At 72.3% G+C, this 54,762-nt stretch carries 60 protein-coding genes, 1 tRNA gene and 1 pseudogene (1 of these 62 only partly in view); 38 read left to right on the plus strand and 24 right to left on the minus strand.

Annotated features, from left to right (window positions below):
• Positions 1 to 94 (plus strand): annotated as a pseudogene (locus ACU436_RS31655) (IS982 family transposase); the annotation flags it as partial.
• 339 nt (positions 95 to 433) lie between these two features.
• On the opposite strand, the gene ACU436_RS31660 reads toward ACU436_RS31655, so the two are convergent.
• On the minus strand, positions 434 to 1,294 hold the full coding sequence (locus ACU436_RS31660) for an HhH-GPD family protein (RefSeq protein ID WP_459030896.1): 861 nt from the start codon (positions 1,292 to 1,294) through the stop codon (positions 434 to 436).
• 151 nt (positions 1,295 to 1,445) lie between these two features.
• Between ACU436_RS31660 and ACU436_RS31665 the strand changes: the two genes are divergently transcribed.
• Positions 1,446 to 2,264: a hypothetical protein gene (locus tag ACU436_RS31665; RefSeq protein ID WP_459030691.1), complete on the plus strand. Its 819-nt coding sequence runs from the start codon at positions 1,446 to 1,448 to the stop codon at positions 2,262 to 2,264.
• Between the two features lie 10 nt (positions 2,265 to 2,274).
• Here ACU436_RS31665 and radA read toward each other — a convergent pair whose 3' ends face one another.
• Complete coding sequence (gene radA, locus ACU436_RS31670) at positions 2,275 to 3,639, minus strand: DNA repair protein RadA (protein WP_459030692.1); 1,365 nt, start codon at positions 3,637 to 3,639, stop codon at positions 2,275 to 2,277.
• 1 nt (position 3,640) lies between these two features.
• Positions 3,641 to 4,294 (minus strand): copper chaperone PCu(A)C, encoded by a 654-nt coding sequence (locus ACU436_RS31675; RefSeq protein WP_459030693.1) that lies wholly within the window; start codon positions 4,292 to 4,294, stop codon positions 3,641 to 3,643.
• A 297-nt stretch (positions 4,295 to 4,591) separates the two neighbouring features.
• On the opposite strand from ACU436_RS31675, the gene ACU436_RS31680 reads away from it, so the two are divergent.
• Genes ACU436_RS31680 through ispF form a run of 3 tightly spaced genes read left to right on the plus strand, consistent with a single transcriptional unit; the run spans position 4,592 to position 6,272 of the window.
• Positions 4,592 to 5,083 carry a CarD family transcriptional regulator gene (locus ACU436_RS31680; protein ID WP_094921897.1) on the plus strand — a complete coding sequence of 164 codons (492 nt, stop codon included), beginning with the start codon at positions 4,592 to 4,594 and terminating at the stop codon, positions 5,081 to 5,083.
• 35 nt (positions 5,084 to 5,118) lie between these two features.
• Complete coding sequence (locus ACU436_RS31685; RefSeq protein ID WP_459030694.1) at positions 5,119 to 5,784, plus strand: IspD/TarI family cytidylyltransferase; 666 nt, start codon at positions 5,119 to 5,121, stop codon at positions 5,782 to 5,784.
• The gene (gene ispF, locus ACU436_RS31690; protein ID WP_459030695.1) at positions 5,781 to 6,272 is read left to right on the plus strand and encodes a 2-C-methyl-D-erythritol 2,4-cyclodiphosphate synthase; all 492 of its coding nucleotides are present in this window, start codon (positions 5,781 to 5,783) and stop codon (positions 6,270 to 6,272) included. Before ACU436_RS31685 ends, ispF begins: the two co-directional genes overlap by 4 nt.
• Before the next feature lie 47 nt (positions 6,273 to 6,319).
• Here ispF and ACU436_RS31695 read toward each other — a convergent pair whose 3' ends face one another.
• A complete protein-coding gene (locus tag ACU436_RS31695) occupies positions 6,320 to 6,739 on the minus strand; it encodes a VOC family protein (RefSeq protein ID WP_459030696.1) in 420 nt (139 codons plus the stop codon).
• A gap of 93 nt (positions 6,740 to 6,832) precedes the next feature.
• On the opposite strand from ACU436_RS31695, the gene cysS reads away from it, so the two are divergent.
• Together cysS and rlmB are read left to right on the plus strand one after the other, a co-directional pair.
• Complete coding sequence (gene cysS, locus ACU436_RS31700) at positions 6,833 to 8,224, plus strand: cysteine--tRNA ligase (protein ID WP_459030697.1); 1,392 nt, start codon at positions 6,833 to 6,835, stop codon at positions 8,222 to 8,224.
• Positions 8,225 to 8,227: 3 nt separating this feature from the next.
• Positions 8,228 to 9,208, plus strand: a complete 981-nt coding sequence (gene rlmB, locus ACU436_RS31705) for a 23S rRNA (guanosine(2251)-2'-O)-methyltransferase RlmB (protein ID WP_459030698.1) — start codon at positions 8,228 to 8,230, stop codon at positions 9,206 to 9,208.
• Position 9,209: 1 nt separating this feature from the next.
• Here rlmB and ACU436_RS31710 read toward each other — a convergent pair whose 3' ends face one another.
• The 3 genes from ACU436_RS31710 to ACU436_RS31720 are packed head-to-tail and all read right to left on the minus strand — an operon-like array spanning position 9,210 to position 11,868.
• A complete protein-coding gene (locus ACU436_RS31710) occupies positions 9,210 to 10,052 on the minus strand; it encodes a metal ABC transporter permease (protein WP_459030897.1) in 843 nt (280 codons plus the stop codon).
• Positions 10,053 to 10,060: 8 nt separating this feature from the next.
• Positions 10,061 to 10,909 carry a metal ABC transporter ATP-binding protein gene (locus ACU436_RS31715; protein ID WP_459030699.1) on the minus strand — a complete coding sequence of 283 codons (849 nt, stop codon included), beginning with the start codon at positions 10,907 to 10,909 and terminating at the stop codon, positions 10,061 to 10,063.
• Between the two features lie 2 nt (positions 10,910 to 10,911).
• A complete protein-coding gene (locus ACU436_RS31720; RefSeq protein ID WP_459030700.1) occupies positions 10,912 to 11,868 on the minus strand; it encodes a metal ABC transporter solute-binding protein, Zn/Mn family in 957 nt (318 codons plus the stop codon).
• Between the two features lie 134 nt (positions 11,869 to 12,002).
• Between ACU436_RS31720 and ACU436_RS31725 the strand changes: the two genes are divergently transcribed.
• Positions 12,003 to 13,106 carry a LacI family DNA-binding transcriptional regulator gene (locus tag ACU436_RS31725; RefSeq protein ID WP_459030701.1) on the plus strand — a complete coding sequence of 368 codons (1,104 nt, stop codon included), beginning with the start codon at positions 12,003 to 12,005 and terminating at the stop codon, positions 13,104 to 13,106.
• A gap of 5 nt (positions 13,107 to 13,111) precedes the next feature.
• Here the strand turns inward: ACU436_RS31725 and ACU436_RS31730 are convergent, their stop codons facing one another.
• The 4 genes from ACU436_RS31730 to ACU436_RS31745 form a co-directional block, all read right to left on the minus strand.
• Positions 13,112 to 13,672 carry a TetR/AcrR family transcriptional regulator gene (locus ACU436_RS31730; protein WP_459030702.1) on the minus strand — a complete coding sequence of 187 codons (561 nt, stop codon included), beginning with the start codon at positions 13,670 to 13,672 and terminating at the stop codon, positions 13,112 to 13,114.
• 196 nt (positions 13,673 to 13,868) lie between these two features.
• Positions 13,869 to 14,627, minus strand: coding sequence for a trehalose-phosphatase (gene otsB / locus ACU436_RS31735; RefSeq protein ID WP_459030898.1), 759 nt, complete (start codon positions 14,625 to 14,627; stop codon positions 13,869 to 13,871).
• A 2-nt stretch (positions 14,628 to 14,629) separates the two neighbouring features.
• Positions 14,630 to 16,051, minus strand: coding sequence for an alpha,alpha-trehalose-phosphate synthase (UDP-forming) (locus ACU436_RS31740; protein WP_459030703.1), 1,422 nt, complete (start codon positions 16,049 to 16,051; stop codon positions 14,630 to 14,632).
• 29 nt (positions 16,052 to 16,080) lie between these two features.
• Positions 16,081 to 17,397, minus strand: coding sequence for a threonine/serine exporter family protein (locus tag ACU436_RS31745; protein ID WP_459030705.1), 1,317 nt, complete (start codon positions 17,395 to 17,397; stop codon positions 16,081 to 16,083).
• Positions 17,398 to 17,602: 205 nt separating this feature from the next.
• On the opposite strand from ACU436_RS31745, the gene ACU436_RS31750 reads away from it, so the two are divergent.
• Both ACU436_RS31750 and ACU436_RS31755 read left to right on the plus strand, forming a co-directional pair.
• Positions 17,603 to 17,674: transfer RNA gene (locus ACU436_RS31750), tRNA-Thr, on the plus strand.
• A gap of 57 nt (positions 17,675 to 17,731) precedes the next feature.
• Positions 17,732 to 17,962 (plus strand): DUF433 domain-containing protein, encoded by a 231-nt coding sequence (locus tag ACU436_RS31755; RefSeq protein WP_459030899.1) that lies wholly within the window; start codon positions 17,732 to 17,734, stop codon positions 17,960 to 17,962.
• Positions 17,963 to 18,322: 360 nt separating this feature from the next.
• On the opposite strand, the gene ACU436_RS31760 is transcribed toward ACU436_RS31755, so the two are convergent.
• On the minus strand, positions 18,323 to 18,958 hold the full coding sequence (locus tag ACU436_RS31760; RefSeq protein ID WP_459030706.1) for a dihydrofolate reductase family protein: 636 nt from the start codon (positions 18,956 to 18,958) through the stop codon (positions 18,323 to 18,325).
• A gap of 102 nt (positions 18,959 to 19,060) precedes the next feature.
• Between ACU436_RS31760 and ACU436_RS31765 the strand changes: the two genes are divergently transcribed.
• The 5 genes from ACU436_RS31765 to ACU436_RS31785 all read left to right on the plus strand — a co-directional run bounded on the left by ACU436_RS31765 (position 19,061) and on the right by ACU436_RS31785 (position 22,623).
• On the plus strand, positions 19,061 to 20,308 hold the full coding sequence (locus ACU436_RS31765; RefSeq protein ID WP_459030707.1) for an alpha/beta hydrolase fold domain-containing protein: 1,248 nt from the start codon (positions 19,061 to 19,063) through the stop codon (positions 20,306 to 20,308).
• Positions 20,309 to 20,323: 15 nt separating this feature from the next.
• A complete protein-coding gene (locus ACU436_RS31770) occupies positions 20,324 to 20,473 on the plus strand; it encodes a hypothetical protein (protein WP_459030708.1) in 150 nt (49 codons plus the stop codon).
• An 812-nt stretch (positions 20,474 to 21,285) separates the two neighbouring features.
• Positions 21,286 to 21,744, plus strand: coding sequence for a hypothetical protein (locus ACU436_RS31775; protein WP_459030709.1), 459 nt, complete (start codon positions 21,286 to 21,288; stop codon positions 21,742 to 21,744).
• A gap of 206 nt (positions 21,745 to 21,950) precedes the next feature.
• On the plus strand, positions 21,951 to 22,202 hold the full coding sequence (locus ACU436_RS31780) for a hypothetical protein (protein ID WP_459030710.1): 252 nt from the start codon (positions 21,951 to 21,953) through the stop codon (positions 22,200 to 22,202).
• A 7-nt stretch (positions 22,203 to 22,209) separates the two neighbouring features.
• Positions 22,210 to 22,623 carry a type II toxin-antitoxin system VapC family toxin gene (locus tag ACU436_RS31785; protein WP_459030711.1) on the plus strand — a complete coding sequence of 138 codons (414 nt, stop codon included), beginning with the start codon at positions 22,210 to 22,212 and terminating at the stop codon, positions 22,621 to 22,623.
• Between the two features lie 281 nt (positions 22,624 to 22,904).
• On the opposite strand, the gene ACU436_RS31790 is transcribed toward ACU436_RS31785, so the two are convergent.
• Positions 22,905 to 23,624: a VC0807 family protein gene (locus tag ACU436_RS31790; protein WP_459030712.1), complete on the minus strand. Its 720-nt coding sequence runs from the start codon at positions 23,622 to 23,624 to the stop codon at positions 22,905 to 22,907.
• A 52-nt stretch (positions 23,625 to 23,676) separates the two neighbouring features.
• Between ACU436_RS31790 and ACU436_RS31795 the strand changes: the two genes are divergently transcribed.
• A complete protein-coding gene (locus ACU436_RS31795) occupies positions 23,677 to 24,489 on the plus strand; it encodes a PaaX family transcriptional regulator C-terminal domain-containing protein (protein WP_459030713.1) in 813 nt (270 codons plus the stop codon).
• Between the two features lie 269 nt (positions 24,490 to 24,758).
• Here the strand turns inward: ACU436_RS31795 and ACU436_RS31800 are convergent, their stop codons facing one another.
• Complete coding sequence (locus tag ACU436_RS31800; RefSeq protein WP_459030714.1) at positions 24,759 to 25,343, minus strand: TauD/TfdA family dioxygenase; 585 nt, start codon at positions 25,341 to 25,343, stop codon at positions 24,759 to 24,761.
• Between the two features lie 4 nt (positions 25,344 to 25,347).
• Between ACU436_RS31800 and ACU436_RS31805 the strand changes: the two genes are divergently transcribed.
• Positions 25,348 to 27,102: a serine hydrolase domain-containing protein gene (locus ACU436_RS31805; RefSeq protein WP_459030715.1), complete on the plus strand. Its 1,755-nt coding sequence runs from the start codon at positions 25,348 to 25,350 to the stop codon at positions 27,100 to 27,102.
• Positions 27,103 to 27,129: 27 nt separating this feature from the next.
• On the opposite strand, the gene ACU436_RS31810 is transcribed toward ACU436_RS31805, so the two are convergent.
• The gene (locus tag ACU436_RS31810; RefSeq protein ID WP_459030716.1) at positions 27,130 to 28,185 is read right to left on the minus strand and encodes a class I SAM-dependent methyltransferase; all 1,056 of its coding nucleotides are present in this window, start codon (positions 28,183 to 28,185) and stop codon (positions 27,130 to 27,132) included.
• An 898-nt stretch (positions 28,186 to 29,083) separates the two neighbouring features.
• Here ACU436_RS31810 and ACU436_RS31815 point away from each other — a divergent pair.
• On the plus strand, positions 29,084 to 29,488 hold the full coding sequence (locus tag ACU436_RS31815) for a VOC family protein (RefSeq protein WP_459030717.1): 405 nt from the start codon (positions 29,084 to 29,086) through the stop codon (positions 29,486 to 29,488).
• A 75-nt stretch (positions 29,489 to 29,563) separates the two neighbouring features.
• On the opposite strand, the gene ACU436_RS31820 is transcribed toward ACU436_RS31815, so the two are convergent.
• A complete protein-coding gene (locus ACU436_RS31820) occupies positions 29,564 to 29,758 on the minus strand; it encodes a helix-turn-helix domain-containing protein (protein ID WP_459030718.1) in 195 nt (64 codons plus the stop codon).
• Between the two features lie 111 nt (positions 29,759 to 29,869).
• On the opposite strand from ACU436_RS31820, the gene ACU436_RS31825 reads away from it, so the two are divergent.
• From ACU436_RS31825 to ACU436_RS31835, 3 genes are all read left to right on the plus strand, one after another.
• Entirely contained in the window at positions 29,870 to 30,169 is a 300-nt protein-coding gene (locus ACU436_RS31825) for a hypothetical protein (protein ID WP_459030719.1), read from the plus strand.
• Positions 30,170 to 30,488: 319 nt separating this feature from the next.
• Positions 30,489 to 31,385, plus strand: coding sequence for an alpha/beta fold hydrolase (locus ACU436_RS31830; RefSeq protein WP_459030720.1), 897 nt, complete (start codon positions 30,489 to 30,491; stop codon positions 31,383 to 31,385).
• 160 nt (positions 31,386 to 31,545) lie between these two features.
• Positions 31,546 to 32,139 carry a DUF6886 family protein gene (locus tag ACU436_RS31835; protein WP_459030721.1) on the plus strand — a complete coding sequence of 198 codons (594 nt, stop codon included), beginning with the start codon at positions 31,546 to 31,548 and terminating at the stop codon, positions 32,137 to 32,139.
• Here the strand turns inward: ACU436_RS31835 and ACU436_RS31840 are convergent.
• On the minus strand, positions 32,103 to 32,384 hold the full coding sequence (locus tag ACU436_RS31840; protein ID WP_459030722.1) for a mycothiol transferase: 282 nt from the start codon (positions 32,382 to 32,384) through the stop codon (positions 32,103 to 32,105). The genes ACU436_RS31835 and ACU436_RS31840 overlap by 37 nt on opposite strands.
• A complete protein-coding gene (locus ACU436_RS31845) occupies positions 32,374 to 33,555 on the minus strand; it encodes an acyl-CoA dehydrogenase family protein (protein WP_459030723.1) in 1,182 nt (393 codons plus the stop codon). The genes ACU436_RS31840 and ACU436_RS31845 overlap by 11 nt, the downstream gene beginning before the upstream one ends.
• Positions 33,556 to 33,783: 228 nt before the next feature.
• Here ACU436_RS31845 and ACU436_RS31850 point away from each other — a divergent pair, with 228 nt between their 5' ends.
• Entirely contained in the window at positions 33,784 to 34,770 is a 987-nt protein-coding gene (locus ACU436_RS31850) for a hypothetical protein (RefSeq protein WP_459030724.1), read from the plus strand.
• Here ACU436_RS31850 and ACU436_RS31855 read toward each other — a convergent pair.
• Complete coding sequence (locus ACU436_RS31855; RefSeq protein WP_459030725.1) at positions 34,697 to 35,482, minus strand: SDR family NAD(P)-dependent oxidoreductase; 786 nt, start codon at positions 35,480 to 35,482, stop codon at positions 34,697 to 34,699. The genes ACU436_RS31850 and ACU436_RS31855 overlap by 74 nt on opposite strands.
• A 250-nt stretch (positions 35,483 to 35,732) precedes the next feature.
• On the opposite strand from ACU436_RS31855, the gene ectA reads away from it, so the two are divergent.
• From ectA to ACU436_RS31895, 8 genes are all read left to right on the plus strand, one after another.
• On the plus strand, positions 35,733 to 36,257 hold the full coding sequence (gene ectA / locus ACU436_RS31860) for a diaminobutyrate acetyltransferase (RefSeq protein WP_459030726.1): 525 nt from the start codon (positions 35,733 to 35,735) through the stop codon (positions 36,255 to 36,257).
• Between the two features lie 37 nt (positions 36,258 to 36,294).
• Positions 36,295 to 37,563 carry a diaminobutyrate--2-oxoglutarate transaminase gene (gene ectB / locus ACU436_RS31865; RefSeq protein WP_459030727.1) on the plus strand — a complete coding sequence of 423 codons (1,269 nt, stop codon included), beginning with the start codon at positions 36,295 to 36,297 and terminating at the stop codon, positions 37,561 to 37,563.
• The gene (locus tag ACU436_RS31870) at positions 37,560 to 37,970 is read left to right on the plus strand and encodes an ectoine synthase (RefSeq protein ID WP_459030728.1); all 411 of its coding nucleotides are present in this window, start codon (positions 37,560 to 37,562) and stop codon (positions 37,968 to 37,970) included. Before ectB ends, ACU436_RS31870 begins: the two co-directional genes overlap by 4 nt.
• A gap of 80 nt (positions 37,971 to 38,050) precedes the next feature.
• On the plus strand, positions 38,051 to 39,691 hold the full coding sequence (locus ACU436_RS31875) for an AMP-binding protein (protein WP_459030729.1): 1,641 nt from the start codon (positions 38,051 to 38,053) through the stop codon (positions 39,689 to 39,691).
• A complete protein-coding gene (locus ACU436_RS31880) occupies positions 39,688 to 40,914 on the plus strand; it encodes an acyl-CoA dehydrogenase family protein (RefSeq protein WP_459030730.1) in 1,227 nt (408 codons plus the stop codon). The genes ACU436_RS31875 and ACU436_RS31880 overlap by 4 nt, the downstream gene beginning before the upstream one ends.
• A 9-nt stretch (positions 40,915 to 40,923) precedes the next feature.
• A complete protein-coding gene (locus ACU436_RS31885; RefSeq protein WP_459030731.1) occupies positions 40,924 to 41,670 on the plus strand; it encodes an enoyl-CoA hydratase/isomerase family protein in 747 nt (248 codons plus the stop codon).
• Between the two features lie 208 nt (positions 41,671 to 41,878).
• Positions 41,879 to 42,817, plus strand: coding sequence for a VOC family protein (locus ACU436_RS31890; protein WP_459030732.1), 939 nt, complete (start codon positions 41,879 to 41,881; stop codon positions 42,815 to 42,817).
• A 13-nt stretch (positions 42,818 to 42,830) separates the two neighbouring features.
• Positions 42,831 to 43,919: an acyl-CoA dehydrogenase family protein gene (locus ACU436_RS31895; protein WP_459030733.1), complete on the plus strand. Its 1,089-nt coding sequence runs from the start codon at positions 42,831 to 42,833 to the stop codon at positions 43,917 to 43,919.
• 401 nt (positions 43,920 to 44,320) lie between these two features.
• On the opposite strand, the gene ACU436_RS31900 is transcribed toward ACU436_RS31895, so the two are convergent.
• Entirely contained in the window at positions 44,321 to 45,100 is a 780-nt protein-coding gene (locus ACU436_RS31900) for an SGNH/GDSL hydrolase family protein (RefSeq protein ID WP_459030734.1), read from the minus strand.
• Positions 45,101 to 45,232: 132 nt separating this feature from the next.
• On the opposite strand from ACU436_RS31900, the gene ACU436_RS31905 reads away from it, so the two are divergent.
• Genes ACU436_RS31905 through ACU436_RS31925 form a run of 5 tightly spaced genes read left to right on the plus strand, consistent with a single transcriptional unit; the run spans position 45,233 to position 49,047 of the window.
• Positions 45,233 to 45,943: a DUF3159 domain-containing protein gene (locus ACU436_RS31905; RefSeq protein WP_459030735.1), complete on the plus strand. Its 711-nt coding sequence runs from the start codon at positions 45,233 to 45,235 to the stop codon at positions 45,941 to 45,943.
• A gap of 28 nt (positions 45,944 to 45,971) precedes the next feature.
• Entirely contained in the window at positions 45,972 to 47,024 is a 1,053-nt protein-coding gene (locus ACU436_RS31910) for an NAD-dependent epimerase/dehydratase family protein (RefSeq protein WP_459030736.1), read from the plus strand.
• A gap of 48 nt (positions 47,025 to 47,072) precedes the next feature.
• Complete coding sequence (locus tag ACU436_RS31915; protein ID WP_459030737.1) at positions 47,073 to 47,726, plus strand: glycosyltransferase family 2 protein; 654 nt, start codon at positions 47,073 to 47,075, stop codon at positions 47,724 to 47,726.
• On the plus strand, positions 47,723 to 48,409 hold the full coding sequence (locus tag ACU436_RS31920; protein ID WP_459030738.1) for a TIGR04282 family arsenosugar biosynthesis glycosyltransferase: 687 nt from the start codon (positions 47,723 to 47,725) through the stop codon (positions 48,407 to 48,409). The genes ACU436_RS31915 and ACU436_RS31920 overlap by 4 nt, the downstream gene beginning before the upstream one ends.
• Positions 48,406 to 49,047 carry a methyltransferase domain-containing protein gene (locus tag ACU436_RS31925; protein WP_459030739.1) on the plus strand — a complete coding sequence of 214 codons (642 nt, stop codon included), beginning with the start codon at positions 48,406 to 48,408 and terminating at the stop codon, positions 49,045 to 49,047. The genes ACU436_RS31920 and ACU436_RS31925 overlap by 4 nt, the downstream gene beginning before the upstream one ends.
• Here the strand turns inward: ACU436_RS31925 and ACU436_RS31930 are convergent.
• Both ACU436_RS31930 and ACU436_RS31935 read right to left on the minus strand, forming a co-directional pair.
• Entirely contained in the window at positions 49,022 to 50,074 is a 1,053-nt protein-coding gene (locus ACU436_RS31930) for a sensor histidine kinase (RefSeq protein ID WP_459030740.1), read from the minus strand. The genes ACU436_RS31925 and ACU436_RS31930 overlap by 26 nt on opposite strands.
• Positions 50,071 to 50,763, minus strand: coding sequence for a response regulator transcription factor (locus ACU436_RS31935; RefSeq protein WP_459030741.1), 693 nt, complete (start codon positions 50,761 to 50,763; stop codon positions 50,071 to 50,073). The genes ACU436_RS31930 and ACU436_RS31935 overlap by 4 nt, the downstream gene beginning before the upstream one ends.
• A 102-nt stretch (positions 50,764 to 50,865) precedes the next feature.
• On the opposite strand from ACU436_RS31935, the gene ACU436_RS31940 reads away from it, so the two are divergent.
• Together ACU436_RS31940 and ACU436_RS31945 are read left to right on the plus strand one after the other, a co-directional pair.
• Entirely contained in the window at positions 50,866 to 52,089 is a 1,224-nt protein-coding gene (locus ACU436_RS31940; RefSeq protein ID WP_459030742.1) for a molybdopterin-dependent oxidoreductase, read from the plus strand.
• On the plus strand, positions 52,089 to 52,562 hold the full coding sequence (locus tag ACU436_RS31945) for a hypothetical protein (protein WP_459030743.1): 474 nt from the start codon (positions 52,089 to 52,091) through the stop codon (positions 52,560 to 52,562). Before ACU436_RS31940 ends, ACU436_RS31945 begins: the two co-directional genes overlap by 1 nt.
• A gap of 34 nt (positions 52,563 to 52,596) precedes the next feature.
• Here ACU436_RS31945 and ACU436_RS31950 read toward each other — a convergent pair whose 3' ends face one another.
• Positions 52,597 to 53,913 (minus strand): hypothetical protein, encoded by a 1,317-nt coding sequence (locus ACU436_RS31950; RefSeq protein WP_459030744.1) that lies wholly within the window; start codon positions 53,911 to 53,913, stop codon positions 52,597 to 52,599.
• 156 nt (positions 53,914 to 54,069) lie between these two features.
• Here ACU436_RS31950 and ACU436_RS31955 point away from each other — a divergent pair, with 156 nt between their 5' ends.
• Positions 54,070 to 54,357, plus strand: a complete 288-nt coding sequence (locus tag ACU436_RS31955; RefSeq protein WP_459030746.1) for a hypothetical protein — start codon at positions 54,070 to 54,072, stop codon at positions 54,355 to 54,357.
• A gap of 54 nt (positions 54,358 to 54,411) precedes the next feature.
• Here ACU436_RS31955 and thiE read toward each other — a convergent pair whose 3' ends face one another.
• Positions 54,412 to 54,762: the end of a thiamine phosphate synthase gene (gene thiE / locus ACU436_RS31960; protein ID WP_459030747.1), read on the minus strand. Its footprint extends 351 nt past the window's final position; only the last 351 of its 702 coding nucleotides appear in the window; its start codon lies beyond the right edge, outside the window; its stop codon occupies positions 54,412 to 54,414.

The raw sequence follows: 54,762 nt of genomic DNA on the forward strand, positions 1-54,762 counted from the left end.
CGCTCAACGGCTGCTCGCCCTGGCCGCAGCGGTCTGGCACAACTGGAACACCCACGCGCCCAGCAAGCGCAGCCTCATCGCCTACGACCACTGAACACCAACTTCACGGAATCGATCATCTAGGCCGTGTCCCGCGAATCTTGACCGCGGTATTCACGCCCAGATCGTCCCTGGCTGCGTTGTCGACGCCCATGCAACGGCTCGGGCCTCCGCCTTGCCAGGAACGATCTGGGCGCGAATCCCATCGCCCAAGATCCACTGGACACGGCCCAGCGCCCCCCGCCGGAGGTCCCGCACACATCTCGACGGCCCAGCTTCCCGCTGGCCGCACCGGCGAACCGGCCGAGTATGTCCAGTACGAGGCCGGCCCGCCGGTACACCCAGCGGAAAGCTGGATCCGTCGATATACGCACTGGACCTCCGGTGGGGGGCACTAGACCGGCAAGGCGAAGCGGCCGTCGTCGTGCTGTTCGGCGAGCCCGTCGACGAGCAGCGAGTCGAGGCAGCGGTCGCGTTGGGCCGCATCGCCCCAGGCCGCGTCGAGCGCGGCCCGTTCCACGGGTCCGTCCGCGCCGCGCAGTACGTCGAGGAGTCGGCCGCGGACCTGGCGGTCGGTTCCGGCGAAGCCCTGCACCGGCCGGCGCGGCCCGGTGTACTCCGGACGGCCCGCCGCCCGCCATGCGCACTCGTCCCGAACCGGGCAGATGCCGCAGCGCGGTGCGCGTGCCGTGCACACCACGGCACCCAGCTCCATCAGGCCGGCCGAGATCACCGCCGCGGAGCGGTCGTCGGGCGGCAGCAGCGCGTCGACGTCGGCCAGATCGGCCGTGGTGCGGGCCGGGCCGGCGTCGCCGCGACCGTGCACCGCCCGGGCGACGACCCGGCGGACGTTGGTGTCGACCACCGGGCAGCGCCGGCCGTAGCCGAACGCCGCTACCGCCCGCGCCGTGTACGAGCCGACCCCCGGCAGCGCTTCGAGGGCCTCGACGTCGGACGGGACGGTGTCGCCGTGCTGGTTCGCGATGACGCCGGCGGCCTCGTGCAGCCGCAGCGCGCGGCGGGGATAGCCGAGCTTGCCCCAAGCCCGCAGCACGTCGGCGCGCGACGCCACGGCCATCGCCGACGGGGCCGGCCAGCGCGCCATCCATTCCGCCCAGATCGGCTCGACCCGCGCGACCGGCGTCTGCTGCAGCATGAACTCGCTCACGAGCACCCCCCACGGGGTGGTGTCCGGGCGGCGCCACGGCAGGTCGCGTGCAGCGGCGGGGTACCAATCGAGCACGAGCGCGGCCATCGACACGGCTGACGATGGTGCCACCGCCCCGCGAACCGGCTGCATCAGCCCGAATGATCGACCGCCGCTCGGGTGCTTCCGGCGCGTCGCGACGCGCCGTGACACCCCCAGGTTCGCGACTCGTGGTAGTTGGCGCTATACCCTGCGTGATGTGTGGGAGCCGATGGGTCCGCTGCCCGCGACCGTCTACTGGAGACGGCGTTGGGTCGCCATCGCCTCCGCAACCGCGGTGATCGTGCTGATCGCCTGGGGGGTCGCCGCCATCGCCGCACCCGACGAGCCCGAGACCGCCCGCCCCGCCAGTCGTGCCGCCGTGTCCGCTCCCCAGGAGGCCTCCCCGCCCCCGGCCGCGCCGCCCTTCGCTGCGCTGCCTCTCGCAACTCCACCCGCCGCAGCGCAGCCCCCCTCCACCGGGCCGCGGCCGGGGGCGGCGGGGTCCACGCCTCCGGCACCTCCCACGCCCTCCACGACCGAGGCCGCGCCGGCCACGGCCGCCAGCGAGGCGCTCACGTCCGAACAGGCACGGACACCGGCGCCGACGACGGCGCCGACGTCGGCCCCACCGGCAGAGCCGGCGCAGTGCACGAACGAGATGCTCGACGTCAAGGCGGAGGTGGACGGCACCGAGCACCGGGTCGGCGAGCGCACGGTGCTCCGGCTCGTGGTCACCAACAACTCGGAACAGCCGTGCGTGCGCGACCTCGACCCGGTCCGCCAGGAGATCGTCGTCTGGAGCGGCGACGGCAGCACGCGGCTGTGGTCGAGCAACGACTGCTCCTCGGCGAAGGGAGCGGACCCGCGCACGCTCACGCCGGGCGAGCCCGTGGCGTCCGCCGTCCGCTGGGCCGGACGGACGTCGGAGCCGGGGTGCCCGGCGAAGCGCGAGACCGTGCCGGCGGGCGAGTACCGCCTGCTGACGCGGGTGGACGACGTGATCAGCCCCCCGACGCAGTTCGTGCGGGTCCCCTGACCCGGGGTCCTCAGCGGATCGCGTCCAGCACCACGCCCACGTCGCGGACCTCCGTCAGGCGCATGCCCGCGGGGGCGCTGCCGCTGTCGGGCGGTACCAGTGCGTGGGTGAAGCCCAACCGGGCGGCCTCGGCGAGCCTGCGCTCGACGCCGGTCACGCGGCGCACCTCGCCGGCGAGGCCGAGCTCGCCGAGCACCACGACGTCCGTCGGGAGCGCCACGTCACGGCGGGCCGAGGTGATGGCCAGCGCGAGCGCGAGGTCGGCGGCCGGCTCGACCACGCGCATGCCGCCGACCGTCGCCGCGTAGACCTCGGCGTCGTGCAGCCGCACGCCCGCCCGCTTCTCGAGCACGGCGAGCAGCATCGCGACGCGGGCGTTGTCGAGGCCGCTGACGGCGCGGCGCGGGCTGGGGATGTCCTTGCCCGTCACGAGGGCCTGGAGCTCGGCGGGCAGCGGCCGGCGGCCGTCCATGACCACCGTCACGGCGGTGCCCGGTACCGGGGGGCCACCGAACCGGGCCAGGAAGAGCCCCGACGGGTCGGGCATCCCGACGATGCCGGCGTCGCGCATCTCGAAGCAGCCCACCTCGTCGGCGGGACCGAACCGGTTCTTGACGCCGCGCACCATGCGCAGGGTGGAGTGCTTGTCGCCCTCGAACGAGAGCACGACGTCGACGACGTGCTCCAGCACGCGCGGGCCCGCGATGCCGCCGTCCTTCGTGACGTGCCCCACGAGCAGCACGGGCAGCCCGCGCTCCTTGGCCAGCGCGGTGAGGGCCACCGTGACCGCGCGGGTCTGGGTGACCCCGCCCGGGGTGCCGTCCACCTCGCCGGTCGACATCGTCTGGACGGAGTCGACGATCAGCAGGTCGGGGCGCAGCTCGTCGATGTGGGCGACGATCGCGCCGAGATCGGACTCGGCGGCGAGGTACAGCTCGTCGTGCACACCGCCGGTGCGTTCGGCTCGCAGGCGCACCTGGCCCGCCGACTCCTCGCCGGTGACGTACAGCACGCGCCCGCTCCGTGCGGCCTGCGCCGCGACCTCGAGCAACAGCGTCGACTTGCCGACGCCCGGCTCGCCCGCCAGCAGGACGACGGCGCCGGGCACGAGGCCGCCACCCAGCACCCGGTCCAGCTCGGGGACACCCGTGGCCCGGGCGCGCGCGGAGTCGAGCGCGACGTCGGCGATCGGGCGGGCGGGTGCGCTCGGCGCCCCCGCGGCGACGCGCTGCCGTGAGCGGGGAGCCGCGGCGGCCGGAGCGGTCTCCTCGAGCGTGCCCCACGCCTGGCAGGTGGGGCAGCGCCCGATCCACTGGGCGGCCTGGTGCCCGCACTCCGCGCAGCGGTAACCGCTGCGGGCCGCTCGGGCGGCCAAGCTAGTGTCCCGTCTCCTGACGCAGCGTGTCCGGGTTGGCGACCGGCACGTCGAAGCGCACTTCGCCGGCGCGCTCGAAGGTGAGGATGAGCGGGTAGGTGAGGCCGGCCTGGACGTCCTCGCGGAGCCCGGTGAGCACGATGTTGCCCACGTCGCCCTCCGCCGCGGGCTGCGCGGCGACGGCGGGGGAGGCCTCCGGAGCGGCGGCCGGTGCTTCGGCGGCCGGTGCTTCGGCGGTGGGGGCCGCGCCGGGCGCCTCCGCGGGCACCGGCGCCACCACGGGCGCCGCCGGGGCGCCCTCGATGCTGAGCTCCTGCCCACCCGGGATCCGCAGGACGCCGCTGATCTCGACCGACGCGGCGGCCGGGCTGCTGGCGGCCACCAGGCGGTCCACCTCGGCGCCGGTGTTGACGATGGACATCTGCAGCGGTGCGTTGCCGCCGGCGGGGTAGACCGCCGCGCCCTCGGCGGGCCCGTCGAACTCGACGGTCGCGTTCCGGACGGAGATCTGGCCCGCGGTGGCGCTCGCGCCCTCCACGGCGGAGACCTGGCGGCTCGTCTGCGTGATCTGTCCGGCGCCGCAGCCCGCGACCGCGACGGCCGCGATCAGGGCGCCGACGACGAGTTGTGCTCGGTTCCGGCGGGGGTCGCTCACCAGTGTGACGTCCTTCCTCAAAGCCGGGCACCGCGCCGAGCGGGGGGCCGGTGCCGCGACCGGTGCGGGCGTGGTGTGCCCGCGGTGATCGCTCGGGTGGTCGCGGGTGCGACCGGTGGAAGCCTAACGCCACCGGTAGCACCGCTGGTCGCGGTCCCCTCGCTCGGTCCGCTGCACGCGCACCTGCACGTTTCGTCGCCGTTGTCAATCCCCTGACCTGCGACGACAGTGCACACCGGGGAGCGAAGCCGGGTTCGGGCGTGTTAACCTGGAGGCAGCGAAAGGGGCAGAGGACACATGGTTTTCAAGGTCGGAGAGACCGTCGTCTACCCGCACCACGGTGCCGCTCTCATCGAGGCCATCGAGACTCGGACGATCAAGGGCGAGGAGCGCAAGTATCTCGTCCTGAAGGTCGCGCAGGGTGATCTCACGGTGCGTGTTCCCGCGGAGAACGCCGAGGTTGTCGGCGTCCGCGATGTGGTGGGGCAAGAAGGTCTGGATCGGGTGTTCGAGGTGCTCCGCGCCCCGCACACCGAGGAGCCCACCAACTGGTCGCGCCGGTACAAGGCCAACCTCGAGAAGCTGGCGTCGGGTGATGTGAACAAGGTCGCCGAGGTCGTCCGTGACCTATGGCGTCGCGAGAAGGACCGCGGGCTGTCCGCGGGTGAGAAGCGCATGCTGGCGAAGGCCCGGCAGATCCTCGTGAGCGAGCTGGCGCTCGCCGAGGGCACCGACGAGGAGCGGGCCGAGGTCCTGCTCGATGAGGTGCTGGCCACCGCCAACGCCTGAGCGCGGTAGCTCTGCCTCTCCCCGACGGTCGCCCGGTGCACGTGGTTGCGGTGGTCGTGGCCGGGTCCGTGCACGCGCTCACGCCCGTCGGGGACGTCCCGATGGTCGTGCGCGCGGTGCGCACCCTGCTGACGAGCGCGCTCGTCGAGCGCGTCACGGTCGTTGCCGCCGACGTGCTGCGTCCCGAGATCGATCGTGTTTGTGCGGGCGCGCCCGTCGACGTGCGGTCGCCTGGGGCGTCGCACGAGATCTGGGCACACACGGTGCAACGACGGCATGGCACGGGGAGTGACGACCTCGTCACGTCAAGTGGCGAGGACATCCTGCTGGTGCACGACGCCTGCCGGCCGCTGGCCCCGGGTGAGCTCGCCACGGCCGTCGTCGATGCCCTCCGCGACGGACACCGTGTGGCGGTACCCATCCTGCCCCTCACCGACACGGTCAAGTCGGTCGACGACCGTGGCGCCGTCACCGGCACCCCTGACCGTGCGACCCTGCGCGTCCTGCAGACCCCGGTCGCGCTGCGAGCCGGGACGCTGCCTGTTGATGCCTGCGAGAACCCGCTGGCCGCGATCCGCCGGTTCAACGCGGCCGGCGGTGACGTGCGGACGGTCGCCGGGCATCCCGCGGCGTTCGCCGTGCGCAGCGCGTGGGACCTGGAGCTCGCCGAGCTGATCGCGGACGGGAGGATCCGCCTGTGAGGGTCGGCATCGGCACGGACGTGCACCCCGTGGCACCGGGCCGGGAGTGCTGGATCGCCGGACTGCTCTGGGAAGGCGTGGACGGCTGCGCGGGTCACTCCGACGGCGACGTCGCCGCGCACGCGCTGTGCGACGCACTGCTCTCGGCCGCCGGCCTCGGCGACGTCGGGGAGGTGTTCGGCACCGGACGGCCGGAATGGGCGGGCGCGAGCGGGCGGTCCCTGCTCGCCGAGGTTCGCCGCATCGTCGCCGTGGAGGGCTGGCGGGTCGGCAACGCAGCGGTGCAGGTCGTCGGCAACCGACCGAAGATCGGCACTCGGCGCGCGGAGGCCCAGCGCGTCCTGTCGGAGGCGGTGGGCGGCCCGGTGTCGGTCTCCGGCACGACGACGGACGGCCTGGGCCTCACCGGCCGCGGCGAGGGCATAGCCGCGATCGCGACGGCTCTGCTCCTGCCCAGCCCTGGAAGTTCAGGAAAGCCACATTCCTGAACCTGCAGGACAGGAATGTGGCTTTCCTGAACCTGGGCAACCGCGCGTCAGCCGACGCGGTCCTGGACCTGTTCCGGCGTGAGGTTCTCGATCCGCTGGGCGATCAGCCACTGGTGGCCGAACGGGTCGCGCAGGCGGCCGCCGTAGTCGCCGTAGCCGTGGTCGGCGATCGGGAAGATCACCGTCGCGCCGGCGGCGAGCGTGCGCTCGGCCACGGCGTCCGCGTCGGAAACGTCGAGCGACATGATCACCGGGATGCCGGCACCGGAGGGCGCCGGGTCACCGTCGCCCGCGTCCTTGACGGCGAAGCGGGCCGGGCCCGCCTCGACCACCGCGTGCACCACGCGGCCGTCCGGGCCGGTGTACCGCTCGGTGACGGTGGCGCCGAGCGCGCGGGTGTAGAAGTCGAGCGCGGCGTCGGCGCCGTCGACGACGAGCCGCGGGTGGAGGGCCGTGATCTGACTCATGCCGACCATCGTGGCGGGCCGGGAGCCGTGCGTCGTGGACGAAACGGAACACCGCGCGCGATGCACACCACACCGGCTCCGTACCCTGGTGTCGTGAGCCTTCGCCTGCACGACACCGCCACGAGGATGCAGCGGGATTTCGTCCCGCTGCGGGCCGGGGCTGCGTCGATGTACGTGTGTGGGGCCACCGTGCAGGGTCTGCCGCACATCGGGCACGTGCGTTCCGGCCTGAACTACGACGTGCTGCGCCGCTGGCTCACCCACAGCGGGCTGGACGTCAGGCTGGTCCGCAACGTCACCGACATCGACGACAAGATCCTCCGCAAGTCGGCGGAGGCCGGCCGCCCGTGGTGGGAGTGGGCCGCCACCCACGAGCGGGCGTTCTCGGCCGCCTACGACGCCCTGGGCTGCCTTCCGTCGTCCGCGGAGCCGCGCGCCACCGGGCACGTCACGCAGATGGTCGAGCTGATCGACCGGCTGGTCGAGCGGGGTAACGCCTACGCGGCCGGTGGGGACGTCTACTTCGCGGTGCGCTCGTTCCCCTCGTACGGCGAGCTGTCGCACCAGCGGGTGGACGACGTCGCCCAGGGCGAGGGCGCGGCAGGCGCGAAGCGCGACCCGCAGGATTTCACGATGTGGAAGGCGGCCAAGCCGGGCGAGCCGTCCTGGCCTACCCCGTGGGGCCGTGGCCGGCCCGGTTGGCACCTCGAGTGCTCGGCGATGGCCACGTACTACCTCGGCCCCGAGTTCGACATCCACGGCGGCGGGCTGGACCTGGTGTTCCCGCACCACGAGAACGAGCGCGCGCAGTCCAACGCGGCGGGCGACCCGTTCGCCCGGTACTGGATGCACAACGCCTGGGTCACCATGGGCGGCGAGAAGATGTCCAAGTCGCTGGGCAACACGCTGTCGATCGAGGCCCTGCTGCAGCGCGTCCGGCCGGTGGAGCTGCGCTACTACCTGGTCGGGCCGCACTACCGCTCGTCCATCGAGTACTCCGACGCGGCGTTGCAGGAGGCGGTTGCCGCGTACCGGCGGATCGAGTCGTTCGTGCACCGGGTGCGGGAGCGGGTGGGCATGCCGGGGCCGGGTGCCGTGCTGCGGGAGTTCACCGCGGCGATGGACGACGACCTGGGCACCCCGGCTGCGCTCGCCGCCATCCACGGCGCCGTACGCGTCGGCAACGCCGCGCTCGACGATGGTGACCGGCCTTCGGCGCTGGCCGCGGCCGGCTCCGTGCGGGCGATGACCGGGCTGCTCGGGCTCGACCCGCTCGACCCGCAGTGGGCAGAGGGCGACGGCTCGTCCGCCGGCGCCACCGGCGCGCTGGCGACGCTCGTCGACGACCTCCTCGTCCAGCGCCAGGAGGCCCGCGCACACCGCGACTTCGCCGCAGCCGACGAGGTGCGCAACCGCCTCACCGCCGCTGGGATCGCCGTCGAGGACTCCCCCGACGGCCCCACCTGGTCCCTGAAGGACGGTTAGAGCATGGCCGGCAATTCCAAACGCCGCGGAGCAATGCGCAAGGACGGCACCAAGAAGGGGATGGTCGTCGGCTCCGGCGGCCAGCGCCGCCGTGGTCTGCAGGGCAAGGGGCCCACGCCGCCTGCCGAGATGCGTCCCGGCCACCCGGCCGCCCGGCGTGCTTCCCGCGCCGCCGCGGGCAAGGCCAAGCAGGGCGGTCGCGGGGCGGACCGGCGCCGGCCCGGCGACGGTGAGACCCCGGAGACCGTGCTCGGCCGCAACCCCGTGGTGGAGTGCCTGCGCGCAGGCGTGCCGGCCACCGCGCTGCACGTTGCGTTGGGGGCGCACGCCGACGACCGGATCACCGAGGCCGTCCAGCTCGCCGCCGACCGGGGCATCTCGATCCTCGAGGTGCCGCGGAACGACCTGGACCGGATCACCGGCGGGGCGCTGCACCAGGGCGTCGCCCTGCAGGTGCCGCCGTACGCCTACGCACACCCCGACGAGCTGCTGGAGGCCGCCAGCGAATCGGCGGCGCCGGGCCTGATCGTGGCGCTCGACGGGGTCACCGACCCGCGCAACCTCGGAGCCGTGGTGCGCTCGGTCGGGGCGTTCGGCGGCCACGGGGTGGTCGTGCCGCAGCGGCGGGCCGCCGGCATGACGGCCGTCGCGTGGCGCACCTCGGCGGGCACGGCCGCCCGGGTCCCGGTGGCTCGAGCCACCAACCTCACCCGCACGCTCCGCGAGTACGCCACCGCCGGCTTCATGATCGCCGGCCTCGACGCGGAGGGCGCGGTCTCGCTCGACGACTTCGAGCTGGCGGCCGACCCGCTCGTGCTGGTGGTCGGCTCGGAGGGCAAGGGCCTGTCCCGCCTGGTCAAGCAGACCTGTGACGTCACGGTGTCGATCCCGCTCGCCGGGCAGGTCGAGTCGCTGAACGCCTCCGTGGCCGCCGGCGTCGTCCTGGCCGAGGTGGCGCGCCAGCGGCGCATCCGCCTCGCCTGATTCAGGCTGCGGCGACGGCTCGACTCCGGCGGCCCACCAGCCTGCACACCACATAGATGAGGAACGCGATCGCCGCCACGTAGCCGGAGATCGGCAGGCCCGGGGCGAGGGAGAGCAGGATCCCGCCGAGCAGGGCGGTCTCGGCGAAGAGCACCGCCAGAACCGTCGCCACCACCGGGTTGGCGGTGACGCGAGCGGCCGAGGCGCCCGGTGTGATCATCACGGTGAGGACGAGGATCGCCCCGACGATGGGCACCACGAGCGCGGTGGTCAGCCCGATCAGCACGGCGAACACGAGCGACAGCATCCGCACCGGCACCCCGCGGGCGATGGCGACGTCCGGATCGGTGCTGGCGAACAGGAGTGGCCGGTACAGCACGGCGAGTGCGCCGACCACCAGCACCGCGACGACGCTCAGCACGGCGATGTTGGCCGTGTCGACGGCCACGACGGACCCGGTGAGCAGCCCGAACTTGTTCGAAGCACGTCCTTCGTAGAGCGAGAGCATGAGCACACCGAGCCCGAGCCCGAACGCGAGCACCACGCCGATCACCGCGTCGCGCTCGCGCTGGCGGAGCCCGAGCACACCGAAGACGACCGCCGCGATGACCGCCCCCACCACCGCGCCGTACTGCACGGCGACGCCCGTGAGGAGCGCGGCGGCTCCCCCGGTGAAGGAGAGCTCCGCCGTGCCGTGCACCGCGAAGGACATGCCGCGGGAGACGATGAGCGGAGCCAGCACGCCTGCTACCAGGCCGAGTACGGCGCACGCGATCAGCGCGGACTGCACGAAGGGCACCTCGAGCAGCTCCCCGATGCCCTCGAACGAGAACAGCCTGCCCAACAGCTCGGTCACGCCGACTCCTCGTGGCAGTGCTCGCCGTGGTCGTCGGCCCCGACGACGACCAGCCGCCCGCGCACCCGCAGCACGTCCACCTGGGTGCGGTAGAGCTCGGACAGCACCTCGGACGTCATGACCTCCTCCGGCGGGCCGATCCGGAACCGGCCGTTCACGAGGTAGAGCACGCGGTCGACCAACGGGAGCACGGGGTTGATCTCGTGCGTGACGAACAGGACGGCGGTGCGGGCAGCGCGGCGCCGCTCGTCGATGAGCCGGGTGACGGTGCGCTGGTGGGAGAGGTCGAGCGAGAGCAGCGGCTCGTCGCACAGCAGCACGTCCGGGCCGCCGACCAGGGCCTGCGCCACCCGCAGCCGTTGCTGCTCGCCACCGGAGAGCCGCCCGACGGGCGCGTCCCCGTACGCGGTGCCACTGACGGCGGCGAGTGCTGCGTCCACCCGCTCCCGGCGCTCCCGGCGGCCCCGGAACCCGATGCCGAAGCGGTGGCCGTCGAGGCCGAGCCCGACGAGGTCGCGCCCGCGCAGGGGTAGATCGGGGTCGAGTGCCTTCTGCTGCGGGACGTACCCGATGCTCGGGCTCCCGCGCCGCGGCGGCCGACCCGCGATCCGCACCTCACCGGCCGTGAGCGGGAGCAGCCCGAGCAGCACGCGCACGAGCGTGGTCTTGCCGGAGCCGTTGGGGCCGAGCACCGTCACGAACTCGCCGGGTGCGACGTCGAGGTCGAGCCCCTCCCACAGGGTCCGGTCGCCGAAGCTCACGCGCGCCCCGCGCAACGACACCGCGGGCGTGGTGACGGGCAGCGTCGGGACGTCCGGCGGGGCGGTGGTGGGGGGCGCGGCCACGATCAGCTCCCGGCCGGGTTGGCGCCCAGTGCGCCGGCGAGGGCGTCGATCTGGCCGCCCATCCAGTCGACGTAGCCGGTCGCGCCCTCGGGAAGGGTCTCGGTCATCTCGACGACGGGCACCCCTGCAGTTTGCGCCGCGTCCCGGACCTGGTCGGTGCTGGGGGTCTCGGTCTGCGCGTTGAGGATGAGCGCGCGCACCGGGTCGCCGGAGAACAGGGCGAGCGTCTCCTGCAGCACGGCGACGGGCGGGTCGGTGTCCTCCTCGATCGCCTCGGTGAACTCCGGCGGCGTGGCGTCGGTGAGCCCGGCGGTCTGCACGAGGTAGCCCGGCACCGGCTCGGTGACGGCGACGCGGACGCCCGGCTGCGCCTTGCCGATCGCCTCGGCGCGGGTGATGAGGTCGGCCACGCGGGTGTTGAAGGCGTCGGCGTTCGCCGTGAACTCGGCCGCGTCGGCCGGGTCGGCGGCACCGAGGTCGGTGGCGATCTGCGTCGCGACCTTCTGCACGGTGGGCAGGCTGTACCAGAAGTGCTCGTTGAACTCGCCGTGCTCGTGTTCCTCCCCTTCGGCGTGCTCGTCCTCCGCGGGCGCCAGCCCGGACACGGCGGCCACGTCGACCACGGTCGCGCTCCCGCCCGAGGACTCCATGAGCTGCGTGAGGAAGTCGTCGTAGCCACCGCCGTTCACGACTACGAGCCGGGCCTTCGCCACGGCCGCTGCATCGGCGGGTGTGCTCTCGTACGAGTGGGGGTCGGCGGCGGGATCGTCGATCAGCGCGTCGACGCTGACCCGGTCACCACCCACGGCCTGGACGATGCTGCCGTAGACGTTCGTGGAGGCGACGACCGGCAGCGTGGAGTCCCCGTCGGGTGGAGCGGCGGGTGCTTCGGCGCCGGAGCCGCAGCCCGCGACGGTGAGCACGGCGAGCGCGGCGACTGCTGCACGGCGGAACGGCATGGCGGGTGCACTCCCGGGGTTCGAGTCGAAGTGATAACCGTTGTCGATTCACTGTAGCCGTTCGGGTGTCGCCGGTTCGGAGTGCCGTGTCACACGCCTTTCCCGTTGAGTGTCTGAACCGTTACGGTTCGACGATGGCAGGGCCTCCCAACGTCCGCCGTCCCGCGACTCTCGCCTCACTTGCCGCCGAGCTCGGCGTCTCGCGGACCACGGTCTCGAACGCCTACAACCGTCCTGACCAGCTCTCCGCGCCCCTGCGGGCCCGGGTGCTGGAGGCGGCGAGGCGTCTCGGCTACCCGGGGCCGGACCCGGTCGCGCGATCGCTGCGCACCCGCAAGGCGGGCGCGGTCGGCCTGCTGCTCACCGAGGCGCTGTCGTACGCCTTCCGCGACCCGGCGGCCACCGGGTTCCTCGAGGGGCTCGCGCTGGCGTGCGAGCAGGCGGGGCAGGGCTTGCTGCTGGTTCCGGTGAGCCCGGAACAGGCCGACGTCACGGCGGTGCACCAGGCCGGCGTCGACGGGTTCGTCGTCTACTCCGTGCGGGAGGACGATCCGCACTTCCTCGCCGTGCTCGAACGCCCGCTGCCCACCGTCGTGTGCGACCAGCCGATGGGCGTCGAGGGCGTCGACCGGGTCGGCGTCGACGACCGCGCGGGCATGCTCGCGCTCACGCGGCACCTCACCGGGCTCGGCCATCGTCGCATCGGGGTGCTGTGCATGCGCCTCGCGGCCGGGCGCAACGACGGCGCGGCCAGCACCGATCGGCAGGCGAGCGCCACGTATCCCGTGCAGCGCGACCGGCTCGCCGGCATCCGCGACGGGCTCGCCGAGGTGGGCGTCGACTGGCCGGACGTGCCCGTGCACGAGCGCTTCGAGCACAGCGTCGACGCCGGCCAGGACGCGGCCGCGGCGCTGCTCGCGGCCCAGCCCGACGTCACCGCCCTGGTCTGCACCTCCGACATCCTCGCGCTCGGCGCGCTGCGGCACGCCGCGGAGCGCGGCCTGAGCGTGCCCGACCAGCTCACGATCACCGGCTTCGACGGGGTGCCCGAGGCCGAGCGCGCGGGGCTCACGACCATTCGCCAGCCCGTGCTCGAGAAGGGGCGGGTGGCGGGTGAGCTGCTCCTGGAGCGCGGCGACCGCAACCGCCCGCGCCGGGTGACCCTGCCCACCGAGCTGACCGTCGGCACGACCAGCGGCCGGCCGCGCGTCGAGGAGCGCTTCTTCTCGGGTTGGTGAGGTGATCAGGTCGGGGGGCGGAGGCGGGACGTCACCGCCCGGGCCAGCTCGGCCACGTCCGCGTCCGGCTTCAGGGGCACCGCATCCTCGAGGAGCAGGGCGGACAGGCCGTGCACGAGTGACCACGCGGCCAGCGCCGTGGTGGCCGCGTCCCGCGTGCTGCCGGCCTCGAAGCGCCGCACGCCCGACTCCAGTTGCTCGCGCGCCCGGCCCATCGCCGCTTCCAGCTCGGGGTCGCCGGCGCGGGCGAGCCCGGGCGCGCGCATCACCGCGAAGTGCGCCGGATGGGACGTGGCGAACACCACGTACGCGACGCCGAGCTCGGCGAAGTCGCCTGCGTCCGTGGCGCCGTCGCGCAGGGAGTCCGCGAGGAGCGACCATCCCTCGGTCGCGAGCGCCGTGAGCAGGGCGGTCTTGTCGCGGAAGTGGTGGGTCGGCGCGGCGTGCGAGACCCCGGCGCGGCGTGCGACGTCCCGCAGGCTGAGAGCGGCCGGGCCCTGTTCCCCGACGGCCTCGAGCGCGGTGTCGAGCAAGGCGCGGCGGAGGTCGCCGTGGTGGTAGGACATCTCCACACCCTACCTCAGGTCTTGACATTGACAAGATAGTTGGACCATGCATCTTGGCGATGACAAGACTTAGGAGGTCGTGATGGCTTCCCACTTCCGCGTGCGCGGGGTCCGCCTCTGGACCACGCCCGCCCCGTCCCTCCCGCTGACCTGGGAGGAGGCCGATCGTCGCCTCCTCGCACCCGATCCGGCCTGATCACGCCTTGGCGCGGTCGCTCCGGGCCCGGACCAGCTGCTGCAACAGCGCGGCGATGTCGGGTGGCGCGTCCACCCGGTGCGGGGCGGCCGTGTCGCCGGGGCCCACCTTCACGCCCACGTCGCCGGGCCGCAGCCGGGCGAACGCCGTCTCGTCGGTGACGTCGTCGCCGGCGAACAGCACCGCGTCGGCCGCCACCCGCTCCCGGAGCAGGTCGAGCGCGGCGCCCTTGTCCATCCGCGCGACGGACAGGTCGAGCACCGCCTTGCCGGGGGTGGCCTCGATCCCGTCCCGCCGGGCCGGCCCGGCGCGCACGGCGTCGAGCACGCGGGTGCCCACGTCGGCCGGCGCGTTCCGGACGTGCACGGCCACACCCGCCGGCTTCGGCTCCAGCGTGACGCCCGGCTCGTCGTCGACGAGCTTCGCCAGCTCGGTGGCCAGCTGATCCAGTCGTGCGCGCTGCCCGTCGTCGAGGAGGGAGGCGTCGTCGTCGAACTCGCTGCCGTGGCTGCCGATCAGCCGGATCGGGCTGCCGAAGCCGGAGACGGCCGCCAGGTCGGCCCGGCCGCGCCCGGAGAGCAGCGCGACCGTGGTGTCGGGCAGTGCCGCCAGCTCGTCGAGCGCCGCGGCGCTCGCGGGGAGCGGCCGCGCGTCCGACGGCACGGAGACGATCGGGGCGAGGACGCCGTCGAAGTCGAGGGCGACGAGGAGCCGGGGTGTCCGGGCGAGCGCCCGCACGGCCGCGCCGAGGTCGGTCATGGTCACGAGCTCTCGGGCGGCGGGAGCCCGAGCGCGTCGAGGAACGTGCGGGCCCAGCGGTCGACGTCGTGGCTCAGGACCTGCCGGCGAAGCGCCCGCATCCGCCTGCGGCCTTCGTCCCGATCGAGGGTGAGGGCCGCGTAGAGCGCGTTCTTGACGCCGTCGGTGTCGTGCGGGTTGACCAGCAGCGCGTCCTTGAGCTCGATGGCGGCACCGGCGAACTCCGAGAGCACCAGCGCGCCGCCGTTGTCGTGCCGGCAGGCCACGTACTCCTTGGCGACGAGGTTCATCCCGTCGCGCAGCGGCGTGACGAGCATGACGTCGGCCGCCACGAAGAAGGCGACCAGCTCGTCCCGGGGCAGCGACTGGTGGAGGTAGTGCACGGCCGGGTGCCCGACGCGGGCGTACTCGCCGTTGATCCGGCCGACGGCCTGCTCGATGTCGTTGCGCATCCGCTGGTAGTGCTCCACCCGCTCGCGGCTCGGTGTGGCCAGCTGGATCATCACGGTGTCCTCGGGGCTGATCCGGCCCTCCACGAGCAGCTCCTCGAAGGCACGCAGGCGGCCGTCGATGCCCTTGGTGTAGTCGAGCCGGTCCACGCCGAGCACGATGCGTTCCGGGTCGCCGAGGTCTGCCCGGATCTGTTTCGCCCGCTCCAGCACCTCGGGGCTGCGCGACATCCGGTCGAGGTTGGCGGAGTCGATCGAGATCGGGAAGGCGCCGAGCTTGACCGCGCGGTCGCCTACCAGGACCTCGGTGCGCCCGTGGCCGGGGCTCGCCCCGGCGAGGTGCGTGGCGAGCCAGCGGAAGTTGCGCGCGCCACCGGGGGTGTGGAAGCCGACGAGGTCGGCGCCGAGCAGACCCTCGACGATCCGCGCGCGCCACGGCAGCTGCATGAACAGTTCGGTGGGCGGGAACGGGATGTGCAGGAAGAACCCGATCCGCAGGTCGGGGCGCAGCTCGCGCAGCGCGGCCGGGAGCAGTTGCAGCTGGTAGTCCTGCACCCAGACGGTGGCGCCTTCTGCCGCGACCTTCGCGACGACGTCGGCGAAGCGCTGGTTGACCCGTACGTAGGCCTGCCACCAGTGGCGGTGGAACGCGGGTGGGGCCACGACGTCGTGGTAGAGCGGCCACAGGGTGCCGTTCGAGAAGCCCTCGTAGTACTCCTCGACGTCCTCCGCCGTGAGCCGCACCGGGTACAGCTGCAGGCCGTCCTCGACCAGGGGCTCGACGTCGGCGTCGGGTAGCCCCGGCCAGCCGACCCACGCTCCTTCGCGGCTGCGCAGCATCGGTTCGAGAGCCGTGACGAGGCCGCCCGGGCTGCGCTTCCAGCGCCGGGAGCCGTCGGGCAGCTTCTCCAGATCGACCGGCAGCCGGTTGGCCACGACCACGAAATCGGGGGACTGCGCAGTGCCGGACGGCATGTTCCTCCTCGTGCGCTCAGCACACGAGCCTACTGCCGGTCGGGCTCCGATGGTGTCGATTCGGTCACAGCGGGATCAGCCGGGCGGCGCGGGCTCGCCAGGAAGTCACCGAAAGCGACGCCCGCCGCGAGCGCGAGCCCGATGCCGAGCGCGACCGTCACGGTGACCAGCCCCTCGGCGAGGCCCTCGACGGAGAGCTGGTAGAAGCCGCGGTATGCCGTGTAGCCCGGCAGCAGGGGGGTGATGCCGGCGAGCGTGACGACGAGGGGTGAGATGCCACCGCCTCGGCGCAGCAGGCCGGTGGCGATCCCCACGACGACCGCGGCGGCGCCGGTGGCCGCGACCAGCCCGACCGCCAGGACCTGCGTGAGCAGGCCGTACGTGCCCCAGCCGGCTGCTCCCGCGAGCCCGGCCGCGAGCAGCGGCCGCCACCGCGCGTAACCGGCCAGCGAGAAGGATCCCGCGGCGAGCGCGGCCGCCAGCAGGGACAGGCTGAACCGGCCCGCGCCGGTCGGCAGCTCGCCGGCCACTTCGAGCCGGACACCGAACTCGATCCCGATCTTCAACGCGAGGACGACACCGGTGAGCAGGCCCGCGGAAAGCAGCGCGATCTCCGCCACCCGGCCCGCTGCCGTCACGTAGTAGCTCGAGATCGCGTCCTGCACCGTGCTGACGACCGACAGCCCCGAGAGCAGCACCGTGATGCTCGCCGCCACCACCAATGATGGTCGCGTGCCCGGCGGGATCACGCCGGCCGCGAAGAGGGCCAGCGTGGCGCCGGTGCCGATCAGCCCGCCGACGACCTGCCGGAAGAACGCGGGCAACCCCCACATGTTCAGCAGCCGGCCGAGCCGGTCGATGAGCCCCGTCACGAGGAACGCCGCCAACGCGGTGACCGGCGCGGCGCCGAGGAGGAGCGCGATCGACCCGGCGAGCCCCGCCCAGCCGGCCGTGGCGACCCACCGCGGGTACGGGTGCGGCGCGCTGACCGCGCCGTAGAGCGCGACCGACGCCCCCTCGATGTCCAGCTCGGCCCGCTCCACGCGCTCGACGATCTTGGCGACCTCTTCCAGCCGCGTGAGGTCGAGGGCGCGGTAGTTGACCAGCCGCATGGACGTGACCGGCGCGGCCGCCATCCCCCGGTGGCAGGACATGGTGATCGAGCTGAACGTGATGTCGACGTCCACGGCCGACAGACCGGCGGTGGCGGCCAGCCGCAACATCGTCCGCGAGGTCTCGTCCACGCTCTCGCCGCTCGAGAGCAGCACCTCCCCCACCCGCATGCACAGGTCGAGCACCTGCTGCACCCGCGCGTCGTCGGGAACGCTGGGGCCGAGCGGGCGCATCAGCTGCACCGTGGGCGGGCCGGCGTGCAACAGCCCGTGTGCCTCCCGCCGGAGCGCAGTGCGGACCCGGCGTGTGAACCGTTCGCCTGGCGTCATCCGGCCCCGCCCGAACGGACACCGCCCACGGAGGCGGCGATCGACTTCCGCATGCCGCCCAGGGTAGGTGCGGGCGTCGGTCGCGCCACTAGGATGTCCGCCGGTGCCCGCCGGTGTAGCTCAGTGGTAGAGCAACCGCCTTGTAAGCGGTAGGTCGTCGGTTCGATCCCGACCTCCGGCTCCGCTTCCTGACCTGCAGTTATGTTCTATTCGCAATGACATCAACTGGGTTTTCAAGATCGAACGTGGTGCGGGTTCGGCGGTTGGTCAGTGGCCGGGTGGGGTCCCGACGATCCGAGGCCTGCGCATCCCCGTCGCAACCGTCGTGTCCATGGTGGCCGATGGCATGTCCGTGGCGGAGATCTGTGCCGACCTACCCGACCTCACGCCTGCCGATGTCGCGGAAGCGTTGCGCTACGCCGCCGAGACCGTCCGCGAACGTCAGCTTCCGCTGCGCACGTCGGCATGAGACTTCTGCTCGACAACAACCTGTCACCGCGGCTGGTCGCGCTGCTGGGATCCCGCCTCGCCGCAGCGGGGATCGGGGGCGTAGCGGTCTTGCCGGGACGGTAGGCACGCCGTGCATCAAACGTGGCCCGAAACTTGCGCTCTGCGTCGCGCCGTGCTCGCCCACCAGCGGGATCGGTGCGGAGGTGCGCCTGCCCCCTTGCGGACGCTGGACTTGAGTCTCACGGCACTGAGAAGAGGCGTTACCTGTCAGTCCCGTCCGGATGGTCGGGACTGGGCGAGTCCGTCCAACCCTCCGGCCATGTTCGGGTGAAGTCCTCGCCGCCGAACCACACGTCCCGCTGGAACCGCACGGATCGGGTCAGTTCGGGGCGTCGTGACTCCGGTAGTGGAGGAGGAGACACCCACCGGAGCGATCGGCGCTGACGAGGCTGAAACGCTGCAGATCGCTGGTCTCGTCGAACAGTCGCCGCCCGCGGCCGGCCAGGCTGGGCGAGACGACCAGGCGCAGTTCGTCGACGAGGCGTTCGCGCAGCAGGGTTCGCGCGAGGGTGAGGCTGCCGTGGATGCCGATGTCGTTGCCTGCGCGGCGTTTCAGGTCGGCGACGTAGTGGGCTGCCGGGTCGGTGACCTGCGTGGTCGCGGACCAGTCGGGCCGGGCGGCGCTCGCGGAGAAAAGGATCTTCGGGGTGGTGTTGATGAAATCGGCGAAGGGTTGCATTGTCGAGTTGGGCCACTGCCGCGCCCATTTCTCGTAGGTCCGTCGACCGAGCAGCACGGTGTCCTGGCGCCCGATGATGTCAACGAGGTTGCCCATCAGCCGCTCGTCGGCGTCGGTGAACCATTCACCCTCACCCGGTTCCTCTGCCACACCGTCCAGAGAGATCAGCTCGTAGAGCACCACACTGCGCATCGCGTCGTTCCATCCCCGGGCCCGCGGGCCCACGTCGGCGTTGTTCGGTGGACTGGTTGCCGCCTCGGCGGCCTTGATAGGCACGAAGGTCCCAGCGGGCCTCCGTGCGCGGAAGGTCGGATGCTGCAACACGCTCCTGCCGGATTCGCAAGACCGCCTCGCCGGGCCGGTCGCGATACTGAGGGCATGCCCGCCTCCACCGACGACCAGCTCGACCCTCCCGAAGCGCTCCCTTTCGTGCCGCGTACCGACGTGGATCTGAAGCACCTGCGGGCGTTCGTGGAAGTAGCGGACGGGCTCAGCTTCAGCCGCGCCGCGGAACGGCTGTTCATCTCCGCACCGGCGCTCAGTCGGCAGATACGGACCCTGGAACGCGTCGTCGGCTGCCAGCTCTTCCGACGCTCCACCCATCAGGTGGAGCTGACACTTGCCGGCGAAGCGCTGCTCGACAGCACGCACGAGATCCTCGCCGCACTGGAACGCGGTATCGCGGCGACCCGTGCGGTCGGCGGTCAGCTGGATGCGCGGATGCGGGGGTTGTGGGAGCCCGTCGTCGAAGCACCAGGACTCGGTGACATCTCCGCGCAACGACTGGCACTGGAAACGATGATGGCGCAGTTCCCACCACCGCCGGAGGTCTCGGTGATACCGGTCAGCGCGGGCGGTGTGCCGAGCCTGCGGCTGTCCCCACCGGATCCACTCGACGACACCGTCCTCCTGTATCTCCACGGCGGTGGCTTCATCATGGGCTCTGCGTTCGGCTACCGGGCCACCATCGCAGCGCTGATCCGCCACACCCGCACAGCAGCGGTGGTGCCCGACTACCGGCTAGCACCGGAGCATCCGTTCCCCGCAGCACTGGACGACGCGTTCGCGGCCTACGGCTGGCTGCTCGACAGCGGTGTCGCACCGAGCCGGATCGTCGTGGCCGGGGACTCCGCAGGCGCCGCGCTGGCCACCCTGCTGCTGGTGCGGCTGGTGGCCGAGAACGTGCCGGTGCCGACGCTGGCCCTGCTGCTGTGCCCCTGGCTGGATCTAAGCCGGAACCCGCTGACGGACCGGCCGGACCTGGGAGCCGGCAGCGGCCTCACCGGCGACCAGCTGAGCGGCTACCTCGAGTCCTACGCGAACGGACACCCGCTGAACGACCCCGAGATCAGCCCGCTGCACGCTGATCTGACCGGGTTGCCACCGCTGCTCGTCCAGGCCGGCACCGGCGACCCGCTACTGGACGACGCCAGGCTCCTGGTCGACCGCGCCACCAGCCACGCCGTCGAGGCGTGCCTGGAGCTCTACCCCGCCAACACCCACGACTTCCCCCTCTTCTGGTCCTTCCTCCCAGAAGCGGCAGAAGCGATGCGAAGCGCCGGAGACCGCGTGCACGCCACCCGCATTGCCCGCTCCTCCCCCCACGATCGAAGCAGCGCGTCGTAGCTCCGCGGAGCGCTGATGGACGATCTGCAACGGCTGGGCGGCGCGGGTCGGACCGGATCCGGTCTTGACGACGTCCAGCCCGCCGCGAGCGCCGACCGCATCTCGGCCTGGTCTGCTCCTCGATCTGCGCAGGAGGTCGCCGTCTCGATCGCCCGGCTGAAATGAGGTCAGAGCGATACGCTGCGGCGTGGCATCAAACGCGGCGCGAAACTCCGCGATCCGGGTGCAATCCGGCACCGAGTACGCAGCCGCGGTCATTGTTCTCGCAGGTAGGCGGCTCGTTCGCTGAGTCCAGGCAGCCTTGTAAGCGGTAGGCCGAGGGGTCGATCCTCTCCTCCGGCTCAACGTCTTGAACTGGCCACATGCGAACTTCAAGATCCAGGTGAAGATCGTCTTCAACTCACCCTGGTGGTTGCTCACCCACGCAGCGGCCCGCAACGGGACGGTGATCGCTTCCCGCCGGGACCGCCGGAGGATCTGAATCGTCCTTGCGAAACGGGTCGATCGCCGAGCCGCGTGGAGGTATCGCCAACCGATCGTCCGTCCGTGAGGTGAACCGGACGCGCCTCGGCCATTCCAACGCCCACGCAGCTTGTTTGCCTCAGTCCACCGTTCGGCCCTGTGACCTGCAAGATGTCACACCTAGTCTCGAAGCGGTGCCACCGAGTCACGGACTGTATAGATGCAGCCGCTGCCGGCAAGACCATCGGCTCGACAACTCGAACGCACTACCGGTACCGAGTCGCCGACCCCGTGTCCGCCCGGACGAGCTGGCCCGCGACGACGATGTTCATACAACAGGAACCAACGAGCCTGTTCGTGCCTTCGCAACGCACCGCACCACGACGCCAGCCCGCTCGACCACGGTCTGACGAGCCAGCACCGTTACCTCGTCGACGCATGGGTCGCATTGCCAGGCGCCGTCTCCGCAAAGACCGCGACGATGCGAAGTCGGCCATCAGTGGACCTGCACGAGGATGGCGGGTCCGGCTGTTCAGTACGTCTTCGACGAGGACGGGTTCTACGAAGACGTAGCCGACAAACTCATCGAGCATGCTTCTGCTGGCGGACGCCATGACCGTCGTGACCACAGCCTCTGCGTCCTCCTCAACGATGCCGCCACGGTCGTCGACGGCAGTACCTACGCCGACCTTGCTGGAGAGGGTGTCGAGAAGGGACTGAAGAGGATGGGCGTGGATGAGACCGTCGCGGCAGCGTTCAGCTCCGGCGCGAAGATCGCAATCAAGAAGGCATTCGACGGGCCGGCCTTCGGCAACCTCCCGAAGGCGTTCCGCGCGACCATCCCGTTGGTCTGTCCGAACCTGGATGCCTGCCCGACGAAGTCGGCGGTCTTCAAGACCTACATGACACCGCTCCTGTCCGCCGAGTTGCGGGACGTCGCCGAGCGCCTCGGTGCGCTACAGCAGGGGAAGTGACTCGGTCAGCTCGGCCTTCGTCTCGACATGCCGCGGCGTTTTCGCAGCCACTCAGCGACCGAAGGTTCATGGGTGATACCGCCTCGCCGGACGACGCGTGCACCCGGCGAGCGTCACCGATCGGCGCGGACGGCCACGGCTGACATCTCCACACAGGTCTGCGATCCTGGAACCGAACGCAGGAGAACGAGAGGAGCACGACGATCATGAGCGCTTCCGCTGCCGACGGCGCCGACCTCGAGTTCGTTGTCTCCTCCAGGCTCGCCCAAGCCGCCCGACGCGACGGCATAGAACTGCCGGAAGGTGCCCGCGTGCACCTCCACGTCGTGGCCGACGCCGAGATGGCCCACCCTCGGCGCTCACTCCCGTGGATCGGCTCCGTCACGACGGGCGCGACAGACCGCAGCACGACCTACCGCGACACACTGCGCGCCGAGATGGGTCGCACAGCCGAGTGACCCCCAAGTGATCCTGCTCGACGCCGGGCCGCTGATCGCGGCCTTCGACACCTCCGACGAGCACCACCTCGACTGCGCGGCCCTCCTGCAAAGCGCCACCGACGAGCTACTCGTCCCGCAGCCCATTGTGGCCGAGGTCTGCTACATGATCGGCCGAGCCCACTTCGGCGCACCGGTCGAGGCCATGTTCCTGCGCAGCTTCGCCGAAGGCGCCCTGACAGCGACCCCGCTCGAACCGGTGGACTTCGAACGCATGGCACAGCTCGTCGAGCAGTACGCCTCCCTGCCACTGGGTGGCAGTGACGCGAGCGTCATCGCACTTGCTGAGCGTCTGAAGATCGAACAGGTGGCCACGCTCGATCGACGCCACTTCACCGTCGTGCGACCACGGCACTGCTCCGCTTTGACCCTCCTGCCGTGACCCACGTTCAGCGAGGGCCCGCGTGGCATCAAACGTGGCGCGAAACTCCGCGCGCCATGTGCACATCAGGCACCCTAGACGCCGTCGAGGTCGCTGTTTCCGCTGGTAGACGCCCTGGTTGCCATGTTCAGGCAACCTTGTGAGCGGTAGGTCGTCGGTTCGATCCCGACCTCCGGCTCAGATCTCTGACCTGTGTCTTTGTTGAGCGACGTGTTCAGTGCAAGCGTTTCCGAGATCGGACGTGGTGCGAGCGGCTGCACGAGGTGCCGGACACGGCCTGATCAGCCGGCCTCGACCACTCCGCCCGCCCCTGCGGGCGCGGCGGCCGGCGGGGTGATGTCGTGGCCGTGCCGGGCCGCGGCCGCCTGTGCCCGCCGTCCGGTGGCGATGCTGAAGAAGACCAGGCCCGCGATGACGACGACCGGGACGATGCTGTTGATCAACACCATGGGTTCCGTGCCGACGGTCAGGGTGAGGAGCGCGCGGATCACTGCCTCGCCGAGCAGGGTCACCCCCCACACCACCCCGATGAACCGCTGAACACTGCGGAACTTCGGGTACTGCCACAACCCGTTCCACCACTGCCGCTGCACCGCAGAGCCATCGGTGGCGAAGCGGCGGCCGAGGTAGAACGTCAGCGGCCGCCCGACCACGAGCGTCACCAGCATGATCGCGCCTATCAGCCCCGTCGTGATCGAGTCCTTGAGGAACACCGCGCGGGCGTCGGCGGACAGGAGCGTGGTGGCGACCCCGATCACGATGCCGATCAGCACGAACACGCTGAACTCGTCGACCACCCGCTGCTTGACCACGGTGTAGCCGATCTCCAGCGCCGGCCAGATCCCGGAGACGAGCAGCGCGGTCACCTCGCTGGTCCCGAGCACGCGAGTCAGCAGGACGTAGGTCGCGAACGGCAGCACGACGTTCACGGTGAGGGTCACGATCCAGTTCGCGAGGGCCGACTGGCCGCTGGCGGGCCTACCACGATCAGACGTGCTCATGATCAGCTCTTTCGTCGACGGATCAGGAACTTGTGCGTTACTGTATCCGGCCGTGAGCGATCTCGAACAACGGGCGACGGCCTCCGGTCTCGTGTTGTTCGTACTCGGCGCTGCCCAGGTCCCTCCGTCGCCGCCGCTGCCCGGGCCGGTGTTGGTCCGCATGTTGGGCGATCTCGGCATGGCGGAGGGGGCCGCGCGCTCGACGATCCTGCGGATGCGCCGGGCCGAGTCGATCACATCGAGCCGGGTGGACCGCAGAGCCGGCTACGCGCCCTCGCCGTCGACGCTGGCCGGGCACCGCCGACACGCGACCGGGTCGGCCGCCGCCGAGTGGGACGGGGAGTTCCACACGCTGATCGTCCAGGTGCCCGAGCGCAGACGGGGCTTCCGGGACGCGCTGCGCCGCGCTGCCCACATCGCCGGCTACCGCGGTCTCGGACCCGGCCTGCTGGTCGCGCCGACCGATCGCCGCGCCGAACTCGCCCCCACGCTCGACCGGGCCCCGATGGACGCCTCGATCCTGCCCGGGCATCTGCGGCTCACCGTCGAGGACAGCCGGACCGTGGCGATGAGGCTGTGGGGGCTCGACGAGCTGGGCGCGCGCTACCGGGTCCTCGCCGACGCGGCGCACGCCGCCGCCGTCCACGCGCGCGCCGACCCGCCCGCCGGGCCCGATGCCCTGCGCGCGCTGGCCGCAGCGACGCTGCCGATCTACGAGGCGATCCGCGACGATCCCGAGCTGCCGGCGCAGCTGCTCGCCCCCGACTGGCCGCAGCACGAACTGCGCGTGGCGCTCACCGAGTCCCTGCGGGCCCTCGTCCCCCGCGTCGCCGAGTACGTCGCCGCCCTGCGGGCCGGGACGTAGCCCGCGTGGTCCCAGGTGCAGGGTGCGGTGATGGAATTGGCTCGAGGAGTTCATGGCCGGGCAGAGCACGGTTTCCCTTGCAGCCGCGCAGGTCGGTCGGGTCGAAGTGCCCGGCGGGTCCTGAGCTGCTCGCGCCGCGTGGCGCGAACGTTCGGCGGGTGGGAACGGCAGCGTCGAGCCCCGGCCTCGTCCCGCTGCCTCCGATTCCCGTGATCAGCGTACCCGGGACATGACGTGCAAATCCGCACCTCATGTCCCATTCCTGCTGATCACTGGCTCGGCGAGCCCGCTGCGGGCAGGCACTGTTGGTCGACGTCGAGCCAGGGTTCGTACAGCAACCGCGCCAGATCCGGCCGTTGTTCCACAAACGCGTTGTGCACCGCGACGGAGCTGACGATCGTGCTGCGGCCGCCGGAGCGAGCCGGCTGCACGCACAGCAGCGCGACGACGTCAGTCGGGTCGGCATGAAAACCCAACCGTTGACTGTGCTGGTAGCTACGGGTCGTCGAATGCGCCGGGTCGGCGCCCGAGTCGCGAACATGCACGACCGGAGACTGCTCCAACCCTTGCGGCACAACACGTCCGAGGTGGCTGGTGATCCCGACCGAGACCAGCGCGCACTGCTGATCCGTCAGCCCGTCGACGGGCACCCCGTCGACGAGCGCGAAGCCCCGACCGTGCACCACGTCGCCCGCAAGTCGCTGCAGCAGAGAGCCGAGCCGTGGCAGCGGGAAAGATCTCGGTGAAACCTCGTCCAGTCCGACGCCGGCAGTCTCCGCCACGCTGAGGGCGGACAGCACTTCGGCGCGGTAGGTGGTACCCAGCGACAACCGCCAAACCGAATCGTCCAGCATCTGGGTGGCGTGCCAATCCGCTGGACTACGTACCTGCGTAATTGCCGCCATGTCCCACGCCTCTCATCCGATCCACGGCATCAAGCGCTGCCATCAGCACGTGCACGCTCGGTCTGCGTGCCACCTCCAGCCTGCCGCACTCGACGTCCGGGGCAGCCTGTCGAGTCCGAGCAGCATGAGCAATTTCCTGGTCGACGAAGCAGGCGACCTCGGGGAACTTCTCCATCCGAGGAGACCTCGGCAAACTGGTTGCGCTCCGGGCAGTGTGATCGACACGATCGCGCGTATGACGAGCGACGAGCTGCCGGGGATGCCTTCTCAGCGTGCCCTGCTGCCGCGGTCGACACCGGCCGCCGCGGGGGTGTCGTCCCGCGCGGTCGGCGCGCTGCTGGACCGGCTCGAAGCGCGATCCATCGAATGCCACTCGATCATGGTGGTGCACCACGGTCACGTCATCGCCGAAGGCTGGTGGGCGCCGTACTCGGCCGAACGTCCACACCTGCTCTACTCGTTGACCAAATCGTTCACCTCGATCGCCGTCGGGCTGGCGATCGCCGACGGGCTGCTCTCGCTGGACGACCGGGTGGTGGACGTGTTGCCCGACCACGTTCCGGCCGACGTCTCCGAGCAGGGACGCCGCATCACCGTCCACCACCTGCTGTCCATGACGGTCGGACACGACACGGACAGCCTCGACGAGGCCTGGCAACTGGAGCCGGGCGACCTGGTCAAGGGCTTCCTGCGCGTGCCGTTCCCCGAGGCCGAGGGAACACGGCACACCTACGACAACGCGACCACCTTCGTCCTGGCCCGGATGGTGGAGCGGGTCACGGGCCGGGGGCTGCCGGAGTTCCTCGACGAGCGTCTCTTCACGCCCATGGGTGTCGACCACGCCGAGTGGGACCGGGTGGCCAGCGGTGCCGCCTTCGGATTCCACGGTCTGCACCTCACCACCGAGGCCGTCGCCGCGTTCGGCGAGTTGCTGCTGCGCGGCGGCCGCTGGCGCGAGCGGCAGCTCGTCCCGCGCGAATGGGTGGAGCTCGCGACCAGGCGGCACGTCGAGACCCTGCCTCCCGCGGACGGACCCGGAAACCCCGACTTCCTGTGCGGTTACGGGTACCAGTTCTGGATGTCGCGGCACGGCTACCACGGAAACGGCTCCTTCGGCCAGCAATGCGTGGTCGTCCCGTCGCACGATCTCGTGGTTGCCGTGACCAGCGGCCACCCGAACGAGGACTCGCCGGCACAGGTCGTGCACGACGCGATCTGGGAATTCCTCCTGCCCGCGGTGGGTGGCGGCGGCGACGACGGCACCCGGGACGACGCGCTCCTCGCCGAGCGGCTGCGTCGGCTGTCGTTCGCGCCCGTACCGGGCTCGGCCGAGCCGGGACTCCTCGTCACGGCCAGGCTCGACGCCTCCGCCGAGGATTCGCCACTGCCCGACGGAACCGCAGTGGTCGTCGATCCCGTCGATGGCGGCTGGCACCTGCGAATCGGGTCGGGCCTCGACATCGAGGCAGGCCATGGCCGATGGCGGGAGAGCTCGCCGCTCGGCCGCCCCGTCGTCGCCGCCGGCGCCTGGCAGGGCAGCACGTTCGTCGCCGAGCTCTACATCATCACCACCCCGCACCGGATCCGGCTGGTGGTCGACGCCGAGGCGCGGACAGCGGTGGCGAACTGGAGCACAGTGCCCCTGACCGGCCCCAGCCTGGAACGGCACGTGACATCGCCGCTGATGACACAGCCCGACGTCGCGTAGGTGACAAGGGACTGACCGGCGGCCGGCCTACGGGCGCGCCTCGAGGATCAGGTTGAACGGTGTCTCGGCAGCCCGGCGGAACCGTGTGAAACCGGCATCGCGAAGGATCTCGGCAAGCCGCGCCTCGCCCGCCTGCGCACCGAGCGCTGTGCGCGGTTCCTCGGTCATCGAGTGGGCGACGCAGATGACGGTCGACGCCCCGTAGTACAGGCGGCCGACCGGGTTGAAATTGTCCTCGACCCGATCATTGGCAAACGGCTCGACCAGCAGGAACGTCCCGTCAGGCTTGAGCGCCTCGCGGATGTGCGTCGCCGCGCCGAGCGGATCGGGCATGTCGTGCAGCGCGTCGAAGATGGCCACGAGGTCGTAGTCGGCACCGGGGAAGTCGGCTGCGGCGGCCACTTCGAACGTCGCCCGTCCCGCGAGGCCGGCGTCGGCCATGCGCTTGCGTGCCTGCTCGATCGACGGGCCGTGGTAGTCGAAACCGGCGACTTTCGAGCGGGGGAACGCCTCTGCGAGCAGCAACGTTGACGCGCCGTGCCCGCATCCGACGTCGGCGACCTTCGCGCCGGCCCGCAGTTTCTCCTCGACCCCGTCGAGCGCGGGGATCCACGAGGACACCAGGTTCGCGACGTAGCCGGGCCGGAAGAATCTCTCGACCCCTTCGAACATCCCCGGGTCGTGCTCGTGCCACGCGAAGCCGCCGTTGGTCCGGACGGCTTCGGTGATCCGTTCGATGTTCTTGGAGACCGCGACCGGGAGGTGGAACGCTGCCGCGATCTGCATCCCGTCCGGTGATGCCAGCGCGAACGCCTGTTCCTCGGTGAGCGAGAAGCGTCCGGTGGCGGGGTCGTAGGTGACGTAGCCGCCTGCGGCCTGCCCCTTGAGCCACTCCCGCATGTACCGCTCACCGACGCCGGCCTCGGTGGCGGCCTCCGCCGGCGTGGCCGGCATCACGGCGAGAAGCGACCGGTACAGGCCCAACCGGTCGCCGATCACGGCGCTGCAGGCCTGGTAGCTCCCACCGACATCGGTGACGAAGGTCCCCAGCAGCTCGTTCAGCTTGGCCTCGTCGACAGCCATGGCCGATCCCCTTCCCGTGCAGCGAACACCGACCAATCGGGTTCTGTGCACGCGCCATTGCGGGAACTGCGCCTGTTCCTGTCAAGCCTTCGGAGAAACCCATGAGGAAATTCGGCCATCCAGACGAGCCCGGTGCAGCAGGCACCTGGCACGCGGACAGTCCATCCATCCGAACGTCGGAGTCATCACACCGGGCTGCGCGGATCGACGTTCGGACCACTCGCCACGTGCAGATCGGGAACGTCGCCGTTGCCATCGGGGCACGTCAGGCGAGGCGATGCGGCGGTGCAGCCGGTCGCGGTCGGGTCCCGCTCACGAGTCGAGCAGCTGATCGTGACGGTGTGTTCCGATCGCACAGGTCGCCCGAGTCCGTGATCAATGTTTGTCGGAGGTGACCGCACTCGGCGCTCAGTTCAGCGACGGCGGCGCGTTTCGCCTCTGCACGTGCTGCTTGCGGGCTGACGGGTTCAGCAGGCGACCCCCGATGGGGTCCGGGCCCGTCGGTGCCCGTCCGGGCAGCTCCGCGCAAGAGGCGCGTCCTGAGGTGGCCGCGGCTGCTCATCGCCGTCGAGCGGGCAGCCGAACCATCCCTGCCAAGGAGGCGGCTTCAGCCTGGCCGACGGCCCCGACGGCCAGTGGAGCAGCGAACCCGCGTTCCACGCCGGAGCCGGTGGGCTGGCCGGCACCGTCGACGACTGGCTCCGCTTCGGGCGCATGCTGCTCGGTGAAGGCGCCCTCGACGGCCGACAGGTGCTTCAGCCGCTCGCCGTTGCCCGGCCGCTGGTTGCACGGAGGAGCAACCTGATTGATCGGGCAGTACCGCGAGGCGGGTGCGGCGAGGCACGCTGGGGTGGACCTCGATCAGATGGGCTCACCAACAATCGGGAGGCTTCAAGCGATGCCCACGTTCCCTCCGATCGCTCACGTCGCAATCACGGTCGCAGACCTCGACCGGAGCACGCGCTGGTACACCGCGCTCTTCGGGTCCGAGCCGGTGCTCGACGAGGACGAGACAACCGGGGGCTTCCACCACACGGTCTTCGTCATCGGCGACGGTCACCTGTTCGGCCTGCACACCCATCCGGGCGCCCCGGCCGGTGACGCGTTCAGCGAGCGCCGAACCGGGCTCGACCACGTCGCGTTCGCCTGCGCCGACCGGGCCGAGCTCGAGTCGTGGCGCAAGAGGCTGGACGAGCTGGGCATCGGCCACGGTGGCATCGTCGACGCCCACTACGGATCCGGGCTGTCGTTCCGCGACCCGGACAACATCGCGCTCGAGTTCTTCGCGCCGCCGGCGAGCTGAGGCGCACAGCGCCGGCCTTCGGAGCGGAACCGGGTCGTCTCCGAGCCCCAGCAGGTCCCGGGCGTGCGCCCGCGCTCACTCGGGCTCCGGTCGCTTCCTCGGCTGGCCGAGCTGCTCCAGCACGTCGTCGAGGTCGAAGCGGAACTGGCCGCCGGGGGTCGTGGCTGCCGGGGTGATCCGGCCGGTACGCACCCACTCCCGCACCGTCTCGGGATGTACCTGGAGATGCCGTGCCAGATCCCGTGTCGTGATCAGGGGACGGCGGGCCATGGTTCGACGGTAGGTAGAGCTTCTTGTGCCCGGTAGTTGTTCCTGGTCATCCACTGAGAGACACCGTTTGACCCTGTATCTCACTGTAGAATGTTCGATAGAGTGCCGAACATGGCGTTCTGGATGACGGAGCTACCTGGAGGCGGGTTCGCGATGGGTGAGGCACCGGACGAGGCGGAGGCGCGGTTGCAGATCGTCCGTCAGCAGGGTCGGGCGTCGGTGTCGTTCCACCGGCGTTCGGGGCGGTTCCGGTGGACGGTGGTGCTGGACGATGGGAAGTCCTCGCACGGGTGGGCGGAGACCGAGGAGGAGGGGTGGTGGTTCGTGAAGGAGGCGGTCAACCGGCCGTTCCGCGGAACGCGCCACCGGAGGCCCCGTGGTCTCTGGACCCGCCCTCCGGAGCCGCGGTGACCGGCCGGCCTGGTGGCGCGCGACTGGGCCGCGCGCTGCTCGACCGCCCCGCAGTTCAGCCGGGCCTTCCGGGCGACCTACGGCCTCCCGCCGGGCGAGTACCGCGAGACCCGTCGCCACCACCGACCAGCCGCGACGGAGGGGTGACGCCGGGCGTTCGGCTCAGCTCGCCGCCGGGCCTGCCGCGCGTCCGCCCGAACGGGGATGGGCCGGGCGGCGGCACCTCCTGCAGTTCGGCGCTGACCGCACCACCAGGCCTTCCGCAGCGCCCCGGCGGGCCCCATCTTCGTGGACCTCGGGTCGAGCGAGGAGGCATGTGATGGCGGAGTTCGAGCGGGGGTCGGTCCGGGCGAACGGGCTGGGCTTCGAGTACCTCTCGATGGGGAAGGGGCCGCTCGCGCTGTGCGTGCACGGGTTCCCCGACTCGCCCTACAGCTACCGGCACCTCCTGCCGGCGCTCGCCGACGCCGGGTACCGGGCGGTCGCACCGTTCAACCGCGGGTTCGCTCCCACGGAGCTGCCGGCGGATCGCCACCACGTCCACACGAGCACGATGGTGGCCGACCAGAACGCGCTGCACGAGGCGCTCGGAGGTGACGGCGACGCGATCCTCGTCGCACACGACTGGGGTGCGGTCGGGGCGTGGGGCGCGGCCGGGAAGGCCCCCGACCGGTGGCGGCGCTGCATCGTCGTCAACATTCCGCCGTTCGAGATCTTCGGTGCGAACATCCCCACCTACGACCAGATCAAGCGTTCGTTCTACTTCTGGTACTTCCAGATGCTGCACGTGGCCGCCGACGTGATCGCGGCCGACGACTTCGCGTTCATCGATCGGATCTGGGGCGACTGGTCGCCCGGGTACGACGCGAGCGAGGACCTGCCTCACGTCAAGGACTGCATCCGTGATCCGGCCCACTTCCAGGCCGCGCTCGGCTACTACCGCTGCCAGTTCGACCCCACGCGGTTCGGATCACCGGAATGGGTGGCCGAGCAGGCGGACGCGTGGGGCGCGAACATCACCCAACCGACCCTGTACCTGCACGGCACCCAGGACGGCTGCCACGGGATGTCGCAGGCGCAGGTGGACCGCGTACCGACGCTGTGCGGACCCGGCTCGCGGTCCGAGCTGATCGAGGGAGTCGGGCACTTCATGATGGTCGAGCGGCCGACCGAGATCAACAAGCGGATCATCGGATTCCTGGACGGCACGGAGTAGGTGAGCTGCGGGAGCGCAGGCTGATCACGACGACGGCGGCACCGGCAGACCCGAAACACGACGAAGAGATCGCTGGCGGCAAGGCGGCCGTGGCAGTATCGGCGGCGTGGGGCTGCAGGACGACCGCGCCGAGCACGGCAGGAAATGAGCGTCGGCGGCCGTGCGCCCTGGTGACGGCGAGGTCCTCCACTTCTCCGAGGACCCGGCGATCACCGAGTTCGTCCCGCACGTCGCCGCCACCGCTCGCGTGCCGGGCGCCTACGTGTGGGCGGTCGACGCGAAGCGGGCGCCTGGGTACTGGTTCCCGCGCCAGTGCCCGCGGGTGCTCGCGTGGTCGGTCGCGGGCACCACGGCCGCGGACGTGGGCCGGATCCTCGGCCCGTCCGGGGCGCCCCGCCTGCACGCCGTGGAGTACGCGTGGCTGGAACGGATGCGCTCGGTGCGGCTGTACGCCTACCGGCTGCCTGCCGAGCGGTTCCGCCCGTTCGGGGAGCCGGAGCCCGCGCGCCTGCAAGGCGAGCCGGAGCCGACCGCCCACGTCGCGGAGGTGCCGGTCCGGCCGCTCGGGCCGCCGGAGCGGGTCGGCGACCTCTTCACTCTCCACGAGGAAGCCGGCATCGAGCTGCGCGTGCTCCCGCGGCTGTGGCCGCTCTGGGATGCGATCGTGGCGAGCACGCTCGGGTTCAGCGGCATCCGGTTGCGGAACGCGCGGCCGGATCAGCGCCCCGACGGCCGCCGGAACGTGCGCTCGTAGCGCCGCACGCACCGCGGCGCGGATCCGGTACCTCTCAGCCCTCGGCCAGCCGCTCGAGCCGGTCCCGGGTAATCGGCCCACCAGGCCGCGTCGCCCTCGACCATGTCGTCCCCGGCGCGCCGCATGCCGACCGTGCCGTCCACCAGCTCCCGCACGATGTCGGCGTGGCCCGCGTGGCGGTGGGTCTCGGCGATCATGTGCACGAGGACGCGGTGCAGGGTGACGCGGGCACCGCTACGGGGCAACCGGCGCGACCTCGACGCCCAGCTCGGTGGCCCCGACGAACTGGCGGGCGGCGATGCTGCCCATCGGCATGATCGGCCCGGCCTGGACGTCGCGCCACATCCGCTCGAAGGGCACGGCACGGCCGAACGCGGCGCCGCCGTTCACCTCGGCCAGCCGCTGCAGGATCTCGGTGGCGTGGTGCGCTGCTACGTGCTTGACGGTGATGCAGCGCGCCACGGCCTCTTGCACGTCCATGGCGTGCAGCTCGCGGGAGACGACCTCCTCGACGTGCCGGTGGATCACCGCCCGCGACGACTCCAGCAGCATGCGGCAGTGCCCGACGGCGTCCTGCACCACCGGGTCGGTGCCGCGGCTCGAGGCGGTGATCCGGTCGACGGTCCACCGCATGGCCCCGTTCGCGACACCGGTGTAGACGGCGGCGAACGCCGGCATCGCCCACGCCCACACCGTCTCCATGACGCGCCGGTCGAGGTGGCCGATCGGCAGCGAGTGGACGACCGCGGAGTCCGGCACGAACACGCCGTCGAACTCAAGGTCGTCGCTGCGGGTGGAGCGCATCCCCAGGGTGTCCCAGGTGGGGTGCACCCGGATGCCCCGGGAGTTCATGGAGACCGCGCACAGCAGCAGCCGCGGGCCACCCTCGGCGTCCTGGTCGCGTGCGGTGGTGGAGAAGTCGGTGGCGATCGCCGAGTTCGTCGCGAAGATCTTCCGCCCGGTGAGCAGGTAGCCACCGTCGGTGCGCCGGGCCACCGTGTTGGCGTCGGTCATGCGGTTGGCCAGCCCGCGCTCCGCGGTGAGCGCCGCCCACACGAGGGTGCCCTCCGCGGCCCGGCGGAGCAGGCCGGCGAGCCGCTCGTCCCCGGTGCGCCGCCACACGCTCGCCCACTGGCCGAGCGGCGAGATGTGCATGGCCAGCGACAGCGCCGTCGAACCGTCCGCGGACGCGATGCGCTCCAGCACCCCGACGACCTCGGGCAGCCCCGCGCCGGAGCCGCCGAGCTCCTCGGGCACCGACATCCGCATGATCCTCGCCTCGGCGAGGTCGGCGTAGTTGTCGTGGGGGAACGAGGCCTCGCGGTCGTGCTCGGCCGCGCGCCCGGCGAACGTCCGCGCGAGCCGATCGGCCTCGGCGAGGATCTGCCCGCCCCGTTCGCTGGTCGTCGTCGACATGTCCCGGATTCTGTCGGCAGGCGGTGGTGGGTGTCACGGAACGCTCGGGAAGGCGGCGATGCTGGAGCCGCCGCATCGGGTGGGCGTTGCGTTATCGGCGGGCTCGGGATCCGGCGCCCGAATTCGAGGGTTATGTCCCGATTTCAACGATCGTCGCAGCCCTTTCTCCCCTCTGTTCACTCCGACGACTGGTCATGCCGCCGGCCACTTCTGTGCTGTGATGCCCTGGTGCCTCCAGCGCCGGATGCCGTCGCCGCGCAGCTGGCCATCGACGCCGACCCCGCCGTCCGCGCGCTGGCCCGCCGCGAGCTCCTCGACGACCCGGACCCGGACGAGGAGGTCCTGCGGAGTCCCATGGTGCGCGGGCTGCTCGCCGGGCTCGAGGGCCGGCCCGCGCTGGAACGGCCGTACGGCAAGTGGGCCGGGGCGCACTGGCGGCTCGTCTCGCTCGTCGAGCTCGGCGTCCCGGCCGGGTACGGACCTGCGGTGCGGGCTGCGGACGCGGTGCTCGGGTACTGGGCCGCCACCGATCGGCTCGCCGGTGTGCCGGTGGTGGACGGCCGCCGCCGGATGCACGCCTCCCAGGAGGGGAACGCGGTGGCAGTGGCCTGCCGGCTCGGAATGGCCGGCGACGAGCGGGTCGACCGCCTCGTCGGGCACCTCGTCGCCGGTCGATGGCCGGACGGCGGCTGGAACTGCGACCGGCGCCGCGCCGCGTCACGTTCGTCGGTGCACGAGACGTTGCCCGCGCTGTGGGGCCTGCACGAGTACGCGACGGCGACGGGTGACGTGCGTGCCCGCCGGGCCGCGGAGGCTGCGGCCGAGGTGCTGTTGGCGCGCCACGTCGTGTTCGCGGCCGGTACGGACCGGCCGCTGCACCGATCGGTCGTCGACCTGCACCACCCGCCGTACTGGCACTACGACGTGCTGCAAGCGCTCGTTGTGCTCGACCGGGCTGGTCTCCAGGACGATCCGCGGACCCGGCGGGCCCGCGACGTGGTGGCCGGGAAGCAACGTCGCGACGGCGGCTGGCGTGCCGTGCGCCCGTGGTGGCGGCCGCCCGGCTCGGCGGGGATGGCCGAGGCCGTCGACTGGGGCCCCGCGGCGCACCAGATGGTCACGCTGAACGCGCTGCGGGTGCTCAGCTCTCGTGCGCCTCCGGGTCACGGGCGAGCACCGACCTGCCGCCGTCCACCGGAACCGTGGCGCCCGTGACGTACGCGGCGTCGTCGGACAGCAGGTGCGCGATCACGGACGCCGCCTCGGCGGCCGCGCCCACCCGGCCGAGCGGGTGGATCCGCCGCATCTCCTCCTCGACGTGCGCAGCGGCCCCGGGGCCGAGCCCGTCGAGGAACGCCGCGTAGCGCTCGGTGGCGATCGAGCCGAGGGCCACGGCGTTCACCCGCACGCCGCGCGCACCGTACTCGACGGCGAGCGCGCGCGTGAGGCCCTCGATCGCCGCCTTCGCCGTGACGTACGGCGTGCAGCCGGGCACCGCGCGCTGGGCCTGGTGCGACGAGACGTTGACGATCGCGCCGCCGGTGCCGGCCGCGAGGAACCGGCGCACCGCCGTGGTGGCGCCGACGACGGCGGGGGCGAGGTTGGTGTGGACGAGCTCGAGGATCTCCGGTGCCGGGGCGCTGTGCACCGAGGCGTCGCGGAAGACGGCGGCGTTGTTGACCCAGCCGGTGAGCGGCGCGGCGTGCTCGGCGCGGTCGGCGGCCTCCTCGGTGACCGTGGCGTCGGCGGCGCTGCCGGTGACGCCGATCGCGCGGGGGTGGTCGGCGAACCGGTGGAGGGCGCCGGCGTCGAGTTCGATCGCGACCACGTGGGCGCCGTCGCGCAGCAGCCGATCGACCACGGCAGCGCCGACGCCGCGGCCTCCTCCGGTGACGACGACGGACCGCGGCGCGAGGTCGGACGGCACGACACCAGCCTAACGATGACCTTACGATCTCCGGCGGTGTGACGGTTGTTGCGATTTCGTGATCGCCGGTCGAAACTGTGCCTGTCGACCCTGGGCGGAAGGGTCGAAATCGCCCTGTGACCTGGTGGAACGGCCTCGTTCCCGGCCGTCGTGATCGTCAAACGTGAATGTGATAGCGCTCACATTTTCTACCCGGTCTGGCCGATCAGGCGTCGGCAGGCCGGTTTCCGGCCTGTTAAGTTCCCCTGACATGACCGCACTTGCTGGATCCCCCGACCGGGCACGTCCGAAACCAGGGGATCAGCTGACGATCGGTCGCCCGGAGGTCTCCGATGGTGTCGCGTGCTGGCGCCTCGCCGAGGCCACCGGAGTCCTTGACGTCAACTCTCGATACTCCTACCTGTTGTGGTGTCGTGATTTCGCCGCCACGTCGGTGGTGGCGCGCCGCGATGGGGAGGTGCAGGGGTTCGTCACCGGGTACCGTCGGCCGGAGGAGCCGTCCACGCTGGTCGTCTGGCAGGTCGGGGTGGATGCCGCGGCCCGCGGGCAGGGCGTGGCGGCAGCGATGCTCGACGCGCTGTTCGACCGGGTACCCGGGGTCGACCACCTCGAGGCCACCGTCACGCCCGACAACACGGGGTCCATCGCGCTGTTCAGCCGCTTCGCCGAGCGGCGCGGTGCTCCGGTGAGCCGTACCGAGCTGTTCGCGGCCGAGCTGCTCGGCGACGGCCACGAACCAGAGATCTTGTTCCGGATCGGACCGGTCAACCGCTGACCGGACGATCACTATGCCGTTTCACAGGGGGAGGCCCGTGGAAACGACCGTTTTCGACGACCTCGAGTCCGAGGTCCGCAGTTACTGTCGCAACTGGCCGGTGGTCTTCGACACCGCAAAAGGGTCGACGATCACCGACGTTGAAGGAAAAAAATATCTCGACTTCTTCGCCGGAGCGGGGGCGCTCAACTACGGGCACAATCCGCCGGCGCTGAAAAAGCCGCTCCTGGAGTACCTCGCGCGCGACGGCATCACCCATGGCCTCGACATGTACACCACGGCCAAGGGTGAGTTCCTGCGCGCGTTCGAGGATCTCGTGCTGAAACCGCGCGGTCTCGACTACAAGGTCCAGTTCCCGGGGCCGACCGGCGCCAACACCGTCGAGTCGGCCCTCAAGCTCGCGCGCAAGATCACCGGCCGCGAGTCGATGATCAACTTTACGAACGGGTTCCACGGCATGACGCTGGGCGCCCTGTCCGTCACCGGGAACTCCATGAAACGCGGCGGCGCGGGCGTCCCGCTCGTGCACGCCACCCCGATGCCGTTCGACAACTACTTCGACGGCACGGTCCCGGACTTCTTGATGTTCGAGAAACTCCTCGAGGACGCGGGGAGCGGCCTGAACGAGCCCGCGGGCGTCATCGTCGAGACGGTGCAGGGCGAGGGCGGGATCAACCCGGCCCGCATCGAGTGGTTGCAGGGGCTCGAGGACCTGTGCCGGCGCCACGGCATGATCCTGATCGTCGACGACGTGCAGATGGGCGTCGGCCGCACCGGCCCGTTCTTCTCGTTCGAGGCGGCCGGTATCCGGCCCGACATCGTCTGCCTCTCCAAGTCGATCAGCGGCTACGGCCTGCCGATGGCCCTCACTCTCATCAAGCCCGAGCTCGACCAGTGGGGCCCCGGTGAGCACAACGGCACGTTCCGGGGGCACAACCCCGCGTTCGTCACCGCCACCGCGGCGCTGCGCGAGTTCTGGACCGACGACGTGCTCGAACGCTCCACCGTCGCCAAGGGTGAGCGGGTGGAGGCCACCCTCGCCGAGCTGGCGGCCTCGTCGGACAGCGTGGAGCTCACGCCCAAGGGACGCGGCCTCGCCCGCGGCCTGTCCTTCTCCCAGCCCGAGCTGGCCGCCAAGTCGTGCGCCGCGGCGTTCGAGCGGGGGCTGATCATCGAAACGGCTGGTCCCACCGACGAGGTCATGAAGCTGATGCCGCCGCTCACGATCACCGATGCCGAGCTGGAGGAGGGACTGGCGGTGGTCGCCGAGTCCGTCCGGGCCGTCACCGAAGGGATGTCCGCGTGATCGTCCGTACGCTCGAGGAGATCACCGGCACCGAGCGCGACGTCGAGACGCCGCACTGGCGCAGCAAGCGCATCGTGCTGGCCGGCGACGGCGTCGGGTTCTCGCTGCACGAGACCGTGCTCGACGCCGGGTCGGTCAACGACTTCTGGTACGCCAACCACATCGAGGCCGTCTGGGTCATCGAGGGCGAGGGCGAGCTCACCGACAAGGACAACGACGTCACCTACAAGCTCGGCCCGGGTTCGGTCTACGTCCTCAACGGCCATGAGCACCACCAGCTGCGCCCGCGCACGCAGATGCGCACGGTGTGCGTGTTCAACCCGCCGGTGACCGGACGCGAGGTGCACGACGAGAACGGCGTGTACCCACTGATCGTCGAGCCCGCACCGGCGGCGGAGGCTTCCTGAGGGAGGTCGCCGCCCCCGAGGTGTCGCGAACGGCTGCCACTGCACCACGTGGCGGCCGTTCGCCGGTCGAGGGAGGAGTTATGGACCAGGGTTGGCTCGAGGGCCTCGTGCTCGGTGACGTGATGAGATCTCGCGCCGAGACCCACCGGAACGCGGCGTTCCTGAAGTTCCGCGACGGCGAGCTGTCCTTCGCAGAGGTGGACACCGCCGCCGACAGGTACGCCAACGGGTTCGCCGGCGAGGGCGTGCGGCGCGGCGACCACGTGGCGGTGATGCTGCCGAACTGCCCCGAGTTCGTGCCGGTGATCGTCGCGCTCTCGCGCATCGGCGCGGTCGCGGTGCCGGTGAACACGGCGTACCGGGGGGAGCTGCTGCGGCACGTGCTGGACAGCTCCGACGTCTCGACGTTGCTCATCGACGCCGAGTACGTCGACCGCCTCCCCGCGGTGCTGCCGACGGTGCCCGACCCGATCCGCGTCATCGTGCGCGGGCCGGAGCCGTCGCTCGACCTGCTCGGCGACGGCGCGATCCCGATGTCGCGGCTGCTCGCGCACGGCGCCGACCCGATCCACGGCGACGCGCGCTTCTCCGACCTGCAGGCGATCATGTACACGTCCGGCACCACGGGGCGCTCCAAGGGCGCGATGGTGCCGCACGCACTGGCCCTGTCCTGCGCGCACGACTCGCTGGACTTCCTGGATCGCCGCGGCAAGACGACCTACTGCCCGCTGCCGCTGTTCCACGCCGCGGGCCTGTGGGACGGGGTGTTCTCCGCGCTGCTGTCCGGCAGCCCGATCGGCATCGTCGAGCGGTTCAGCGCCTCGCGGTTCTGGGACGACGTGCGGTACTTCGACGCGCAGGTCACCATGAGCGTGTTCGCGATGATCCCGATCCTGCTGAGCGCCCCACCCGGGCCCCGGGACCGCGACCACCCCCTCGAGACGTTCTACATGGGCAAGTCGGCGCTGGACGCACCCTTGCTCGAGCGCTTCGGCGTCCGGTCGGCCGAGACCTACACCAGCACCGAGGTCGGCATCGCGACCGGGAGCCCGTACGGGCGGTGGCGGCTCGGCTCGATGGGGCAGGCCCACGCCGAGCGCTTCGAGGTGGCCGTCGTCGACGAGGACGACCGGGAGGTCCCCGCAGGCGACCCGGGCGAGCTCGTCGTGCGGCCGAAGCAGCCGTTCGTCATCACCACCGGCTACTACGGGATGCCCGAGGCCACCGCGAGGGCGTTCCGCAACATGTGGTTCCACACCGGCGACCGCGCGTGGCGCGACGACGACGGCTACTTCTACTTCCTCGACCGGATCGCCGACGCCATCCGCAGGCGCGGGGAGAACATCTCGGCTTTCGACATCGAGTGCGAGGTCAACCTGCACCCGGACGTCGTCGAGTCGGCGGCCTTCGGCGTGCCGTCCGAGCTGGGTGAGGAGGACGTCAAGCTGGCGGTCGTGCGGACCCCCGGCGCCGACCTGTCCCCGGCGGAGCTCGTCGCGTACTGCGCGGCCAAGCTGCCGTCGTTCATGGTGCCGCGCTACATCGAGTTCGTCGGCGAGCTGCCCCGCACCCCCACCGACAAGGTGGCCAAGCACACCCTGCGGGCGATGGGTGATCAGGGCCTCACACCGGGTACCTGGGATCGCGAGCGCGCGGCGCCGAGCACGCGGGCCACCCAGGCGTCCGCGGCCGCGGAGGCGACCCCGGGAAGGACGGCATGAACTGGGAGGACACTCCTGAGCAGGCGGCGTTCCGCGAGGAGGTGCGCGCGTTCGTCCGCGACGGGTTCCCGGCCGCGTACACGCCGGACCCGGACGCCGAGCAGAGCCTCGAACCGGAGGACGTCTGGGGCTACAACTGGCCGGTCGACCGGGGCAGCTCGGACCCGGCCCGCCGGGACGGCGCCCGGCAGTGGGCCGCGGCGCTCGCGGAACGCGGCTGGATCACCCCGCACTGGCCCGTCGAGTACGGCGGTGCCGGGCTGTCCGCCATGGAGGAGTTCATCCTCCAGGAGGAGATGATGCGGGCGCGCGTGCCCACCGTGAACGGCATCGGCGCGTTCCTGCTCGGCCCCACCCTCCTCGCACACGGCACGGACGAGCAGCGCGCCGAGCACCTGCCCCCGATCGCCCGCGGGGAGCGCACCTGGGCGCAGGGCTTCTCCGAACCGGGGGCCGGCTCCGACCTGGCCGGGCTGCGGACGCGGGCCGTGCGGGACGGCGACCACTACGTGGTCGACGGGCAGAAGGTGTGGACCTCCCTCGGCCACCACGCCGACTGGCTGTTCGTCCTGGTCCGCACCGACCCGGACGCCGCGCCGAAGCACCGCGGGATCACGTTCCTGCTCGTCGACGTGAACACGCCGGGCGTCACGGTGCGCCCGATCCGCGACATCCGCGGCGACGCCCCGTTCTCGGAGATCTTCTTCTCCGGCGCCCGCGTGCCGGTGGCCAACCGGGTGGGCGAGGAGAACCGGGGCTGGTACGTCGCGATGGACGCGCTCAGCTTCGAGCGGGCCGGGATCGGGGCCACGATCAAGTACGAGCAGGCCATCGCCCGCCTCGTCGAGCACATCGGCACACCGGAGGGGCGGGAGCGCCTGCGGGAGGGCTGGGAGCGCGGCGCCCGCCAGGAGATCGCGCGGCGCTACGTCGAGATGCGGGTGCTGTACAACATCGCCCGCTACAGCGTCACGAACCCGGTGCCGGGGTACGAGGCGTCGGTCAACCAGCTCTTCAGCGCCGAGCTGCACCAGCGGCTCGCGCGCACCGGCGCCCACGTGTTCGGCCGCAACGGGCTGCTGTGGCAGCGCCGGGACGCCCCGCTGGGCGCCGCTTTCACCCACATGCGCATGGACTCCGTGGCCGCCACGTTCCTCGGCGGCGCGTCCGAGATCCAGCGCAACGTCATCGCCACTCGGGGCCTCGGCCTCCCCCGTTCCTAGGAGGATCACATGACCGAAGGACTGGACGTCGTCGTCAAGGACCGCGTCTGCTGGATCACGCTCGACCGGCCGAAGAAGCTCAACGCGCTGACCCCCGAGATGATGCACGGCCTGCGCAAGGTGTTCACCGACATCGACGACGACCCCGAGGTCTGCGTCGCGGTGCTGCGCGGGGCCGGCGAGAAGGGGTTCTGCGCCGGGATGGACCTGGACTGGTCGGAGTCGCTCACGAAGGCCGACCGGATCGAGCAGGGCCGCCTCGGCGAGAAGACGTTCGCGATGATGGAGCGGCTCTCGATCCCGGTGTTCGCCGCGGTGCACGGCTACGCCGTCGGCGGCGGGCTCGAGCTGGCGCTGGGCGCGGACTTCATCGTCTGCTCCGACAACGCGAAGATGGGACTGGTGGAGATCACCCTCTCCGCCCGGCCGCCCTACCAGCCGAAGTTCATGGACGGCAAGGAGGACCCCGACCAGCCCGAGGTCGGCGGCAGCGCCCCCGGCTGGGGCGGGCTCAAGCGGCTGCCGGCGCGCATCGGCATGGCGCGGGCCAAGGAGATGCTGTTCACCGGGGTCCGGCTGGACGCGCAGCGGGCCCTGCAGCTCGGCCTGGTCAACGACGTGTTCCCGGCCGACGAGTTCGATGAGAAGGTGGCCGCGCTCGCCGATCGGATCGGGGCGATGAACCGCTACAACCTCCGCCTCGTCAAGGAGCTCGTCACCGCCGGGTACGACTGGATCGAGCCGCACTCGAGCTAGAGAGGGTTTTGAGACTTGCGTAGCGGTGCGGGTAGCGGAACCTCAGGCGCTCCCTCGCTCCGGGATCGCCTCCTCATGAATGCCACTTCACCACGTCGGCGCTGTCCTCGCGAGGAAGCGCCTGAGAACCCGCGGCGGTGCCGGCTGACGGCCAACGATCAAGCGGCTCAGCCGCTTGAAAAACGCCCATAGGGCCAGGAGACAAGAGATGCTCAAGATCTACCGGATCGACCACGTCGCGGTCGCCGTACCCGACCTGGACAAGCAGCTCGCGCTGCTGGAGGGCCTGTTCGGCTTCCAGCGCACCCACGTGTGGGACAACCCGGACGCGGGCGTCCGCGGGGCCCGGCTCGCCGTGCCCGGCAGCGCGGGCCAGACCTGGGTGGTGCTCGCGCCGTCCGGCGAGGGCGGCAAGCTCTCGGCCTGGCTCGACGAGAAGGGCGGCCGCCCGGGGTTGCACCACGTCGGGGCCGAGGTGCCGGACCTCGACGCCGCGGCCACCGAGCTCGACAAGCGCGGGCTCCAGGTCACCGACTCCGTGCCCGGCCGCTGGGTGGAGGCGTCGCTGTCCCCGCCCGAGCACGGTCCCGGTGTCCTGTGGCGGCTGCGCGGCCCCGGCAACCTCGCCATGCTCGGCGACGACGACGCGACGGCGGTCGAGCCCGTCGACCCGAACGGGCCCACCCTCGGCATCCGCGGGATCGACCACATCTGCCAGGCCTTCCACGACCGCGACGAGCTCTCGCGGTGGTACTCCGACCTCGCCGGGTTCGTCGAGGTCTGGCGCACGGCCGACGACGAGATCCCCGACATGGCCGACCTCGTGCTGAACGTCCCCGGCTCCAGCATCTGCTGGGAGGTGATCACCGGTCGCGGCGAGGACTCGTTCGTCGACAAGTTCCTCGCGCGCAACGGGGCCGCCGCCCACCACGTGACGTTCGAGGTCGCCGACTGGGACGCGGCGCTGGCGGCCTGCGGCGTCCACGACATCCCGACGTTCGACGACGAGGAGGGCGTCAAGGACGGCGCCGCGTGGAAGCACACGTTCATCCACCCCAAGCACGCGGGCGGCGTGCTCGTGCAGCTCTTCTGGGAGGAACGCCCCGGCGTCTGGGTGCGCTCCGACAAGATCCCGCCCGCGAACTGACAGGGACCACCGCATGGATCTGACCCTGACCGAGGACCAGGAGCTCATCCGCACCACCGCCCGTGACGTGCTCGCCGGGCGGGTGGGCGCGGCCGGCGTCGAGGCGGTGGCCGGGGACCCGGCGGGCTTCTCGGCCGACCTGTGGAAGGAGATGGTCGAGCTCGGCTGGACCGGGCTGGCGATCCCGGAGACGTACGGCGGCGTCGGTGCGGGCTTCCTCGAAGCCTGCCTGCTGATCGAGGAGATGGGCGCGGCCCAGGTGCCGAGCCCGTTCCTGCACACCGTGCTGGGTGGCGCGACCATCGAGCGGCACGGCTCGACCGAACAGCGGGAACGCTGGTTGGGCGGAATCGCCGAGGGCCGCACCATCGCCTACGCCGACGGGGCGAACGTCACGGCCACGGCGTCCGGCGACGGGTACGTCCTGGAGGGCACCGCGCGGTTCGTGCCGTTCGCGCACGCCGTCGACGACCTGCTGGTGGTGGCGGGCCCCACCGCATTCCTCGTCGAACGGGGCGCGTCCGGCGTCACCACCGAGCGGCTGGACGTGATGGGCCCGAACGCCGAGAACGACGTCCGGTTCGCGGGCGTCGCGGTGCCGGCCGACCGGGTGCTCGGCGATGTCGGCGGTGGGGCCGCGGTCGCCGCCACGGCCACCGCCTTCGGGGCGGCCGCCACGTGCGCCGAGATGGTGGGCGGCGTGCAGCGCGTGCTCGACATGACCGTGGAGTACGCGGGTCAGCGCGAGCAGTTCGGCCGGCCGATCGGCAGCTTCCAGGCCGTGCAGCACCACTGCGCGGACATGGCGATCGACGTCCTCACCGCGCGCTTCATCGCCTTCGAGGCGATCTGGCGGCTCGCGGCGCAGGGGCAGGACGCTGCCGACGTGGCGCTGACCGTATCGGTGGCCAAGTCCTGGGTGAGCGACGCCTACCAGCGGGTGTGCGCGCTCGGGCACCAGGTGCACGGCGCCATCGGCTTCACCGCAGAGCACCACCTGCACCACTACCTGCAGCACGCCACCAGCGCGGCGCTCGCATTCGGCGACGGCGACCTCCACGCCGACCGGGTGGCCGACGGGATTGGCCTGCCGCGGTCCTAGAGATCGCATTGCGCACGCACCGTGCTCGAACCACATCGTTGTCACTCGCGGGGTACCCCACCGCGGGGCGGTCGGTGACGCAGGGCACAACAAGAAACGGCCCCCTCATGGAGGGGGCCGTCGGGCTCAGGCTGCTCACCTGAGCGGGGTACACGACAAGACTACATCGGTGCCGCCGGTAGCCGCTAGGAGGGACGGGCTGGTGGATGACACCGGTGAGCGGGTCAAGGCTTACATCGACGGCTTCAACCTGTACCACGGCCTGCGGGAGAAGCATGGCCGTCGCTATCACTGGCTTGACCAGACGTTGTGGCTGCGGACGGGGTCCTACTGCAGCGTCCGACCTACTGGAAGCAGTAGTACGTTCGCCGATCGCGGTCTTGCCCGGGGCTCGTATCCACTCACGGGTGTTCGAGCGTGCGCAGCGGCAGGAGTTCGGGTCGCTTCGGCGTGAACCCGTCGCCCGTGGCGTGGCCCTGCAGCCGCCTGCGGACGTAGGGCATCACGAAGTCCCGCATCCAGCGCAGGTCCTCGCCCACCCATGCTTGCCAGGAGGTCGGGGCCATCTCGGGCAGCGGGGTGCGCCAGTCTTCGGTGACGGGCTCGCCGAGCGTCTCCAGCACGCGCAGCGCCACGCGACCGTGGCCCTCGGCGGTGAGGTGCAGCCGGTCGCGGCCCCAGCTGCGGGGATCCGCGAGCGGTGCCATGCCCCAGAGGTCCACCACCGTGCTGCCGTGCCGCTCGGCGCTCGCGCGCATCAGCTCGTTGTAGCAGGCCACCCGCCCTCGCAGGCGGCGCAGGATCGGGTGCATCCGACCCAGGTCGAAGCCCGTGAACACCAGCACGTGCGCCCCGGTGGCCGTGACGCGCTCCAGCGCGGCGTCGAAGCGGCGGGCGAGGTCGTCGGTGTCGCAGGAGAACCGGATGATGTCGTTGCCGCCGGCGCAGAACGTGATCAGGTCCGGGCGCAGGCGCTCGGCCACCGGGAGCTGGTCCTCGACGATCTGGTCGAGGAGCTTGCCGCGCACGGCGAGGTTGGCGTACCGGAAGCCGGGGCGGGAGGCCGCCAGCTGCTCGGCCACGCGATCGGCCCAGCCGCGGGGCGTACCGTCGGCGCGCCAGTCGTCCAAGCCCTCGGTGAAGCTGTCCCCGAGTGCGAGGAAGCTGCTGATGGGTTGCATCGGCCATCGCCCCCTTTCCATTCACCAGCCCGCCATCTCCTCGACGGGCAAAGCATCCTCCAATATCACCCAGGACCGGGGAGACCCGCCAGTGGGGGTGATCCATTCGTGGGCGTAGGGCACCCTTAGCTCATGGGAAGCCGGAAGGACGCCGCCGAGCCGGGCCTCGCCGAGGTCCTCGGCGGGCGCGGCGGCGCCGTCGACGCCACCGTGCCGGTGGTCGCGTTCGTCGCGGCGTTCACGGTCGCCGACGCGGTGGGCTGGGCCTCCCCGGTCGCCTGGGCGGGTGGGGCCGCTGTGCTCGTCGGTGCCGTGGTGGCCGTGATCCGACTCGTCCGCGGTGGCCGCCCGCGCGCGGTGCTCTTCGGCCTGCTCGGTGTGGCGGTGGCGGCGCTGGTCGCCCTGTACACCGGCCGTGCCGTCGACTTCTTCCTGGTCCAGATCGTGAGCAATGCGGCGAGCGCGCTGGCGTGGGCCGTGTCGATCGTGGTGCGCTGGCCGTTCCTGGGGCTCGTCGTGGGCACCGCGCTCGGCCAGCGCACGCGGTGGCGGCGCGACCCCGATCTGCTGCGCGGCTACCAGCGCGCGAGCTGGGTGTGGGTCGGGCAGTACCTCGTGCGGCTCGCGGTGTTCCTCCCCCTCTACGCGGCGAACGCGGTGCTCGCGCTCGGTATCGCCCGCACCGTGCTCACCTGGCCGCTCGTGGCGCTGTGCGTCGCGCTCTCGTGGCCCGTCCTCCGGTCGGCGCTACCGCCCGGGCACGGCGGCCTACGCCATCCCGCCTCGCCGGGTGAAGACGCTGCCCCGGGCAGATGTGACGAGTCACGAACGAGCGAGCGCTGAGCGGACCCGCCGCCCCTAACCTCGGTCGATGCGAGTGTTGATCACCGGAGGTGCCGGGTTCGTCGGATCGCACGTTGCCGACCGGCTCGCCGCCGACGGCCACGACGTGCTGCTGCTCGACGCGCTGCTGCCGCAGGCGCACGGAGCGGGCGGCTGGGCGCCCCCGCACGAGCACGTCGTCGGTGACGTGCGCGACGAGGACCTGTTGGCCCGGCTGCTGCCCGGCGTGGACGCGGTGTGCCACCAGGCGGCGATGGTGGGCCACGGTGTGGACCCGTCGGACGCGCCGGCGTACGCCGCGCACAACGACCTCGGCACGGCGGTGCTGCTCGCCGCGATGCACGCCGCGGGAGTGGGCCGGCTGGTGCTGGCCGGGTCGATGGTCGTCTACGGCGAGGGCCGCTACGACTGCGCGGAGCACGGCGTCGTCCGGCCGCTGCCACGGGCGGAAGCGGATCTCGCGGCCGGGCGGTTCGAGCCACGCTGCCCGCGCTGCGGGCGGGAGCTCGCGGCGGGCCTCGTCGGCGAGGACGCACCGGCGGACCCGCGCAGCACGTACGCGGCCACGAAGCTCGCTCAGGAGCACCTGGCGAGCGCGTGGGCGCGGCAGTGCGGGGGCCGGGTCTGGTCGCTGCGCTACCACAACGTCTACGGCCCGCGGATGCCCCGGGACACCCCGTACGCCGGCGTCGCGTCGATCTTCCGGTCGGCGCTGGAGCGGGGCGACGCACCGCGGGTGCTCGAGGACGGGCGCCAGCGCCGCGACTTCGTGCACGTCACGGACGTCGCGGCAGCCAACGCGTTGGCGTTGACCGCCGACGCGGACGGCTTCGAGGCGGTGAACGTCTGCTCCGGCGAGCCGCACACCGTGGGTGAGCTGGCCCGCGAGCTGGCCGAGCAGATGGGCGGGCCGGCGCCGGTCGTGGTCGGCGGGGCCCGGCCCGGCGACGTGCGGCACGTGGTCGCCGACCCGGCGCGGGCCGGGAAACGGCTGGGCTTCAGCGCCGCCGTGACGTTCGCCGAGGGTGTCGCCGCCTTCGCCTGCGACCCGTTGCGGGAACCGGCCGTCACCGTTCGGTAAGCAGCGATGGGGGGTCCCACGAGCGGTTTTCGGCCGATGATCTCGGGTGTGGAGATCGTCCTTCCCTGCCTCGACGAGGCGGACGCGTTGCCGGCGGTGCTGGCCGAGCTGCCGGCGGACTGGCCGGTGCTCGTCGTCGACAACGGGTCGACCGACGGCACGGCCGCCGTCGCCGCCGCGCACGGCGCTCGGGTCGTCGTCGAGCCGCGGCGCGGCTACGGGGCCGCCGTCCACACCGGGCTGCTCGCGGCGCGGGCGGAACTGGTCGCCGTGCTCGACGGGGACGGCTCGCTCGATCCGGCGGTCCTGGGCCCGATGGCCGACGCGGTGCGTGCGGGAGGAGCCGACCTCGCCGTCGGCAGGCGCGTGCCCCGTCCGGGCGCGTGGCCGTGGCACGCCCGGGCGGGGAACGCGCTCATCGCGGCGTTGCTGCGCACGCGCGGCGTGCCGGTGCACGACATCGCGCCCATCCGGGTCGGCCGCAGGCAGGACCTGCTCGACCTCGGGGTCGCCGACCGCGCCTTCGGCTACCCGCTGGAGCTCCTGCTGCGCGCCGGTGCCGCCGGCTGGCGGCTGCACGAGGTGGACGTCACGTACCGGCCGCGGGCCGGTGGACGCTCCAAGGTGTCCGGGTCGGTGCGGGGCACGGCCCGCGCGGTCCGCGACATGGGCCGGCTGCTCGCCGCACCGAGGTTCTCGTGATCGCGGCCGCCGCGGTGATCGTCCTGGCCAAGTCGCCGGAGCCGGGCCGGGTCAAGACGCGGCTGTGCCCGCCGGCCACCCCGGCCGAGGCCGCCGACCTGGCAGCCGCCTCGCTCCTCGACACCATCGACGCGGCCGCCGGCGTGCCCGGTGCCGAGCCCGTCGTCGCGCTCACCGGTCGGCTCGCGGGGGCGGCGCGGCGCGCGGAGCTCACCGCGGCGCTGCGCGGCTGCCGGATCCTGTCCCAACGCGGGACCGACCTCGGTGCACGGATCGCCGCGGCCCACCTCGACACCGCCGCGCTCCTCGCCGGGCGCCCGACGCTGCAGGTGGGCATGGACACCCCGCAGGCCGGCTCCGAGTTGCTCGCGGCGTGCCTCGACCGCCTCCGTGCACCGGGCACGGACGGCGTGCTCGGCCCCGCCGCCGACGGCGGCTGGTGGGCCTTGGGCCTGCGCGATCCCGGCGCGGCGCGGCTCGTCGCCGGCGTCCCGACCTCGCGCGACGACACCGGGGAGCGCACGCTGCGGGCCCTGCGGGACGGCGGGCTGCGCGTCGGCCTGCTCCCCGAGCTGACCGACGTCGACACCGCCGCCGACGCCCGCACCGTGGCCGGGGCGGCACCGGACGGGCGGTTCGCCGCGGCGGTCGGGAGCTGCCCCGCGTTCGAGTTCGCCCGGTGACCACCGCCAGAGCCGAGCGGAGGCAATCGAACGCCGCCTTCGACGCCGCGTTGCGCGGCGTGCCCGCACGGCTGGTGCGCAGCGACGGGGCCGAGGTCGTGCTCGCGGTGCGGCGGTGGCACGCCGATGCCGCGGGCGACGACGGCTGGCTGCTCGACCGCTGCCGCGGCCCGGTCGTCGACCTGGGCTGCGGCCCGGGGCGGCTGGTGGTGGCGCTCACCCGCCGGGGCATCCCGGCGCTCGGGGTGGACGTGTCCGCGGCCGCGGTCGCGCGGTGCCGCGCCCGTGGCGTCGCCGTGCTGCGCCGCGACCTGTTCGCCGCACTTCCCGGCCGGTGGGACCACGTGCTGCTGGCCGACGGCAACATCGGCATCGGCGGCGACCCCGCCCGGCTCCTGCGCCGGGCCGCAGCCCTGCTGCGGCCCGGCGGAACCGTGCTGGTCGAGACCGACCCGGATCCGGCCGCCTGCTGGGCGGGGACGGCGCGGGTCCACACCTCGGAGGGCCCGGGCCGGCCGTTGCCGTGGGCCGTGGTGGGGGCGGATGCGTTGCGGGAGGTGGCGGCCGTCGCCGGGCTCGAGGCGCTCGCCTCCCACGCCGGCCCCCGCTGCTTCAGCGAACTGCGTCTCGCGGGCTGACCCGGGCGGGCACGTCCGCCGTCGGCAGCGTGATCTCGAACCGGCAGCCGGGCGCCTCGTTCCGCACGGTGATGCCCCCATGCTGGGCCTCCACCAGCGCCTTCGCGATGGTCAGGCCGAGCCCGGCACCGGAGGAGTCGTCCGGGGTGCGCGCATCCGTGCCCCGGTAACCGGGGTCGAAGATGCGGTCGAGGTCGGCCTCCGGGATGCCGCCGCAGGCGTCCTGAACGGCCAGCCACGCCTCGGCGCCGCGGGTCCCGGCCGAGATCGACACCGTCTCGCCGACGGGCGTGTGCCGGATCGCGTTGGAGAGCAGGTTGCGCAGCACGCGCACGAGGTCGGCGTCGCTGCCGAGCACGGTCGGCCAGCAGGCGGGGTTCGCGGCCGTGACGGCGACACCGGCCGCCGATGCCACCGCCGCCTCGGCGGCCACCGCGTCGGAGGCGATCTCGCCGAGCGCGAGCCGCTCGGCGGGCAGCCGCAGCGCGGCCGAGGTGGCCCGCGACAGCTGGAACAGGTCCTCGACCATCCCGGCCATCCGCACCGTCTCCCGCCGGATCCGCTGCAGGTACTCGGTCACGTCGCCGGGCCGGTGCACCACGCCGTCGAGCAGCGCGTCGGTCATGCCGCGGATGCCGGCGAGCGGTGAACGCAGGTCGTGCCCGATGCCCGCCACGAGCTCGCGCCGCGCGGCCTCGGCCTGCCGTTCGGCCTCGCGGGCCTCCCGCTGCCAGAGCGTCTCGCGGGCCACGCTGCGACCGAGCATCATGCCGGCCGGCACCGTGACCGCCGCGACCACCGCGACCACCGCGACCGTGCCCACCAGCTGCGGCGTGTACATGAAGCCGCTGGTGGCCACGACGCCGACGAGCGCGGCGAAGAGCGGCACGAGCACGAGCGCGGTCATCGTGGCCGTCATCGACCGGCGCCGCATGCGGTGCACGACCAGCCCGCCGACGAGCGCCACCGGGAGCGCGGAGAAGAGCGCGATCGGGGCGGCCTTGGCGAGCTCGACGAGGACGTTCATGCTGGGACCAGGGGGTCGTAGCGGTACCCGGTGCCCCAGATCGTGGCGATGCGCCGGGGCCGGGTGGGGTCGGTCTCTATCTTCTCGCGCAGCCGGCGCACGTGCACCGTGACCGTGGACTGGTCGCCGAACTCCCAGCCCCACACCTCGGCCAGGAGCTCCGCCCGGTTGTACGCCCGGCCGGGGTGGGCGAGCAGGTACGCGAGCAGGTCGAACTCGCGGGTGGTCAACGCGAGCTCCCGCTCGCCCAGCCAGGCGCGGCGGGCCGCCGGGTCGACCCGCAGCTCGCCGTCCACCAGGACCTCGGCCGGCGACTCCGGCGGGCGGGAGCGCCGCAGCACCGACCCGACGCGCAGCACGAGCTCGCGCGGGCTGAACGGCTTGGTCACGTAGTCGTCCGCGCCGAGCTCGAGCCCGAGCACGCGGTCGTCCTCCTCGCCCAGCGCCGTGAGCATCACGATCGGGAGGCGATCGTCCTCGGCGCGCAGCGCGCGGCAGACGTCCAGCCCGGTCATGCCGGGCAACATCAGGTCGAGCACCACGGCGTCCGGGGAGCGCTCCCGGGCCGCGCGCAGCCCCGTGGGGCCGTCCGCGGCGAGGTCGACCTGGTAACCGGCCTCGTCGAGGTAGCGCCCGACCACGTCGCGGACCGTCGCGTCATCGTCCACCACCAGCACACGAGCCGTCATGGGCCGAGCCTAGGGATCGCCGGAGCCGCAGAGCCTTACGAGTCGCTCACCGATCCGCTGATCCACGCCGCCGGCCGCGGCATCCGGCCTAACGTCCGCACCGTGCCACCCCCCACGCCCCGTTTCCGCAGCCCCTTGCGCGGACCATGGCTGACCTCGGTCTTCGCCGTCGTGCTGCTCGTCGGGATGCCGGTTCTACTCGTTACCGGGCTGCTCGACCGCATCGCCTACGGACCGAGCCAGGGCCTGCCCGGCGACGTCGGGCTCCTCCAGCTGCCACCGTTCGACTGGCCGACGCGGCCGTCCTGGCTCTTCCAGCTGACGCAGGGCGTGCACGTCGGGCTGGGGATCGTGCTGGTGCCGGTCGTGCTGGCCAAGCTCTGGTCGGTGATCCCGAAGCTCTTCGACTGGCCGCCGGTCCGTTCACCCGCGCAGGCGCTGGAGCGCGCGTCGTTGCTGCTGCTCGTGGGAAGCGTGCTGTTCGAGATCGTCACCGGGCTGCTCAACATCCAGTACGACTACGTCTTCGGGTTCAGCTTCTACACGGGCCACTACCTCGGGGCGTGGGTGTTCGTCGGGGCGTTCGTCGCGCACGTGTCGCTGAAGCTGGGCGCGATGGTGCGCGGCCTGCGCTCCCGCTCGCTGCGCCGGGAACTCGCCACCCCGCTCGCCCGCACGGTGCCCGAGCCGCCGGACGAGGCCGGCCTCGTCGCGCCCGACCCGGCGCCGCCCACGCTGAGCCGGCGCGGTGTGCTCGCCCTGGTCGGTGGCGGATCGGCGCTGCTCGCGGCGCTGTCGATCGGTCAGGTGCTGGACGGTCCGGCGCGGCAACTCGCGTTCCTGCTGCCCCGCGGGCGCACCACGGACGACGGGCCGAACGGGTTCCCGGTCAACCGCACCGCGGCGGCCGCAGGCGTCACCCCCGCCGCCGACTGGACGCTCGCGCTCGCCGGCGCGACCCCGCGGACGTTCTCCCGCGCCGATCTCGCGGCGCTGCCCCAGCACACCGCCCGGCTGCCGATCGCGTGCGTCGAGGGGTGGTCGACCGTGCAGACCTGGACCGGTGTGCGGCTGCGCGACCTCGCCGGGCTCGCCGGCGTGCCGCAGCCCGCGTCGGCGTTCGTCGCGTCGCTCGAGAACGGGCCGTTCGCGCAGGGAACGCTGACCGCGGGACAGGTGCTCGATCCCGACGCCCTGCTCGCGCTGCGGGTGAACGGCGTCGATCTCAGCCTCGACCACGGCTTCCCCGCCCGGATCATCGTGCCCGCGATGCCCGGTGTCCGCTGCACCAAGTGGGTGCGCTCCATCGAGTTCCGGGAGGCGTGATGCGCCGTTTCGTCGACCGCTACGGGGCCCGCCCCACCCACCTGCTGGTGCTGCTGGTGTGCTTCGCGATCGCCGCGTACGCCGCGTCGTTCCTGCTCGGCGACCCGGCCCTGCTGCGGGTGCTCGCGTGGTTCGTCGGCGCCGCCGTGGTGCACGACCTCGTGCTGTTCCCGCTGTACTCGGCGGCCGACCGGGTGCTCGCCCGGCTGCCCCGCCCCCGGGTGCCGGTGGTCAACCACGTGCGGGTGCCGGTGCTGGGCGCCGCGCTGACGTTCCTCGTCTTCCTGCCGGGGATCATCCGCCAGGGCGGGGTGACGCACCTCGCGGCCACGGGCCTCGACCAGCAGCCCTACCTGGGCCGGTGGCTGGTGCTGGTGGCCGCCATGGTCGGGCTGTCGTTGCTGATCTACCTCGTTCGGCTGGTCCGGGCCCGCAGGGTCACGCCGCGGTCGCGGTCTCGCGCAGCGGCTTGAGCGCCGCCGGCAACCCGCCTTACCGGGGCACTTGCTACCAGACGGTCAGCAGCAGGTGGTTGACCGCGAGCGCGAGGCAGGCCTGCGCCACGAGCCAGTACCGGGAGCGTGGGAGGAGCGCACACGGGACCACGAGCCACACGGCGAACGGCAGCCAGATCCGCTCGACCTCCCCCTTGCTCATGCCGGACACGTCCGCGATCAGGATCGCGGAGAGGCAGGCCCCGGCCAGGAGCGCGACGCCGGTCGGGAGGGACCGGGCGCGGTGCAGCGCGGCGACGACCGCGGGGCCGAGCGCGAACAGGAGCGCGGCCAGGTTGGCCCACACGAAGTAGGAGTACGGCCGCGTCTCCGCGATGCTGGCCGCGTAGATCACCTGCACGCGTTCGAACCCGGTGAACCACCAGAACCCGGCGGCGGTGAACGCGCCGACCACCCCGAGCGTCCCGGCCGCGGCGAGCGCCCCGGCCCGGACGTTCCGCGTGTACGCGAGCACCGCGAGGGCGGGCAGCCCGCCGAGCACCAGGCCGTACGACAGGTAGAGGCACCACCCGAGCAGGAGCCCGGCGGCCAGCGCGGCGAGGTCGGCCCGCGCTCCGCGCCCCACCGCGCCGACCGCCAGCAGGGCGACGCCCCACGCGAGCACGCCCGCGAACATCCCGTCCGCCGAGACCCCCACCCACACCGCACCGGGCAACAGCACGCCGAACGGCAGTGCGCGGCGCGCCACCTGCTCGGCGCCGAATGCCCGCACCGCCACGGCCACCGCCACCGGGGCGGACGCCCCGACGAGCATCACGAACAGCCCGGCCGGGCCACCACCGCCGAGCCCGATCCGGTCCAGCCAGACGAACGTCAACAGCGAACCGGGCGGGTGCGCGCCCACGTGCGTGGTCCAGAAGCCGGGCCGGTCGGTGAGGATGTGATCGGCGAACGTGCGCAGCATCGCCCCGACGTCGCTCACACGGGGCACGTCGTGCAGGTACTCCTGGCTGCTGGTCAGCCGCTCGACGACCCCGCGCTGCCACCCGTCCACGAGCGCGAGCGCCAGCGTCCACGCGAACGCGGCCGCGAACCCCGCGGCCAGCAGCGGGCGCCACGCCAGCCGCTCTGCGAGCCCCGGCCCGTTGGCCACGACCAGCACCGCGACGACCACGGCCACCGGCGTCCCCGGCCCGAGGTGCGGCAGCCACTCGGCGAGCAGGGGCGGGAACGGCAGGAAGATGTCGACCCCCGCCGCCAGCAGCACCCGGCCCACCACCGCCGCGGCCACGACGACCAGCGCCGCCGCGAGCACGCAGGCGAGATCGGTCCCGGAGATCCGCGAGGTCCTCGAGGTGGTGGCCGGCACCGGGGGACGCTATCCCGGGAACGCGGTGCGTTTTCCTTACGGCTCGCGAACGAGTCACCCCCTGCCAGGCGTGCCCCCCGCACTGCAGCCAGCCGGTAGCGAGGATGGCCGCGAGCCGTGACGACTTCGGCGCTCCGCCGCGTCATCCTGGTAACCGTGAACTCCGCCGCGGTGATCGGACCCGCACCAGGACAACGCGTCTGGCACCGGTCGGGCACCCGTGTCGGCTCCGCCTGGGTGCTCGTCGGTGACCTCCCCGACGACTCGGTCCTGCACGGCCCGCCCATCGACCGCGTGGTCGGGACGACGAGCCACCGCAGCAGGCGGAGGCGGTCGCCGGTGGCCGGCCGCCGCCGTCGGCGGTACGACCGGCTGAGCTGGCTCTGGACGATCCGCTGGTACCGGGCGCGGTGGGCGGCCCGTCGCGCGCTCCGGTCGCGCTGACGGCGCCCCTTCGTGCCCACCTGACCATCGAACGAACGGCACTTCCGTACTGCTCTATCGGACGGAGGTGCCGCTCGTACCGCCGGCCGGCTCGCGCAGCTTCGTCGCGAACGCCGCCGCCGCGGCGCGCGGGTCCTCCGCTTCCGTGATCGCGCGCACGACCACGATGCGCTCGGCGCCCGCCGCGAGCACCTCGTCGAGCCGGGCGTGGTCGATGCCACCGATCGCGAACCAGGGCCGGGACGGCGCCCGGCCGGCCACCGTGCGCACGAGGTCGAGGCCGGGGGCCGGGCGGCCGGGCTTCGTGGGGGTCGGCCAGCAGGGGCCGACGCAGAAGTAGTCCACGCCCGCTTCGCCGGCCGCGGTCGCCGTCTCGTCCGGGCTGTGCGACGAGCGCCCGACCAC

The organism is Pseudonocardia wallangbongensis (assembly GCF_054486945.1).

Coding starts and splice junctions, on each gene's coding strand:
- ACU436_RS31660 (WP_459030896.1), bottom strand. CDS start 1,294: ATGGCCGCGCTCGTGCTCGATTGGTACCCCGCCGCTGCACGCGACCTG.
- ACU436_RS31680 (WP_094921897.1), top strand. CDS start 4,592: ATGGTTTTCAAGGTCGGAGAGACCGTCGTCTACCCGCACCACGGTGCC.
- ACU436_RS31695 (WP_459030696.1), bottom strand. CDS start 6,739: ATGAGTCAGATCACGGCCCTCCACCCGCGGCTCGTCGTCGACGGCGCC.
- rlmB (WP_459030698.1), top strand. CDS start 8,228: ATGGCCGGCAATTCCAAACGCCGCGGAGCAATGCGCAAGGACGGCACC.
- ACU436_RS31720 (WP_459030700.1), bottom strand. CDS start 11,868: ATGCCGTTCCGCCGTGCAGCAGTCGCCGCGCTCGCCGTGCTCACCGTC.
- ACU436_RS31725 (WP_459030701.1), top strand. CDS start 12,003: ATGGCAGGGCCTCCCAACGTCCGCCGTCCCGCGACTCTCGCCTCACTT.
- ACU436_RS31730 (WP_459030702.1), bottom strand. CDS start 13,672: ATGTCCTACCACCACGGCGACCTCCGCCGCGCCTTGCTCGACACCGCG.
- otsB (WP_459030898.1), bottom strand. CDS start 14,627: ATGACCGACCTCGGCGCGGCCGTGCGGGCGCTCGCCCGGACACCCCGG.
- ACU436_RS31740 (WP_459030703.1), bottom strand. CDS start 16,051: ATGCCGTCCGGCACTGCGCAGTCCCCCGATTTCGTGGTCGTGGCCAAC.
- ACU436_RS31745 (WP_459030705.1), bottom strand. CDS start 17,397: ATGCGCCCGCTCGGCCCCAGCGTTCCCGACGACGCGCGGGTGCAGCAG.
- ACU436_RS31765 (WP_459030707.1), top strand. CDS start 19,061: ATGCCCGCCTCCACCGACGACCAGCTCGACCCTCCCGAAGCGCTCCCT.
- ACU436_RS31770 (WP_459030708.1), top strand. CDS start 20,324: ATGGACGATCTGCAACGGCTGGGCGGCGCGGGTCGGACCGGATCCGGT.
- ACU436_RS31775 (WP_459030709.1), top strand. CDS start 21,286: ATGGCGGGTCCGGCTGTTCAGTACGTCTTCGACGAGGACGGGTTCTAC.
- ACU436_RS31780 (WP_459030710.1), top strand. CDS start 21,951: ATGAGCGCTTCCGCTGCCGACGGCGCCGACCTCGAGTTCGTTGTCTCC.
- ACU436_RS31790 (WP_459030712.1), bottom strand. CDS start 23,624: ATGAGCACGTCTGATCGTGGTAGGCCCGCCAGCGGCCAGTCGGCCCTC.
- ACU436_RS31800 (WP_459030714.1), bottom strand. CDS start 25,343: ATGCTGGACGATTCGGTTTGGCGGTTGTCGCTGGGTACCACCTACCGC.
- ACU436_RS31810 (WP_459030716.1), bottom strand. CDS start 28,185: ATGGCTGTCGACGAGGCCAAGCTGAACGAGCTGCTGGGGACCTTCGTC.
- ACU436_RS31815 (WP_459030717.1), top strand. CDS start 29,084: ATGCCCACGTTCCCTCCGATCGCTCACGTCGCAATCACGGTCGCAGAC.
- ACU436_RS31820 (WP_459030718.1), bottom strand. CDS start 29,758: ATGGCCCGCCGTCCCCTGATCACGACACGGGATCTGGCACGGCATCTC.
- ACU436_RS31825 (WP_459030719.1), top strand. CDS start 29,870: ATGGCGTTCTGGATGACGGAGCTACCTGGAGGCGGGTTCGCGATGGGT.
- ACU436_RS31830 (WP_459030720.1), top strand. CDS start 30,489: ATGGCGGAGTTCGAGCGGGGGTCGGTCCGGGCGAACGGGCTGGGCTTC.
- ACU436_RS31845 (WP_459030723.1), bottom strand. CDS start 33,555: ATGTCGACGACGACCAGCGAACGGGGCGGGCAGATCCTCGCCGAGGCC.
- ectA (WP_459030726.1), top strand. CDS start 35,733: ATGACCGCACTTGCTGGATCCCCCGACCGGGCACGTCCGAAACCAGGG.
- ACU436_RS31875 (WP_459030729.1), top strand. CDS start 38,051: ATGGACCAGGGTTGGCTCGAGGGCCTCGTGCTCGGTGACGTGATGAGA.
- ACU436_RS31880 (WP_459030730.1), top strand. CDS start 39,688: ATGAACTGGGAGGACACTCCTGAGCAGGCGGCGTTCCGCGAGGAGGTG.
- ACU436_RS31885 (WP_459030731.1), top strand. CDS start 40,924: ATGACCGAAGGACTGGACGTCGTCGTCAAGGACCGCGTCTGCTGGATC.
- ACU436_RS31890 (WP_459030732.1), top strand. CDS start 41,879: ATGCTCAAGATCTACCGGATCGACCACGTCGCGGTCGCCGTACCCGAC.
- ACU436_RS31895 (WP_459030733.1), top strand. CDS start 42,831: ATGGATCTGACCCTGACCGAGGACCAGGAGCTCATCCGCACCACCGCC.
- ACU436_RS31900 (WP_459030734.1), bottom strand. CDS start 45,100: ATGCAACCCATCAGCAGCTTCCTCGCACTCGGGGACAGCTTCACCGAG.
- ACU436_RS31905 (WP_459030735.1), top strand. CDS start 45,233: ATGGGAAGCCGGAAGGACGCCGCCGAGCCGGGCCTCGCCGAGGTCCTC.
- ACU436_RS31910 (WP_459030736.1), top strand. CDS start 45,972: ATGCGAGTGTTGATCACCGGAGGTGCCGGGTTCGTCGGATCGCACGTT.
- ACU436_RS31930 (WP_459030740.1), bottom strand. CDS start 50,074: ATGAACGTCCTCGTCGAGCTCGCCAAGGCCGCCCCGATCGCGCTCTTC.
- ACU436_RS31935 (WP_459030741.1), bottom strand. CDS start 50,763: ATGACGGCTCGTGTGCTGGTGGTGGACGATGACGCGACGGTCCGCGAC.
- ACU436_RS31945 (WP_459030743.1), top strand. CDS start 52,089: ATGCGCCGTTTCGTCGACCGCTACGGGGCCCGCCCCACCCACCTGCTG.